Below are 47,115 nucleotides of genomic sequence, written 5' to 3' on the forward strand. Positions count from 1 at the left end.
GTCATCCTTCAACCTTCCGGTAGACACGGTCATGATCAACGGTCAGGTCGTCATGCGCGATGGACAACTAACGCGGGTCGATCAAGATGAGATTCTGCATGACGCGCTAACGCAACGGCGCCGGGCCTTAGAGCGAGTTGCGGCAAATGGCTAGACGGCCGCACGCCTTTCGATTCGGAATAGTCGGCGTTCGGTTCCTGGTGGTTGCTGCTGCAATTCACCTGGCCCCAACAGCGCCTCGCTCCTTTCTGAAGATTGATGTTCGCGGCAAGCCTGTCTCGTACCTGATAACCTGACTCATGCCGCATCCGCCCTCACTAACAAAGATTGTATGATGACTCTTACAATGCAAGTCGCGCAAATGGTGGCTGATGCTTCCTATGAAGACTTAGCCCCCGAAATCATAGAAAAAGTCAAACTGCTCATCCTGGATCAGCTTGGGTGCATGATTGCGGGATCCGTGCACCGGGAGTCCCTCCGGCTTGCATCCTACCTGGAAGAGATCGACCCCGGGGGCGAGGCGACTGTATTTGGGGCATGCAAGCGCATGACGCCGCCGAATGCCGCTCATGCAAACGCCCAAGCCGGCACAATGCTGAGCCTCGATGATTCCTACATTCGTTATGGTCATCCCGGGAATTCGCTTCTGCCTGCCGCCTTTGCGGTGGCAGAATTGCTAAACGCCAGTGGTCCCGAACTGATACTATCAGCTATGTGCGGCTATGAGATGTCGATGCGCCTCGGTCTAGCAATCTCCGCGAGCGTTGAACGCGATCAGAAAGTCAAGGGTTACTCATCCTGGCAGGTATTCGGCGCGACAAGCGCAACCGCGAAGCTCCGCCGGTTGTCTGCGGAAGAGATAGCAGGCGCATACGGGCTGACGGCGATGCATGCGCCGCCACCCTATCTTCGCAAGTTGCCGCTAAACTGGCTTAAGAACAATTATGGCTGGGCGAACAAAGCCGGCATAACGTCAGTTGACCTTACCATAGCGGGATATGAAGGCAATCGTGAGATATTTGATGGTGAATTTGGCTATTGGATAATAGCCGGCTCTGATCAGTTTGATCCAGATGTTCTAGTGACGCCTTTCGCCGAAAGGTCCATCGTAAAGGAAATAGGGTTTAAACCCTACAGCGGTTGTCGTTGGTCCCATACGCCGATCGACTGCATCCGCAACCTGATCAAAAGTTATTTCGTAACGCATGAGGGCATTGACAGGATCACGATCGAAACGGCTCATGAGTTCGTGCGAGACTTAAACTCAGATGTATGGCCGGACACAGTCCTCGACGCCCTTTTGAACATACCCTATCTCGTAGCCCTCGAGTTGCATGGCAAGTCCTCAGCCCTAGGATTATCGGACCAGGACTTGAAACGCGAGGATATAGCTAAGACCGTCGAAAAAATAACAATGACCGTCTTGCCCGGCGCCCAAGAAAGATTCTTTAAATGTGGTATGGTGCCGGTCCGGGTCACTTTACACACGAAGGATGGCCGGGTGCTTAATGAATACGCCGAATATCCAAAAGGTCATCCTAACGGGCCACCGTTCGCTCGCAAAGACGTAGTAGCGAAGTTCCTCGGGCTTACCACGCCGGTCATCAGACGTACTCGGGCGGAACGATTGTGCAATGGCATCCTTGATTTGGAACGCCATACAGTCAAAGACGTTATGCGCATCGCGTATGGCGATCCTGAGGCATCAACTTGATGGGACCCTCCGAACATCGCCCCTCGAGTTGATCGCAGAAAGGTGCACCCGTAACACCGCTACTGGGATGGACCGACTGGACGCTCGATTTACTCTCCTTTTTGCCTGAGCGAGTAGCGATGACTTGGGAAGCTGGACACCTCGAAAAACCTCGCAATCCGGACCGCATTTCGATTCACTTCGCCTGGTGGTTTGCTCGGAGGCGCTGGATGCGGGGACAGGCGGGGTTCTGGGGCATTGAAGCGTTGTGTGCGGCTGAGCGAGGCGGACGAACCACTGGTGAAGCTGAACGCGGTGGTGCCTTGAGGTGTTTCGCGGGTCGCGGATGCGCACCGATGGCGCCAAAGGCGGACGCCGCCTTTGATGCGGTTATAATTGTTCAAGATTATGGTGCTGCAGGCGCTTGTGTGGATGGCAGCCGTTTCGCAAGGAACGCTGCAACTGGTTTCCGTAACGCCGATCTGCTCTGCGGTTCTCGCCTTCCTGTTCCCCGACGTACCGGCCTTCAGGTGCGCTGTTGAATGACATGCAGGTGCCGTCGCCGGATTCCGGTAATCCTCCTTTCGTCAGCATGGCCCAGATGCCACGCGCAATCTTGTGCCCAGCGCTGTCGCCACCAGCATGCGCGGCTTCTTCGCGATCCGCGAGCGAGCCACGAGCCTTCGGACGCTCGTTTCGGGGGATCCCAATTGCACTAAGACCATGGCGCCGAGGATGAGCATCCGCCGAATGTCGCGCTGACCCATCTTCGAGACCTGCCCTAGTTTCGGCTTGCCACCGGTCGATTTCTGCAGTGGCACGAGTCAGCCATCGCCAATCCGCAGATGCCTGGCAACCTTAATGAGCCGTACGGAAAGTTTTGCGCCGACCTCAGCACACAAAATGACAGCTGTTCTGACGTCCTGGTCGGAGTGATCGGCTCCTGTACACAAAGTGCAGTTTTAAACGCCATTTATTGCTTCTTTCTGGTGTCTCGGCACCTGTAAGCGGCGTTCGAGCCGCAAGACTTGCCCTGGGCACGACGATGTGGTGAATGGCACCACCTTTCGCTATTTAGCCGTCCGGCACGCCGAGCGAGTAGCCGGCGGACCTGACGGTACGAATGACGCTGCCGGGCGAGGCCGTCTTCAGCGCCTTTCTGATCCGGCTGATATGGACGTCGACGGTGCGTGCTCCAATATGAATATTATCCGGCCAAGCCGCGTCGATCAGCTCGTCTCGGCTGAAGACCTTGCCAGGAGCCTCAAGCAAATGCCGCAGCAGGTTGAACTCGATCGGGCCGAGATGGATGTCGTGGCCGTTCCCGCGAACTCGGTGGGCATCGGGCTTCATCTCAAGGCCGCCGCAGCAGAGCCAACTGCCGTTTTCGATCCCGTTTGAACCAGGCTTCGGCAGCCCCAGCTTCGTCCGTAGACAGTCAATCAGCTTGGCCGGCGCGATCGGCCGCACAAAACTCTCGTCAATGCCGGCCTTCAAGAGATCAAGGTGTTGGTTCTCGGCGCCGGGCGCGATCAGGGCAATAACGGGCACGCCTCCTGTCCGAGGCTCCCCCTTGAGCCGGGCACAGAGTGTGGCCCCTGACGCGCTTGCTGGTCCGCAGTCCAGCACTACCGCCTGGAGCTGCCTTTTATCGGCCAATGCAAGTGCTTCCTCCACGCCACCTACCGGCTCACTTGTGAAGCCGTCCACCCCCAGAATGTGGCTGAGGAACAGATACAACTCCGCATCTTGCGAACAGATCAGGACCAGTGGCTTCATCAGCGCTACCCCCGAGAACCAAATCGGCCTCGACCGCCTCGGTGAGTGGGCTGGTCATCACATGCCCTCAAGACCTGACATGATCCCCTGGTTCGAAAACCGGTCCGTCACGCGCGTACCACGTCGGGATAGGTTTCAATGATCGCGACCGCATCATCGACCAGTTTCGCACCTGCCTCAGCGAGTTTGCGAAGCGTGTCAAAGCCGAACCGATGGACGTCGCGAAGAGTCTTCGACAGAACGACCAACCGCCCCGTCGTGAGGAGTACGCGGCCGAAGCCCTCATGGCTCATCATCATGGTCGACGATACCACCAGACCGGAGCGCTGCTCGATCACAAGCCCGACGCACGTGTAGAAAATCTGGAGCCTCCACAGCACGTCCGGGTCGGGATCGCCGATGATCGGGATCTCACGGCGCTTCTCCTTCGTGACGATGAAGTCGGCGAGCAGGTCGGCGTCGGATTTGTCTTCCCACATTCCATAGGTGTCCTGGGCGCGGATCTGCCGCATGAGGCACTTGAGGAAAGGCGTGGCAAGGGCCGTCTCGTCCGCGTCGACAGCAGGACCATCCGCAGTAGCTTTCGGTCTTTTCATCGTTCAGTCCTCATCCTCGAACGGTTTCTTTTCGGTGGCGCCTGCCTCCATTACCGCCTTGCGCAACCAAGGCGGAGGAGCAGTCCTGAGCATCGCCTGGGTTCGCGACAGCACGTCTTCGATAGATTGAGGGCTCGGCACTTTGATCGGATGGATTTTCGCCGAAATAACCTTGGCTGCCGAAGGACCGCCGATCGCCAGACAAAATAGCAAGTGACAGCCCTTCAACGCCTCCACTTTCGGACTAATCCGGTCATCGCCTTCAGATCGATGCTTCCCGCTTTCGTCGGAAACATCTTCAAAGGCGACGGCTTCCACGAAATTCCAGTCATCGGACGTCACGTCATAGACTGCAAACAGTTTGGCCGACCCGAAATGCGCGTTGAGGCATTCCATGTCTTGCGTCGCAATTGCCACGCGCAATGCACCGGATTGCTGTCCCGGCGTCAATGCGTGGACCTTGTTGGCGGCGAGCGAAAGGCGACGATTGGAAGTCATCTGGCGTTTCTCATTTACGGAATGGATCGAGTGACTCGGGCGTCGGCGCGTGCCGGTTGGCCTGGACGATGTTCGCAACATCGAAGATCAGATCGCGCGTCCCTTGATAGAGGATCGTCAGCTTGTGCTGGCTGCCGAGTCGGTCGAAGATCGGGAAGCCAACGCGCATGAGCGGAATGCCAAGACGCTCGGCCGCCTGGCGTCCATGCGAATGTGTGACGAGCAAATCAGCGCCCGCGGCAAGACCTTCGAGATCGCCAAGATCACCGACGTGGACCTGTTCGGCCGGCACTTTCTTAAGAATGTGCGAGGTGGCGGTCGTGGTGACGGCCGCAATGATATCGGCGCCCATACCGGTGAAGAACGTCGCGAGTTGGTAAAGTTGGTCCGGCTCAGCGGCAATGGCAATCTTTTTGCCGCCAAAATGAAAGTGTCCGTCGAGCAAGGCGTCCTGAAGCTGTGCGCGGCGACGGCGGATTATCGCTGGCGACGGCGCACCAGAGATTGAAGAAAGCAGCGAGACGAAACGGTCTGTGTCTTTCAATCCTGTAAGGGAATGAAAAAGGGCATAAGGGACTCCGGTCAGTTTTTGCAGCACCTCCGCCGGAGGGCGCATATGCTCCCCGATTGCGATGCATTGCACGGCCGTGCCAAGCTTCTGGATGTCTTTGACGGTGGTGCCGCCATAGGTGGTCGGCACCCAACGGTCGTCTGGCACCGTACCGTCGAGCGAGCCAGAGAGGTCAGGCAGGATCACTGGCTTGAGACCGAAGCTTTCCACCGTCTCGCGCAAATGTTCGATGTCAGCCACCGTGAGGTTCCAGCCTGACAAGATCGCAATCTTCTTCGACTGCCGAACCCGCTCACCACGCAGCGTAATCCTTTGGATCAGGGCAGTGACAGCCTGGGCCCAGCCCTCCTCGATGGCACCGTGGAAATCCGGCGTGTTGGCCAGAACGACCTCCGTGCCCGCGAGCTCTTTGGCGTGCATCATCTTGATGTTCGCCAAATCCCTTGCGAAATCTTCGCCACGGGTTTCAACCAGCGCGGTGGTACAGACCCCGATCAGTTTCGGGTTCGTGCGGGTCTTTAGATTGAGGAGCGCCTCTTCCAGATGGTCCATGCCGCCGAGGATCGTCGCCATCTCGTCCATCGCCGTTGTCTGCAAGGGGACGGCTTCCTTGAAGTGCCGCACGAGAAGGACAAGCGCAAAGCTGGTGCAGCCCTGGCTGCCATGGAACAGCGGGATTGCACCATCGATCCCAAGGAAGGCGAGCGCTGCACCCAGCGGCTGCGAGGACTTCAGCGGATTGACCGCCGCCCATTTGGTTTGGGGAAGAATGCGGGTCATCGGCTTTCCTCAACGTATGCCGAGACCGCCGGCAGTTGCGCTACTACTTTTTTGAAGGCGTGGACGGTCTCGGTTTTGCTGTGCGTACCCGGTAGTTCTTCTTCTACAGCAGGTTGGTATTCCCACGGTGCAGGCTCCCGCACCTGGCGCCAGATCGGGTTGTAAATGGCAAGGTCGATCTGGCGTACGAGTTCCACCATGCCGGCATACCCGGCATAGGGATGGTGACGTTCCTGGTTGATATCGAGCCAGGGTGTCTTGGCTTTCAGCGCGATGAATTGCGTGCGCCCGCCAGACAGCATGATGTCGGCCTTGTCTTCAGAGAGCACGGCGTAAAGATCGCGGGGCGCCATCGTCTCGAACATATGGTTCTCGTCCTTGAGGATCCGCTTGATGCGTTCCTTGTCTTCGGCCGTCGATTTCTTGACTGAGGTGCCGACGATCTCGATGCCGATCTCCATCAGCGCATGGACAACCGACCAGGACTTCACCCCGCCGGTGTTGAGCAGTACGCGCTTGCCTTCAAGCCTCGGCCGGTATGCTTCAAGCTTCTTCCACGCAATCGCCTCCTCCTCCGCGATCAGTGTCTCCGTGCGCTCAAGGAGCTCCGGACCGGCGCCCTTCTTCACAAGCAACCCGGCGATCTGCCGAAGTGCTTCCGAGGTGTCGCTGATGCCGTAGAAGGAGCCCTCGAAAAACGGGATGTCCCAGCGCTCCTCCATCTTGCGGGCGAGATTTATCAGCGCGGTCGAGCACACCATCATGGCCGCCCGCGCACGGTGCGCCGAAGCGACGTCGAGGTAGCGCGCGTCGCCCGGAATGCAGGCGCGCACCCGGATGCCGAGTCGGTCAAGGAGCGGCTTCACCAGCCAGAACTCGCCGGAAAGATTGAATTCGCCAAGGATATTGATGTCGTAAGGGCTGACATCGTCGGGCTCAACCGTGCCGATGACATGATCGAGCAACGCCTCGCCGGCAAGTTTGTTGCCGAGGTTCTTGGAACCGACGAAGCCCGGCGTGTTGACCGGCACCACCGGCAAGCCGAACTTTTCCGAAGCGCGCTTGCAGACCGCCTCGATGTCGTCGCCGATCAGCGCCGTCACGCAGGTCGAATAGACGAAGATCGCCGGCGGCGCATAGGTCTCCTTGATCTCGCGGATCGCTTTGAAAAGCTTCCGCTCCCCCTGCCCCATCACCACGTCGAGTTCGGTCAGGTCTGTCGTGAAGCTTGTGCGCCATAGCGTTGGCCCCGACGAAGCCGCGCCGCGATTGTCCCAGGAATTACCCTCGCAGGCGATCGGTGCATGGATCAAGTGCGCGACGTCGGTGATCGGCTGCAGCACGATCTTGGCCCCGTCGAAAGCGCAGCCGCCGGCGGCCGCCCCGGGAGTCAGCGGCTTCGAACATCCCTTCTGGCGCGCCTTTGCATCCTTGCCGCGGTTCTTCTCGCATGCGGGCTCGTCGAACACATCCTGGATTTTGGCAGTGAGCGGGGGCATCGCGCCGGACTCCAAGTCCACCGGAAAATGGCTGGCCTTTGGCGAAGGCCAACCGTCGTTCTTAGCGTGTGAGGTCATACGAATAATCCGTCACACCTACCTTGATCGTTTCGCGATCGAGCTTGTCGAAGATCTTGTCGAGGATCGTCGTTAAGACGCGCAAGCCCCCTTGGTAGCCCATGAGCGGGAACCGATGATGATGGTGCCGGTCGAAGATCGGAAACATCAGCCGGATCAGTGGCGTGTCGGTGTCGCGCTCCAGATACTTCCCATAGGAATTGCCGATCAGCAGGTCCACCGGCTCGGTGAAGAGCAGCGAACGCATCGCCCAGAGGTCCTTGCCTGCCCAGACCTGGCCGTCCTTACCGAAGGGCGAGGATTGAAGCAGTTCCTTCATCTCGGCTTCCCAGGCAGGTGTCCCATTGGTGGCGAGGCAGTGGATCGGCTCGCCGCCGGTCTCCATCACGAACCGGGCCACGGCGTAGACGAAGTCAGGATCGCCGTAGATTGCGTATTTCTTGCCATGCAGCCAGGCCTGGCTGTCCGCCATGGCGTCGACAAGTCGGCCGCGCTCCATCCCGATTGCCGTTGGGATATCCTTGCCGGAAATCTCCGAGACCTTCATCAGGAATTCGTCGGTCGCCTGAACACCAAGCGGATAATGGAACGAGGCCGTCGCCTGCCCGACCTCGTTGCAGTATTCCAGCGTCTTGCGAGTGTTGTAGTGCTGCAGCGACAGTGTCGCTTCGGCATGAAGTGCTGCCTTCACGTCCTTGAGCATCGTGCCGCCGTCATACATGCGATACATGCCGTCCGACGGCGTGTCGAACTGGTCGGAAGCATCCTGGATGAAGGTATAGGACACGCCCATCAAGTCGAGCAGGCGCTTGAGCTCGCGGTTGTTGCCGACGCAGAAGCCGTCGAATCCCGGAATGATGTTGATCGTTCCAGCGGTTTCCTTGCGCTCCTGGCCCTTCCAGAAGTGCTCCAGGACGCCCTTGACCATGACGTCATAACCATCGACATGGCTGCCGACAAAGGCGGGCGTATGAGCGAAAGGAACATCAAAGTCGGCCGGGACTGAACCTTCGTTCTTGGCGTTCTCGATGAAGCCGTGCAGGTCATCGCCGATGACCTCTGCCATACAGGTGGTCGAGACGGCAATCATCTTGGGGTCGTAGAGCGCGTAGGTGTTGGCGAGACCGTCGACCATGTTCTTCAGGCCGCCGAACACCGCCGCGTCCTCGGTCATCGAGGACGAAACCGCTGACGAGGGCTCCTTGAAGTGTCGCGACAGATGCGAACGGTAATAAGCAACGCAGCCCTGGCTGCCATGAACGAAGGACATCGTCCGCTCGAAGCCCGCGGCCGCGAAGACGGCGCCAAGCGGCTGGCAGGCTTTGGCCGGGTTCACGACAAGCGCTTCCCGGGCGAGGTTTTTGTCGCGGTACTCCCAGGTCTTGGTGTATTCGCGTTGATCGGTAACGATCTGATCCGGATGCGGACATTCGAAATTCAGCTTCTTCTCGGCGAGCATCTTGCTGTATTCCGGCTCGCGGAACAGGGGAGCATGGTCGAGAACTTTTTCGGCCGACTGCGGCATGGGTGGTCACCTCTTTTCATCTGGCGCGCCAGGCGGCGGCACAGGACGTCGAGACGTTTCAGGTTTCCCGCGGATCAAGGGTCGCGGGCGTTCGTCGGCCCCCCTGCTCCTGGGAGGCCCGTTTTTATTCGGCCGCGACCGCCATCGGCGGCAGGGCCTTTTTCTTCCAGGGGGCGTCGTAGAGGTCCCAGACCGGGTTGTTGATGGCCAGATCCATGTCGCGGGCAAAGATGGCGAAGCCGTCATAGCCGTGATAGGGGCCGGAATAATCCCAGGAGTGCATCTGACGGAACGGAATGCCCATCTTCTGCACCGGGTACTTCTCCTTAATGCCGGAGCCCACGAGATCAGGTCGGACCCCCTCGATGAACTTTTCCAGCTCATAACCGGTCACGTCGTCATAGATCAGCGTGCCATTTTTTACGTAATGGCCGGTGCGCTGATAGTCATCGTTGTGAGCGAACTCGTATCCGGTGCCAACTATCACCATGCCGAGGTCCTCATAGGCCGTGATCACGTGACGAGGGCGAAGGCCGCCGACATAGAGCATCACGGTCTTTCCTTCTAGGCGCGGCCAATACTTGTCGACGACCGCATCGACCAAGGGTCGGTACTTGGCGATGACCGCCTCGGTCCTGTCCTCGATTGTGGGCCCGAAATGCTTGGCTATCTTGCGCAGAGAGGCTTCGATCTGTGAGGGACCAAAGAAATTGTATTCCATCCAGGGGATGCCGTACTTTTCCTCCATGTGCCGGCAGATGTAGTTCATCGACCGGTAGCAGTGGATGAGGTTGAGCTTGGCCTTCGGCGCGCGCTCCACCTCAGCAAGCGTCGCGTCCCCCGACCAGTTGCCGACGACGCGCAAACCCACCTCCTCCAACAAGATACGCGTAGCCCACGCGTCACCGCCGATATTGTAGTCGCCGATGACGTTAACGTCGTAACGGCCGGCCTCGAACTCGACTTCTGTCTTGTCGAAGACCCAGTCGCGGATCGAATCATTGGCAATGTGGTGACCAAGCGACTGCGAGACGCCGCGGAAGCCCTCGCAGCGCACCGGCACGATCGTCTTTTCGTTCTCCTTGGCCTTTTTGCGCGACACCGCCTCGATGTCGTCGCCAATCAGGCCGATCGGGCATTCCGATTGGACGCTGATGCCATTGTTCAGCGGGAACAGCTCCTCGATCTCGTCGATGACCTTTTCCAACTTCTTGTCGCCGCCGAAAACGATGTCCTTCTCCTGAAAATCGGAGGTGAACTGCAGAGTCACGAAGCTGTCGATGCCCGTCGTACCGACGTAATAATTCCGGCGCTGCGACCAGGAATATTGACCGCAACCGACTGGCCCATGTGAGATGTGGACCATATCCTTGATCGGACCCCACACCACACCTTTGGAGCCGGCGTAGGCGCAGCCGCGGATCGTCATCACGCCCGGAATCGACTTGATGTTCGATTTGACGCTGCATTCGGAGAGGGCCTCTCCATCCTCGTCGGCCTCGTGCCCGTTCGTTGCGACGCTGAGGTGCTTCTTGCGGCGCTTCGCCGCCTTGTCCGGATACTGCGACAGCACTTGCTTGATAAGCTCCTCATGGAGAGCGCCGTCATTCTCATAGTCGAGGCTCATGGGGCCTGTTCCCTTTCAAGGTTCGCATGCGCCTCGCGGACGAGGCGCGTTCTTGGAAAGGACGCGCCAGCTCAATGCCGGCGCGTCCCCTGCTGGCGGCAGGGGAGGGCGCCCCTAGTGGGCAGCCGCCAGCTTGGCCTCCTTGGCCTGGAGTTCGGCAAGCATCTGCTCATCGGTTTTCATGATGCCGAAGTCGAGCAGCATATCTTCCAACTCCTCCATGGTGATTGGGGTCGGGACTGTGCCCTGGCCCGAGTTGGCATGGATCTTCTCGGCCAGCGCGCGATACTCCCCGGCCTGCTTGGAGTCCGGCGCGTACTGGATCACGGTCATCTTCCTGAGCTCAGCGTGCTGAACGATATTGTCACGCGGCACGAAGTGAATGAGCTTGGAATTGAGCTTGGCAGCCAGCGCCTCGGAGAGATCGAGTTCGCGGTCGGTCTGGCGCTCGTTGCAAATCAGCCCCCCCAACCGCACGCCGCCAGAATGGGCATATTTCAGGATGCCCTTGGCGATGTTGTTGGCGGCATAGAGCGCCATCATCTCGCCAGACATGACGATGTAGATTTCCTGAGCCTTGTTCTCGCGGATCGGCATCGCAAAGCCGCCGCATACCACGTCGCCGAGCACGTCGTAGGAGACGTAGTCGACATCGTCATAGGCACCGTTCTCCTCAAGAAAGTTGATAGAGGTGATGACGCCGCGGCCGGCACAACCGACGCCCGGCTCCGGGCCGCCGGACTCCACGCACTTGATGCCTCTGTAGCCGACCTTGAGCACGTCCTCGAGTTCGAGGTCTTCCACCGAACCCTCCTCTGCCGCGAGATGCAAAACCGTGTCTTGCGCCTTCGAGTTCAGGATCAGGCGCGTGGAGTCGGCTTTGGGATCGCAGCCCACGATAAGGATCTTCTGCCCGAGATCGACAAGGGCCGCGAGCGTATTTTGGGAGGTGGTGGACTTGCCGATGCCCCCCTTGCCGTAGAATGCGATTTGACGCAAATCTGACATGTAGCCTTCCTTCCTTCGTTTCATCCATCGCAACGGCGATCGGCAGCTCGCGCCGCCTCGCAAGGAAGGTTTCAAAACGCATGCCAATTTGGCTGATCGAGCCCGAAGAAAAGCCTTTTGTTTGTTTTTCAGCTATTTACCGTAAGTCGAAACAAGAGTTTGGCTAAACAAGCCTGTGTCGCTCATCCGACAAAGCCGACAGAAGCTGTCGGATGCTATTGCTTTAGAATGACCCTCGGTTAGTGACGACCGACAGCAGGATCAACGAGCTTCGAAATGCAGGTAAACGGACATCAAGCTCGCTAGTCATGGTTCCCACTGTGAATTACGAACTCGCTGAGGAAAGGCGCAATGATCACGGCCTCTGCTCCGCAGTCCGGTCACGCCAAATCCGCCACGAAGGTCGCGCAGTGGAGAAAGCCGATCTCGACCAGGTCTATCGCGCGTTCAGCACCGGCAGAACCAAAGCGACAGTTGCCTCTGTCCTCCTAGCCTCGCTCTCTCCGCGATTGGCAATCGCCAGCTCCATATACTCAATGAGATGGTCAGGTTTCTCCGAGAAACGGTCGAAGTGGACGCGATCTGGCCCTAAGCTGCGCTTCCAGCTTCCCTCTATGGAGGTCGAAACAGACGGCCCTGGATACATTGCGTGCAGGAAACAACGGGATCGAAAGTTGGCGCCAGGGACGGACCATCACTTACCAGGGCTTCCGACGGCCGGCCAAGCGGCTTCTGCCGAATTGCCGCGGCCCTATGCGCCGGCGACCAGCGAACGTTTGTGACGAGATTTCGCAACGCAGACTGCGCCCGGGAGCTCGACCAAGGCAAGCAACCTGCACCCACTGTTGGGTTGCATGGAATCCGCGAAGAGGTAGTGCTTCGGTTGGCTTCCTTTCGCGCTGCCGCAATTGTTTCTGAGCTTTCCCTGCCCAGTTGGCACGACTTTTGAACATCCATGACGCGAGGCGGCACGACCTGCCGACCCGATACTCGCGTCGTGGGTGACATCGCGATGGGCGGAATGACCACGACCCATTTGCAGAAAGGAGCGCTTATGGGGATCAGGAAGCTGGGCGACCTCGACCTGCGCGGGCCGGCGTGCGTGTTCGTCACCGTCAGCCGGACCGGATCGACCAGAGTGGTGCTCGCCTCCGATCACACGGTCACCGACGGCCATTCAATGGCGTCGGTCCCGCACAAGCTTACCGACCTTTACACCGCCGCGATCCGCGGAGTGGCGCCACAGCTTGGCTCGGCGTACGGCCATCTGGACTACGCTGAGTCCGGATGGGCTCGGCAGACCGGCCTGACCGCCAACCACCCCGCAATTGGCGACCGGCGCGAGTTGATCGCGGCGCACGCCAGTCAACTGCCCGATTTCAACATAGCAATCGGTGCGCCGAAAAGCGCGGCGCAGCGCAACGGACGGATTCGACTATTCGACTCGGCCACCGCACGAAAGGTCGATCGGGCATGCCGACCTAAGGGCGGAAATACCGTGGCCGACGTCTTCGCGCGTCTGGCGTTCGCCAGGAAAGCGCCGGCCAATCAAAGCCAATTCAACACCGTCGCGCCATTCCATACCCGGCACGACCCGCGGTGGAGGGGCTCGGTCGGGTGGTACGTGGGGCTGAGCCCTGTGAGCTTCCCAGTATCCGACCCTTTCCCAGAGCTACTACGCACCGCCAGGTTCGAACTGAAGCGGGCCAAGGAAACTGCCCGGCTGCCGTGTTCCAAGGCGGTGGAACTGCACGGCACGCCTTTGCGCAACCGCCTCATCGTGACCAATTTGGACCATCGGAGGGTCCCCGGCTCCCAATGCCGGGCGCGTTGGCGGACGCGTTTTCTGATCAGTCGCAGTGCCGATCCGTACGAGGGCATTTGTATGAGTTTCCGCCACCCCGGCACGGCACTCGCGCGAACTGCCGTGGACGGCTATCTCAACGAAGTCAGTTTAGCGGACTACCGGATCAGCGCCGCTGCGGAGGAGTCGGGCGGCGGCAGACTGACCCTGGCTGGGCACCAATCATTATGATCGCCGCCGGCTTGAAAGCTGCGATGTTCATTTCATTCGATGCTGTGTCAGTGTCAGGCATCACTGTTGAAGCAACGAAGGTCGCGAAGAAACTCAAAGAAAACGGATTCAGATGTTACCTGGACCTAGGTTACGATATAAACATAAGCAAGGGAAACTTCGGAAAACCCTATGTGAACGAGACTTGTCTATACCACAATCATTTTGAGCTAGTGCGCGTAGATATCACTACTGTACCTAACTATACTCCAGAATTTATAAAAAACGTAAATAGAGTGCTGCTTGACCCGACACTTGCCGTATCACATGATGCCAAGGCCGCAATACTTGCATCAGTGGATCAGGTTGCCGCGGGAGTAGCGCTTAAAATCGTGGCCCTGTGGAAACGTCTGAACGTCAGCAAAGTTATTGTTGAAAACGGGACGCTGCCTGAAAATATCGTATATTCCCGAGCACTTCGGCTGGCAATCGAGCAGTACGGACAGGCTCTGAATCTGGGGAGTTTCGTCATCTGGCGCGACCACGACCTGATGTGGAGTAGCGAGAAAAAGGTGATGAAATATGGCGTACCACCGTATCCCCATGCGATTAAACCCGCAAAATCGCAGTACATCACCTATGTTACCTTGAACGAAAAACTACGAAATGAACTGGAAACTTGGTGCAACTTTGAGGTGGAGGTTAAAGTCAGGAAAAATACCTATGACTTTTCAGAGCGGCATAACCATAGCGCCGTTAGAGAGTTATTACATATTGGGAGACACGATATCCTGATCGCAAGAACAACGCGTCTGATACCTCAAAAACGAATAGACCGGGATATTGTGTTGGTTCAACAATTAAATCAACGCTTCCGTGAACTCGGTGAAAGCACTTCCGCGATCCTCGTGGTTGCCGGAGATAAACATGAAAATTACCCTCATTACCTAGAGCTTGTTCGGTCGGCACAAGCGCTAGGTATATCACAGTATATCGAGTTTGTCGGACCTTTGTATCACGACTTAATGCCTTCTACGAGAAATTTGTTCACGATAGAGGACCTTTATTACTCATGCGATCTAGTTTCATTCCTCACCTCCTATGACTACGACAGTTATGGCAACCCCATTGGCGAGGCAATTAGCCAAAAGCGTTGTTATATCACCACTAGCTATGAATATTACGACGAGGTTTATGGCCGGCATGGATTTGAGGCCCCGGTATTGGAAATCTCCAGCACTAATGACGGGTTGCCCGGCATACGATTTATCGATGAGGTATTTCGTCTTCTCTCAGACAAACAATTGATGAAGGCCGTCGCTGAAAGGAATTTTAAAAGGGGGAAGCGCGTTCTTTCCAACAACGTCTTTGACGTGTTGAATTTGAATGATTGTGATTGACGTTATGCGTGACACCACTTTCGTATCAGTTGTGCTGCCGGTTTTTAACGAAGGTGACCGTTTAAACGAAGTCCTGGAATCAATTTATTATCAGCGTACGCATGGAGAATTGATTACTTACGACAGTTATGAACTGATAGTTGTCGATAACAATTCGACGGACAATTCTGTAGCTGCAGTCAATGACTTCAAAGCCAAACACCCTTCTATAGACATCTATGTTATTAGGGAAAGCGTTCAGGGCGTTTCATCCGCCAGAAAGCGTGGCATGGATTACGCCTCCTTGAGAGCGAAAGTTAGAGATAGCCGATCAGGAGAAAGAAACAAACACTATATTGTTTCTGCCGATGCTGACTGCACGGTTAGCCCTTATTGGCTCCATCATCTCATCGATAAAATGATGAAAGAGGATGGGGGCCTGGGAACCTGTAATTACTACTATGATGAAAAGTGTTTTCATCATCGCCCTAACCTATTCAGAGAAATACAGAAGACATTACGCTGCCGTGATTTTTCATTTAACCTATTTGGCGGCTTTCCTGATGGTAAAGGATTTGCTGTAGAGCGGGAATTCTATGATAGAGTGGGCGGAATCGAGATTTTCTATCAGTTGAATAATGGTCGCTTCGTTGAACATTTATCGGACGACTGGGATTTCGGTATTAAAGTAATTGCCTACGGCGGCAAGCCCGTCTACGCACCAGAGTCTTGCGTACAGATCAATAGCCGACGCGTTGATACAATTCTTGATGAGGTCATCACGGGGGCGGCCTACGGCCGGGACGGCGTGATTATCATGAAGGATGTGCGTCCCGACGTAATGCAGAAGAAAGCTCCGCCTGACACGACAGACGATCAATCTAAGCAAGCTTGGTTTTACTCGATAAAGGACTACGTTCCTAAAAATATCATCTTGCCCGTATTATTGAACCCACGACTTTTGATGAAGAAAGTGGCGGTCAGGGATTTCTTCACCGAACAAGTGGCCGACAGACTGCACCAGCGCATCCAGGAAATCAAAAACGAAATGCGTATTATCGATTTCAGGGCCATTCATACCTATAAGACTCCCTCCTATCGATTATATTTTGAGTTTCGCGACGAGATATTTGCCGCGCTGCGGCGTACAGTCGGCGATGACATCGGTTTTCCTCCCCCATTGCCCGCCTGCTTTGACAACGTCAGTCCCGAGGAGTTCAAACGCTTTGTTTGGTACTTCTGTGAAGATCGTGAATCTGGCGAGGCACATAATTATTTTGCGAACGGAGGGGTATTCTAAATGAACGAAGCAATGGCGTCTTTACGCGATCTGGATCCTAGGTATCCAGTCCCTCTAGTCTCCGAATTCCTTTCCAGATCGGAAAACTACGTTTTTCTGAACTACGTCTATAAGGATCCGTTTGGCTGTCATGTTTTCCCCGGAGATATAGAAAATTATCCCCTAGCATCCTTTTTTTCAGACATGGAAAGCGAAATTACAAAAGCGCAGCAAATCCATTTGTGGGCATACATTCCCAGTTGCCGTTACCGCTGCCATTTTTGCCAGTTTCCGACGGTCATTCTCAATCCTCATTCAGCGTCTTCGCAGGCAGTCCTGAAAGAGCTGGTTGATCTGAATATTAAAGAAGCGACGCTGTGGCTGGCAAAGGTGCCGAGCCTTGCCGATGTTGAAGTTGGGGAGTTCAATATTTTTGGTGGCACCCCATCGCTGCTGCCTGAATCGGAACTGCGTAGATTAATGGCGTTTTACAAAGCCAATTTCAATCTCTCCACGACCACAATGCGGTTCGAAGGCGAACCTGGCACACTGACAAAATCGTATCTGTCGCTATTGCGAGAGCTTGGTTTCACAAAAGTAAGTTTTGGCGCTCAGTCTTTTGACGATCGAATCATTTCTGCTTGTGGACGTATGCATTCCGCAAACGATTGTGTTGAAGCTGTATACAACGCCCGGGAACTGGGTATTGACTGGGTCAGTGTCGATCTCATCTACGGCATGCTGGGACAAAGCGTAGACGCTGTGAGATACGACATGGAGAAAACCCGCGAACTGGAACTTTCCCATGTGGTCTGCACCAAACTGCATCTGGAAGAGTTCATGAAAACCCGTACTGGCATCTCCGGGGAGCGTCGAAGTGTGTGGCAGAGAACAGGACTGGATCATGTCGATAGCATGTGCTTTCCGGGCCTGGGAAAACAATATCAAATGCGCGAGCTAATCGAAGAATATTTGGGTAGCGCCTATCGTGAACACCCTACTATGTATTTTTATCGACACGATCATCGACCGGAAAAATGGAAAAGCCTGGTTACCGACCTGGATAAACAGTTTCCCGAGGTAGCTGTCGGCCTCGGCGGTAGCTCGAAATGCACGAAAGCTGAAGCGATCAATATCACCGGTTATAGAGCTTACAGGGACGCTTTGCGTGAAGATCGTCTTCCGATCCAGGACAGCCGTGGCATGTCGCCTGTTCACCGGGAAATTAGCGCATTTAAAATGGCGCTCTCGACGCTCATTCCGGTCGATGATGCCGTGTTCAGGCAACGCTTTGGAAGAAGCTTTTTTGACAACGAGATCATCAATTGCACGTTGAGAGAGCTAATTGAAAAGTCGCTGGTTGTCATTGAACGCGATGTGGTGACGCTGACCCCCAATGGCGTCACGTTGGTCGAAGCGATTATCAACACGCAGTTTGCGCCATCGCTCTTCTAGGGTTCTTCATGGCCGACAACATAGACGACCCGTTGAGCGCGCCGCTGGCCTCCCGAAAGTCTCCAATGCCCGCAAGACCTGTAAACAAGACGAATTGGTTTTTGGAGCGAAGTCGCCGGTATTCATGTGCGATACCCTCGCGGGCCAAGACGCGTACGAGATGTTAATGGAACCCACGAAGGCGCGCGCCTCTCGCACGCGCTTGGCCGTCGCGATCGAGCGCACTATCACCTGACGCCGGACAAGATGGGCGACGGGCGCGAAGGCTTACGCCTTTTCTGTCCCCTGCCGGAAAATGTAATGACGTCCCATGGCAGGTGCGCAGGAGATGAAGCGCCAACGCAGGCGTCACCCGCGAGCGATCCAGTAGCAGCGCACCTCACTTAGGTTTCGCCTCTCAAGTTTGGACCGCGCAAGATCCCGCACTGCCTCAGCGTGGAGTTGCAGGATGTCGGGCACGGGACATTGCAGTCAGTGCTGCGATGGCTCGAGTGTTCTAACAGGTCAATCTTGCAAGCGTGGCTCGGCTAGTCACCAATTCGGCGACGCTGAGAACTGCTGTCGGATCGGTAGATGAGTCAACAAGTGCTTCTGCGACATTTACAGCACGTTCCGCCATACCATCGCATAGCTCTCCAATACGACGGCGCAGCAGCGGAAAGCCAACTCCCACCTCGCTTGCAAATGCTTGCCAGCTGTCAGCATCCATTTCGGTCAGCGTTGCACTCTTGCCCATCCGCATTGCCATGTTGGGCGATAGTTCCGGAAAGGCCACCGTCGAAAGCACGTCGTATAACGGAGCGAGTCTCGGCCCCTGCTCGTCATAAAGAATAGAGAAATTCTTGCCGTGAGCATCGGCATTCCCGATGATCACGTTGAAAATCGCTGCGTCGAGCAGTTTCAGAACATCACCGGCCGGCCTCGCTGAAACCCGTCGCAACAGCTCGAAGCATTCTTTGAAGGTCGGTCCACCCTCGTTTGCATATTTTGTTTCCGGTGGCACGCCGAGCGCCTGACAGAAGTCCTCTTGATGGATTCGGTGAACCACGCCACTGGCAGCCCGTAGGCGGTCATACCTCGCGACGAGGAGGAACGAACGTCCCTGCACGGACCTTGGTTCAACGGGCGCGACATCAAGGCCGATATCGGCCGCAAGTCTCATTGCGAAGGCTTCATTTTCGGTCGTTGCCTTAAAGCGTGCGATCGGCGGCTTCACGATGTGCGTGGTAGCATGACCAGCCAGAGGAAGCGCGATGTGGCCATTAACAAGAACCACCGGCACTTTCGATTGGGAGCCAGCCAACGACAGTCGCAATCCTCCCTCGCCCGCCAATAGCGGCCGCACCGGAAGCGCCTCGAGCACGCGGACGATCCCCGCATCGTCCAAAGGCGCAGGCTGGTGGTCCGTCGACCTCGCTTCCGCGAGCTCCTGGCCTTCCGTCAACAGTTGCAACGCGCCAGCGACGTCGCCGCCCAAGCGATCAAGAAGCGCGTAGTCGTTGGCGGGAGAAACGCCCAATGCTTGTGCTGCTGCTTCTCGCTGGCTTTCTTCTGGAAGCAGCCCGCCGAAAAACGGACGGCACTCTTGACGTGTGAAACACTCTGCTCGTTTCGGAAGGGAAGCGGACAACGCGAGCGCGCTATCGTCCTCAAGCCACGCTTGCGCGTAATCAAAGCTGATATCGCCGTGCCCGTCCTGGGCAAATCGACCGACTATGCGGCCGTCCCACCAGACATTGAGCACTTTGGTCGTCATCGCCTGCGCTCGCCACGGGTCAGGATTTCAACGGCGCAGCCGAGTGTCTGAAGAACATGCAAAACTTTCCCGAGTTGGGCTGTGGGCTTGCCTGCTTCGAGCTCGACAATAAACCGAAGGCCTACGCCAGTAACACCGGCAAGCTCATCCTGCCGCAAGTTTTGCTGCTTGCGCTCACTTCGAACCACGGCGCCGATATCGGCTGGACTTCCGACTTGTTTTGACACGACAATTTTCCCAATCGGGAAATATTACGGGTTGAAGCGGATATTTCGTCGGGAATATCCCGAACGGTAAATTCTAAGGACTTGGGGCGTTGGATTCCGATCCAACGTCCTCGTTCGCCGAATGCCTGGGCGAAACGACCGCACCGATCATAACTGGTGGTGAAACCGGCCACTATGAAAACGCACGGCTTTCTCGGTAGCGGGCATGTCTGTTCCGTCACAGGGCAAGCAGATAGGCAACCAGCGCATCCTTTTCTTGCTGCATTAGCTTTGTTCCCAGAACCAGATTAAAGAACTCGACCGTGTCGGCGAGTGTCATCAGCCGCCCATCGTGCAAATAGGGTGGCGAGTCCTTGATACCGCGCAGTGTGAAGGTCTTGATCGGGCCATCCGGTAACATCACGAGATCGTTGGCGCTCTGGCCGGTCTTATAGAAGCGCTCGAGCTTGAGGTCGTGCATGTTGTCCATGAAGGCAGTCTGCGGGACGTGGCAAAGGGCGCAGCCACCCTTGCCCATAAACACCCGTTCGCCCTCCAATTCCTTCTCGCTCGCCCGGCTTGGATCGAGGCGTCCGGACACGTCGAGCTTGGGCGCGGGCGGGAAGTCGATCATGTTCTGCATCTGAGCCATCATTGAAACCTGGCTCGCACGATCGAGTAGGTTCACGCCCTTTCTAGCGGCGCTCACATGGTCGCCGTTGAAGTAGGCGGTGCGCTGCTCGAACTCAGTAAAGTCTTCGATCGACCGCAGCGACCGTTTCGAACCATGAATCTGCTGATTGAACAGCCCGCGCAGGCTGGTCGTCTCGAGGCGAAACCGCTGCGCCTGTGGCCGGACGTCGGGGGTCAGGTGGAAGGCGGCGTTCGTATGGAAGTTCGAATGGCAGTCCAGGCAGGCGACGCCCAGGCTCTCTTCGGCAGCTTTGCGGTCCTCGGTTTCGTTGAACTCTTCTTGCGGAAACGGGGTTAGCAGAAGTCGAAGCCCGTCCATCTGCACCGGCGTGATGATGCCGCTCATGGTCTCATTGAAGTTCCGGATCGTCAGAAGCTCGCCCCGCGAAACATCACCGAGTTCCGGGTGCGAGGTTAGAAAGATTGGCGGCGGGAACTCCGGCGTCAGGTGATCGGGGAGGTCGAAGTCGACATCGAAACGCCTGAGATCCCTGCCTTCCTGGCGGCCCATTTCATTAATCTGCACCTCAGGAAAGACTTGACCGCCAATTGCGTGCTTTACATGCGGCAGCGGCATAAAGCCGGCCGGCAGTAGTCCCTGCTCTCTGATCTCGTCAGGGCTCTTCTCGGCCAAAGCGCCCCAGCTTACACCTTTCGGAAGTTTGACGCGAACGCCAGCCTGAACCGCCTTCCGACGACCGGACATCACCACACCTTGCACGGGACGGTCAGAAAGGTCATATCGCTCCTCAAGCAGGCGCCTCTGACGCTCCATGACGCGCGGCTTCGCACGTTCGTCGAATTGCTTCACTTCGGAAAAGGGGAGGCTCGGAAAGGTTCGATAGATCAGATCAGCGGGCAGCGGGTCAGACGCAGTCGCAAAAGCATGCGCGGAGACTGCAAATGCGATCGCCACACCGATCAGAAAAAGCGACCTAAGCCGGGCCGTGTGCGCCTTTAGGTCGCAGCCCAGGATCAAAATCTTCCGACCGAGATTGGCAAGCGTATGGGCCGTCTTTACCGAGGCGGTGAATGTTCCTATGCCTCTCTTCCAATAGAATGCGATCTGTCGCAGACCTGACATTTTGCCTTCGCTTTCGTTCTCCGATCGCGTTTTCACCACGATGCAGGACGGCAGCTTCATCCGCCGCTGATGCGTGACGTTCAAAACTTGTGCCAACAGAGCAGGAAAATGGATCAGAGATTGTTGTCTTATACTTATCCAGCCGCTTGAACGAGAGCGCAACTGGACGCTAACGAACATCCGCGTGTCACGCACTCGACAAAACCAGACTGTCATTCGAAGGCTGCAGTCAGCATTGCTGTTCTAGTCAGTGCCGAAACGGGCTATATGGCGCACATATTGGCCGCCGAGTTATTTGCTGGGGATATTCATCCCACGCGCGGCAGAAGCAGTTGCAAGCTGGCGCCCTGACAGTCCACAGTACTATCAACTGACCCTGAGTGAGCTCCCCCAGCCGCGACTTAGATTCTTCGGGCAGCGTGGCGGCAGTTAGCTGTCTTTCACAACACGGCCACCTTTGATGATTGTGCGGATGCGCCCGGTATCGGAGAGGATCGACAGATCCTTCAGCGGATCACCGTCGACCACGACCACGTCTCCGAATGCCCCAGGTGTGATGATGCCGACCCTGCCCTCCAACTGCAGGACTCGGGCGGCATCCAGCGTGGCAGCGCGGATCACCTCATGTGCCGGCAGAACCCGCCCGCGCAGCTCAAATTCTCGCGTTGCTCGTGCATACCGCCCAGCAGGTCCGAGCCGTATCCCATTGTTACTCCAGCCTCCCACAAGGTCTCCAATGCCGTGAGGCCCGCAGACAGGACGAAATCGATCTTTTCGAGCGAAGCTGGCGGTATCCCATGTTCGGCGCCCTCGCGCGCCAGCACCGCGTACGTGATGTTAGTGGGAACCACAACTGCGCCCGCCTTGCGTATCCGCTTGGCGGTCGCCGGGGTAATGAGGTTGCCGTGCTCGATCGACCGCACCCCGGCTTCTAGCGCCCGGGAAATCGCTTCGTCGGTGTAGAGATGAGCGGCCACATAAGTGTGCTGGTGCGCCGCTTCCTGGACCGCCGCCTGCAGTTCGGGAAGGCTGAAGGCGAGCGCATCTACAGGGTCGGTCGGCGAGGACACACCGCCGCTGGCCATGACCTTGATGAAGCGCGCCCCGGCCTTCAGCTCCTCTCTGGCCGCCTGTCGCACGTCCGCTTCGCCGTCACAAATGCGACCGAGCGCACCCAACTGGTCAGGATAGTAATCTGCAGGGTGCCGATTGTGCCGGTCCCGATAATCGGCGTGGCCGCCCGTCGGAGAGAGCGTCTTTCCGCAAATGACGAGGCGTGGACCCTCGATAAGACCGCGTTCGACAGCGTCCACCAGCGCGTGATCAGCGCCGCCCAGGTCCCGGACAGTCGTAAAGCCACGGCTCAGCATCCCGCGCATGGTGTTCGCGGCATAGAGCGCGGCGAGCGTGTTTGGCAGCGCAGCGTTGGCGGCGAGGTTTCCTTTCGCGGCGACGACATGCACATGGCAATCGATCAGTCCTGGTAAGACGATGCGCCTCTTCGCATCGAAAATATAGGCGCCCGCCGGTGCCTTCACGCGCTCTCCGACTTCGGCAACGAATCCATCCGCCAGCAGAACATCGACCGGATCCGCGGGACGGTCCGCGGTGCCATCCACGATGGCAGCGTTACGAATAATGATCGCTGAAATCACACGCTCCTATGGTTCTGGTGCTGGATGGAGCGACCGTTTCTGGAACGCCCCTGAAATATCCTTCGCCGCCTCGGTCAATGACGCCACGCTCGCGATACATGCGTTGCCGGTTACTCGTAGCCCGCTGGCGCGCGCGTCCCTCCAGATGTCGAAAACATGATACCGGCTCCCCTAAAGGCCTCGGAATGTCAGCGGCTATGACAAACAGGCGATTCGCAGTTTCAGCCTCCGCACCATGGAAGCATCGACGTTTCCTAGCCGGAGACAGGAATCATCATCATCGGGGCATCAAGCGTCGGCCGACGATCGACATCAGTCATGTCCGGACAACGTTAGCGGAACCACTCCGTAGTTCGAGAATGCGGTAATTCGGTCATCCGATGTTTGCCCCTCCTTCTTCGGGCCACGTCACGAGTGAACTCAAAAGTCGTGCCAACTGCGCAGAGCTTGCCTTCAAGGTTTTGTTGCAAGGTTTTGAGTGAGGCGCACTAACAACTGGCCGAACGCCACGGTGTGGCGACCCAGAAGCCGACAGTGTCGCGTCCTGCTTGATCGTCCCGAAGCGACTGTCGGCGCTTTAGGTGGTGAGCTTTCAGGAGGTTGATCGGGTGGACGCCCCTGACGGCATCGCTGTGCCAAAGCGGTGTCGATACCGGAACATGTATAGATGCCCCCGTTCATGCAAGGCTTTCGTCGAACACTTCGGACGTGTTCGAGTCCGGCGTTGTCTTTCTCGATTATCTGCGTGAGCAAAGGCAAATTGGCAATTCCCTGCGGAGCGATGACCCCATGCTCGGCCAGACGGGCGCACAGTGCGTTGATGAGCTGCGTTCGTTGGCGGACGAACAGGTCCCTGCCGTTTGAATCTCCCTCAGTTTGCGCCGTGACCGATACTGCTTCCGATGGTCGGAACGGGGATTTCGGTGATCAAGCTGCGGGAGATGATGATGATCCTGGATCTACATCGGCAAGGTCTGTCGGTGACAGCGATCGCCAGGCAGGCTGGTATCGATCGCAAGACGGTGCGCAAGTACATCGAGCGCGGGCTGGAGGCTCCGGTCTATGGACCGCGTAAGCCAAGAGCGACGGTGATCGACCCGTTCGCGGCCCATCTTCGCGATCGCGTGCAGACCTATCCCGGCCTGACAGCGCGGCGGCTTTTCCGCGAGATCAAGGATCTCGGCTATTCCGGCGGCTACACCGCGCTGACCATTTCTTGCGCGACATCCGGCCGCCACGATGACGCAAGGCCTGTTTTACGTCGAACTGATGCGCGCCAGCCGGGACGTGTACGATGCTGACCTGAAGCTGTCAGCAGGAAACCTGGGCAATACAGGCAAACGGAAAGGAAACTTGCCGCAAGCTTTTGTGATGGTCGACATAGTGCACCTTCAGCGTGCAGTTGCGATACGTTGCAAGTGTCGATGTCATCTTGGGATCGACCAATACGTCGCTGGCAAAACTGGTGACGTACAGGTCTGGATGCGCGGGAAATTTCGCTCGATAGCTCTGTGTCTTGGCTGGCTCGATCACCGATGCGAACGTCTCAGGGTCGAGCCAGCTTTCGATTTCGAGATTGGGTCGACAGCGATCATCAGGAAATTTTCCCGTGACCGCGGCCTGAACGATCGAAGCCGTCTGGTTCCCATCATTGGTCAAAGAGAACTGAACGCCATCTCCGTCCGCATAGACTACCGCCCCGCTTAGCGATGCGCTTTGGGAGCTGAAATACGACCAAACATAAGTGCCGATGGGAGTGGTAAGTGCAACGAGAGTGCCGATGATACCGACAAGGAGCGAAATCGCTTCCAAGGTGAGGCGGCGGCTAGTGGAACGACTCAATCTGGACTCTACTTCTATACAACATTACTACACGTTATGGGTTAGTCCGCCCCACATCAAGAAATCCTTAATGGAGAAGCAATTCCCGAATAGCTCAGACGCGCGAGAGGTTATCCTCGTCCGCAGTTCATTTCCTTCAAGACCGCAGGTTCAAATCCTTCCTCACAACAAATTTCAACATAACTCGATCGCCATCTTTAGATCTTCTATAAGGGCGCTGACGACGATCTCTTGATCTCTCTGGCGACGCCGGGTGAAGTGAAAATCGCTGATATGTAGGATAGTAAGAAGGTCATTCTCGATCATACAGACGCGCGCCCCGATCGTTTGCCGCACCATCGGTAGTATGAGTCAGCGAAACCTGCAATCGAAGAGCAAAACGGGATAAATGGCGCAGGCACTCATCGCGACCTTGCGCAGATCAAGGAAACGCCGCATATAAATCAGAGGTGTAATCGTGATTAGAACCATGAAGAAGAGATCTGAGACAACGCCAGTAAAGGGCGGGTGGGTTAAGCGTGAAGCTGCCACAGGCCGTTTCATGGAGGTTGTCACGCACAAGGGTGCCGCTAAGGCAAGTTCGAAAACGGAGGCTACGGTAAGGGAAGCTTCGTCCAAGCGCAGTTCGGCGCTGAAGCGCCTGGCAGATCGCTAGCCGTCGGCATCGCACCGGGCCGAAGACTCTCTGATACGATCTGCGCCTTCACCTCGTCCGGCCAGTGCCGGTGAACCTCACGTCCAGACCTCCTGGTCGTGAGAACCTCCAATGTACTCTCCATGGAGAAACTCCCTTCGCTAGTCCATGGAAAGCCGATCACAGATTAGGGCGAAGAGGACAACGTGGGGGTGGAACACCGGTTACCCTGAATTGGCGTTCGATTGTTGATTTGTTCTTGGACGGTCTACCGCGGCCAGTGAGCCTCGACAGCGCAAAGTAAGCCAGCAATCCGAAAAAACTATCGACCAACAGGGCGAGACCCATTTCCTGATTGAGGAAATCTCCAGCGTCGGTCATTACCAACCACGAGGCTCATATCTTCCGACACAGCCATGACATCACGCGCTCTATGCGAAGGTGGACATCCGGAGACTCGCGCTTTTAGACGGCCGTAGCCGGGACGGGTGCAATGATGCCTCTGCGATCCGCACTCGAGCAGTCTCTGGGCATGCGCCAAGGACTTGGATACAAGTACCAGCATCAGCCCGGCGACAACGCTTCCTAGATCCGGCACCCCCATTCGGTCAGCTCTACGTCAGACAAGACCGTTATTATATGGACCGAGTCGGCCTGGCTATCCGCGAGGGCAAACAGCCCATTCCCTCTACATCGGAGGTGGATCATGAGAGGCATTGACGGGCACGGGAATTCGTTCAGGTTGGAATGTGCCAACGAAGATGGAGGCGCCGATGGTTCTCGCGCAGGAGCGGCGCGTGCCGCTGGCGAAGAGACCCGGTTCGATTCTGCTGTGGAGCGGATGCGCTCTGAGCCCCAGGAGTCAGGCGCTTCCCCATCCAGCACCGCGCACCGGTTGGCCGATCCAGCCATCGGCGCGCATCGAATCCTTGGCGCTGCGCTGCGGGGCGTAATGGGTGGAAGCGCTCGTCGTTTCCGCTCCCTGCCGGAATCCAGTTCTTCGCGTTCTGATGAGAAATTGTGTAGTGACGATCCGGCAGTTGGGAGCTCGCAAACAACCTCGCGCCCGCCGCACACCCAATCCGTCTCCGATCGGCGGGGCGGACCAGAAGGGGCGCGCGTGCACGAGCGGCCAGCGGAGGCCGCCCTGGGTTCTGGCTCGCAGCGACCCTACAGATCTTACCGTGGCGCACCAAGTGGCGATGCAGGCTTCTTGCACTCGGGTGACGAGCCCTGGCGCGCCAATCGAGCGGCCGAAAGCTCGCAAAGAACCGCGCCGCCGGTGCATGACCAGCCCGTCTCCGGCCCAGGTGACGTACCAGAAAGATTTAGACGTTCAGATGAACTAAATGCTGCGCTCAGAGAAATCGCCAGAGCTCGCAACATCATTATTTTCTCACGTAAAGTGGTGCATTACGGCAATCATCTGCGGGGGCAGGAGCTTTCAGAATTTTTGCAGAACGCAGCCGCCCATTTCGACGCTCGGTTTGTGGCGCAAATGGAAGCAAATATCCGGTCGTCATGGGGATACGCCACGACTTGCAACGCGGTGAGCCGGGAAGCCGGAGGCGAAGCCGGCATAAGAGCTTGCCGCGCCCTGGCGACCCAAGTATCGCAGCTTGACAAAGCGCTCTTGAAGCAAGTCGATCGCCGGGCCTTTTCCCTTTTCGCATCATCGTTCGGTCGGCATCCCAGGGCAGCGGAATGCCGCGACGGAACGGTCAAGATCGCAGAATTTTGTTGCGATGAACGCGGGATACTTCACGCAGCCGACAGTCAAGATCTGGCACTACTGGTGAACGGCTTCAGCAAGTGGCCGGAAGCGGCCACCTGTCGCGACGCCACAATCGCGATCGCCGGTGAGGTGCGTCATCTTCGGCTCTCCGATTTCTGGCCACAAGAGCTGGCGAACTTGGTGAACGGTTTTAGCAAATGGCCGGAAGCGGCGATGTGTCGCGAGGCCACAGTCGCAATCGCCGATGAGATCCCTCACCGTCGGCTCTCCGAGTTTACGCCGCAGCACCTGGCGAACTTCGTGAACGGTTTCAGCAAGTGGCCGGAAGCGGCGGCCTGTCGCGACGCCACGGTCGCAATCGCGAGTGCAATCCCTCACCGCCAGCTCTCCGATTTTACGCCACAAGAGCTGGCGAACCTGGTGAACGGTTTTAGCAAATGGCCGGAAGCGGCGATGTGTCGCGAGGCCACAGTCGCAATCGCCGATGAGATCCCTCGCCGCCGGCTCTCCGAGTTTTCCCAACAGGCGTTGGCGAACCTGGTGAACGGCTTCAGCAAGTGGCCGGCAGCGGCGGACTGTCGCGACGCCACGGTCGCAATCGCGAGTGCGATCTCCCGCCGCCGGCTCTCCGATTTTACGCCACAAGAGCTGGCGAACCTGATGAATGGTTTCAGCAAGTGGCCGGCAGCGGCGGACTGTCGCGAGGCCGCGGTCGCAATCGCCGGTGAGATCCCTCACCGCCGGCTCTCCGAATTTACACCACAGCACTTGGCGAACCTGGTGAACGGCTTCAGCAAGTGGCCGGCAGCGGCGATGTGTCGCGAGGCCACGTTCGCAATCGCCGGTGCGATCTCCCGCCGCCGGCTCTTCGAATTTACACCGCAGACCCTGGCGAACCTGGTGAATGGTTTCAGCAAGTGGCCGGCAGCGGCGGACTGTCGCGAGGCTACGGTCGCAATCGCCGGTGAGATCCCTCACCGCCGGCTCTCCGATTTTTCCCAGATGGCCCTGGCAGACTTGGTGAACGGTTTCAGCAAGTGGCCGGAAGCGGCGGACTGTCGCGACGCCACGGTCGCAATCGCCGGTGCGATCCTTCGCCGCCGGATCTCCGATTTTATACCGCAGGACCTGGCGAACCTGGTGAACGGTTTCAGCAAGTGGCCGGAAGTCGCGGACTGTCGCGAGGCCACGGTCGCAATCGCCGGTGAGGTGCGTCGTCGCCAGCTCTCCGATTTTACACCGCAGGCCCTGACGAACCTGGTGAACGGTTTCAGCAAGTGGCCGGAAGCGGCGGCCTGTCGCGACGCCACGGTCGCAATCGCCGGTGAGGTGCGTCGTCGCCAGCTCTCCGTTTTTACACCGCAGGCGTTGGCGAACCTGGTGAACGGTTTCAGCAAGTGGCCGGAAGCGGCGGCCTGTCGCGACGCCACGGTCGCAATCGCCGGTGCGGTGCGTCGTCGCCAGCTCTCCGGTTTTAGTCCGCAGGCCTTGACGAACCTGGTGAACGGTTTCAGCAAGTGGCCGGACGAAGTGGAGTGTCAGCAGGCGCTAATAGATGTCGCGCGCGGCCTCGGCACGGGAGACCGGCGCTTCGGTGCTTTTACAACGCCTCAGCTCAGCATGATTGCCCATGCCCTCGGGCGAACTGTCATGAGGGAGCAGGACACCGGACAAATCACAGAGACCGCTCTGCTGAGCGATCGGCTCCATCAGATGGCGCACCATCTTCATTATGCCACTGATCGCCTGGAGCAGACCAATCTGCTGAGTATCGTCAACATTTTCAAGGCCTTGGCAAAGGTCCGGCTGTTCGACGATCTCGGTTTGCTCGCATCGGCAGGGCTAAATCGCCTTACGGAATTGAGCCGCACCCCTGGCTTTGCCACCGAGAACAACCTCGAATCCCTGGGTAATCTGTGCGCAGCTCTGCTGCCGCTGGCCCGCAGCTCGCAGAAGCCGCTGCGCTGGCACCGCAGACAAGCTCTAGGTTTGCTGAACGATCTGCAATCAGTCGTGGAGCAGAAGATCGAGGCGCATCGCGCAGCAAGCGATGCGGAGCGGACCCGTGGACCATTCGCGACCCGCCGTCCCGCGCTGTCGATCTATCAGGTGCTCAAGGCGCGTGCGAGTCTGGAGAATCTGTACCGACGACCGCATGTCGAGGGCAAGAAGTCCGATTTGAGGATGAGGCAGCAAGAGCTGCGTCGTGGGACCCGGGAGATCCTGGCCCACGCGCGCGACCTCATCCAAAGCGATCTTGCCCACATGAGCTGGAATCTGATCGCGCAGATCGAGGCGGATAGTCCGGTCGACGTGCTCGACTCCTTCATGGCTCAGGATGCGGCAAGGATCCAGGCGCAACATTCTGCATCAGTATTCGACGTGCATCAGGTGGTGCGAACCATGGATCACGAGCCTCGACCGCCACAGGGGGAAGCGGGACTGATGCAGTTGCCGGTGGTGGACATGCAGGGGCGGCGAACTGCCACGGAGACCGAGACGCGGTATTCGATATTTCATCGCCTGACCTCGGGAGCGTTGCCGGTGGTTGCGGTACAGCTGCCCGCAAGGCCGAGCGCCTTCATGTTGGCGCGCGCGCCCACTGTCGGGGGTGTGCCGTACCGCATGGACCTGTTCGGCGGAAGCAAGTTAAAGCCACCAAAACCGACCGTGTCGCAGATCGCCGCCCGTGCTTCAGGCGAGCAGCCAACCGCGTCTTCCGGGGGGAAGCTGCTGGCCATTCCCTATGCCGACACCGCCCCAGGCACCGCGTTCGAGCAGCTATCGCGCGCCTGGGCTCCCTTCAAAGAGGCCTATTATTACACGCAGCGCAGGGGGTTTGCAGCGCCACCGGCGATCAAAGATCTCGGGCCTCATGACTACGCGCTGGAGGGCACCTTCAAACTATTGCTGCTGCCGGACCGCCCTGCCACCCAGGCGCATCCCTTCGAGCTGACCGGACCGCAAGGCCCGATTGCCCTGCGCCCCCATGACGGCTGCGGCTTCATCAGGGCCTCGCTGGCCGAGCGCATGCCAGCGGTCCGCCGGGCCGGCCACCGGGACGGCCCCGATCGGGTGCAGGCCTTTGGTGAGGGAAGGCGATTGTCGCTGCCCTCCTCTGCGCTGCACCATTATCCGCGCAGCGCGCAGGTGGCGGATGAGGCGCGCGAGAAGGCCACGAACTGGCTTGAGCGCAGGCAAGGGGAAAAGCTGACGTCCCTGGAACTGTTTCGCATCGTGACGGCCGGACATATCGATGGTCCCGGCGCAGTCGCCGTACCGTCCGATGATGGCTGTCTCCATGTGCCGACGCTCAAGAGCGACACTTTGACGGGAACGGGTGGCGTGCTGCTCGGGCGGTCGCCCTATGACAAGCCCAACTTGCGCCCGTTCGAAGCCGAACGAGTCAGGTCGGCGGGTGATGGCGATTCGACTGCGGCGTTCCTGGATCAGTGCGTGGCCATCCAGTATAGTTTTAATGTCACCCAGAAGTCAGGGGAGGAATTGGCGGCCGACGATCCGACTTTCTTTGCCAAAGGAATTCTGATCGTGGTGCCGGACGAGATGTGGCCGGCCAACTACGCAGGCCGTGGGCTGGTAATGTCTGCCGAGGACGTCAAGTCCCATTCGAGCTGGACCAGGCGCAAGGACCGCGTAACGGAGGACACGCCAGTCGACTGCGTCGGCATCCTCCAGGCGACCGAACTATTCGCCCCGGGCTCGTTGGTTGCCATTCCGATCACCGAACAGAAAAAGCTTGACGGGGACTTCGACGGGGACACGGCCATTATCATCGCCGACCGGCCGCAGCTTTATGAGCATGTCCGGAAGTTCGATCAGGACGAGCAAGCGCGCGGCCTGCGCTCACTCAAGCCGCCAAAGTCGCATACCCCGGCAATTGAGGGCGAGAGCTACCAATTCAGTCGTGCCAACCAAATCCTCGCTGCGACGCAGGATGTCTTGGAAATGTATAGCTGCCTGCAGCGAGACTTTCTGGCTCAATCGCATGACGCCCGACACTGGTTTGCCGAGCGCGCCGTGTTTGGTACCTTCGAAGGCATTCACCACGAGCTCAAGCGAGACATCTATGACCTGTTGAACCAGGAGCAGGTGCGTGGCCAGGATATTCAAGACAAGCTCGAGCGGACGAGGGACGAGATCGAGACCGCAGACCATCCGGTCGCCGGCGAAGTCATCGAGCTGCTCGTTTCCGACCTCCAGGCATGGAAAGAGGTCCTGTCCTACAGGGTTGAAAGCGAGAGCGACCCAACCCTGACGTTGACTCCAGAGCTCTCTGAACTTTTCCCTGACCTGGCGGCAACCTATCCGGCAACGCCTCACCCACGCGACCGCGTCCAGCTCTTGCTGGACCACTATCCTGCGCGCATCGATCCCCGCCCGAATGGTTACGACGCGGACGACCTCCTGCAAAGCGCTAAGAATCTCCTTAGTCTCGGCAGCAAGGTCGGGACCGACGCCTATAAATCCGACACGGGTGCTCGCCTCTTCATGAAGAAGGGCCAAACGCTTCAGCGGCTCCTACAACGGACGCCAGGTCTGAAGTCCGTGCCCTACAGCAAGAGACTGGCGGCGACCCTCAACCAGGGCAGGTTCGATGCCGATGCGGTCCTGGAGGATCTGAAGGACAATCCCACGCTGGCGGCTTCAATCATGGAAGCCTCGACCAAGCTTGCTGTGGAGAAGCAGATCGTGCCCACCGCCTCTGGCCGACAGCCTGCCGCCGACGATTCCGCCATGGCGGTCACGCTGACCCGCTACGAGGCCTCAGAGCGCGCCCAAATGGAGGCTGCCCGCGCCAAGACCGAAGAGGGGGAAATCACCGCAACGGCACTCTGGGTTGCCGGAGCCCTGAGGAAAGCAGACGTCCAGGTGAATATGCCCCATCTCGATCATCGCTTGAAATCAGAAAGCTCCATCAAAGACCAGCTTACCGGCATGAGCGCCAAATCCGGCGGCGCACAGCTGATCAACAACGCCGTCCGCCATGTCTTCGAAGTCCCCGACATGGATTTCACCCGCGCCTTCAAGACCGCCATGCTGGCGTTCGACGAGCGGGGCTATACCGAGGTCAGCACGACCAACTGGTTCAGGATGCGCAATCCGACCTTCGTCGGCATCAAAACCGTGCTCGCCACCCCGGACGATTATCGCTTCGAGGTGGAGTTCCACACGCCAGAGAGTTGCCAGGCCAAGATTGACAATCACGATACCTACAAGGAGTTGGATAAGCTTCGCAGGCAGGCGAGCGGCGATACTCTGGAGCAAGGCAAGGCGGAGGAGCTCACACAGCGCGCCCGAGACGTCTGCAAGGAGGTCACAATCCCCGATGGCGCCGGGAACATCCCCCACTGGGGCAGCGACGGCGCCAGCACAGCGTCGGCATTGCGAGCGGCCGAAAAACCAAGAAGGCCAGAGAGGTCAGCCATTGCAAAGGAGATTGTCGCTGCTCTCGGTCCGCGGCCCATCGTGCTCGTCGGCCTCCCCGGGGCGGGTAAATCCTCTATTGGCCCAGCACTCGCGCGACGACTGGGGCTCACTTTCATCGATTCCGACAAAAAAATCGAGGCAGAGACCGGTATGAAGATTAGCGACATCTTCGATAGCAAAGACAAAGGCGAGGGATGGTTCAGGGATCGTGAGGCTAGCGTGATCGCGGAGCAAATCGAGAAAGGAACCATTGTCCTCGCAACCGGCGGTGGCGCGTTCGAGCGCGAGGAAACCCGGCGCCTGATCCTGGACAAGGCGGTGTCGATCTGGCTCGACACTAATCGGGACGAGATATGGAAGCGCCTTGCAAAGGAAACCAGCCGTCCGTTGCTGCAAGTCGACAACGCGGAGGATAGCTCCGCCGCCGGGAGCTTCAGCAAGTCGGCCACCAAAAAGGAGCGCTTTGACAAAATCGTCGCGCAGCGCACGCCTCACTATCGCCAAGCCGATCTCACGCTCGTTCCGCGCGAGAAGAGAGACAACAAGAACGCAGATGCATGCGTGCGGGCGCTACACACCTATCTTTGCGACCAGGGCGCCCCGAACCAGAGGCGGCCTGGAGATCAATGAGAGGCATATGGCGATCGATACCGCAAACCTACCGGGACGGGAACCTCGTCACGGGCCAGCGTCAGCGACACCAACGTCTGACAATTGGCTCGCTTCCCCAGCATCGACGCATATTGTGGCGCGACCCGACGGAACGGTCGCCCTTCTTCGGCAGACCGGTGTCGTCGATCACCAGAAACGCATCTGAAGCCCCGACAATCTTGTCCGCCTGCACTGCCAACTCCGCCTCAAGCGGATCGGCATACCAAATGCCATCCGGGATGAAATGATGCCGGCGATCGTAATGCACGGGCGCAACGCGTTCGGCCATCGGCTCGATGCTCTTGCGATCACCCGGCCCGATCAGACCGGCAATATAAACCGGGCACATCTGCCGCCGCTTCTTCTCTGTCTCAGCTCGACGACAATGCGCTAAAGAACATTGCCAAAGAACTTTTTCCGGGTAACAGAAATTTGGCCGGTGCGATGGCCAACCTGAAGAGGTATCGGGAGGGCATCCCGACTGGTGCTCGTAAGCGGTATGAAGTCGCTTCCGGCGATGAGGAGCTCATCCAGTTGGCGGCTAATGCTGCTCGCGAGGAGCGATCAAGCAGCATCCTAAAGCAAATCCGCGGCGGGTTCTCATCGGAAACCGTAGGCAAGATCAGTAGCGCTCTCCGCAGGCTATCTGAAAGGCTTGAAAGCCGTTACAACTTATCCCTCTCCGGGCTCAGTGACGATGCGCTGAAGGATTATGCTCAGACGCTGTGTCCCGGTGACTACAAGGTCACCTCGGGACTGCACATGCTTAAGAAGTACCGGGACCGTCTTGGAGAGGGTACGTCGCGTGCAGCGGAGGCCAGCACCAGCCAGCCGGTGCATCAGTCAGCTGCGTCGCCAGTGCGGGAGTCATCTCCCTCGAGGGTATCGAGTTACGATCAAGACCAGCTTTGGGACGCGGCCGAGGTGGCGACGCATGGCGCCTCTCCGAGGCTCAGTTACGATTCGCCCGGCTTTTGGGCTGTGGTGGATGCAATGAATCAACCGCCGGTTCACAGTTGGGGAAACTCGTCGAGCTTTTGGCGTCGAATGGACGCGCCTTCGCCCGCGCCAAGTGTGAATCAACCAAGTCCTTACTGGGAGCAAGCCGCCGAGGGAGCAATCTTTGGAGCGCCGTACATGCCTTATGCGCCGCCTCCACCCCCGGATCTGGCCCGATATATTCCGGCGGACTGGGAGCACGGCAACCAACGCGCTACCGAGAACCTCATGCGCGGGATGCACTACTGGAACGTGCTACCGAGCCAGTCCCGGCCGCAGACGAATTTCACCGTTAATGGCGTGCCCTACACGGCGACTATGGGGCCCTCAGGTAGGCCAAACGACATTCGCGTCGCCCTAAGCTAGCTGTGGAATCGCAGTTGTCACCGGTTGGGCCGAGCGGCTGACGGTCGGTCTGGAGCCGATAGTGCCCATGAGGCCAATGCCAATTATAGCGGTGAGCCGTCGCAGCAGTTCGGCGGCTCGCTCGTCTGAGGTGTGTAGGCGCGGGCATAGGCCCTCTCGCGTAGGCTGTTCTGGATGAAGCCGCTCAGCCTTGCCGGTGGTTTTGGGCGTATAGGGTCTGGTGAAGTCTGGCGCAGCCCGGCGCGTTTGCTGGTGCTTGGAAGCTATCTGATCGGTGGCAAACTCGTCTCGTCGATGTTGACTGATGCCGTGGCCGGGGAGATTCGCCCAGCTGCGGCGGAGCTATTTCTCCGTATCCCGGTCAGGCCACGAACGAAGGAAGCCCCGCAGGTCGGTCAAAATCCCCCGGGTATGGTCACTTGAAAATCACCTGATGATCACCGGCAATGCCACTGAACAGCGGTAGCCGGTAAGGCGTTTATTTTCGCCCCTTTCGTACAGCGAGGGGATCGGGAGTTGAACGTCTTGAAGGCACATCTGCAAAGCACCATACTGACATTACTCGATCGCAACACAGCCAGCGCGAGATTCAATGGCTGACGGGCGTCGATCGCAAAACGATACGTCGTTACCGGGCGCAGCGGGCCGGTACGGAGGCAAATTCCCCCACCCGACCACCGGCTTTGGGAGTGTCGGAAGCGACGCTCACCAGCAGCCTGGTCCGCTCGGCCTGCGAACCGCATCGCTCGTGGATCGAAGAGCAGGTCCACCTGAAGAGCAATGCGCAGCCGATTTACCAGGAGCTGGTCGATCAATTTGGCTTTCCGTCCAACTACCAGAGCGTCAAGCGATTTGTGCGCCCGTTGCGACACAAGGATCCCGAGCAGTTTGATCGTCTTGAGTTCCTCCTCTGCAATAGGCTCAGGTCGACTATGGCGAGGGCGCGCTGACGATCGATCCCAAGAGCGGCCGGTATCGTCGTCCCCGTCTGTTCGTGATGACGCTACGCCATTCGCGCCGCAGCTTCCGACGCGTCGTCCGGCAATCCAGCCGGCAGGTCTGGCAGCTTCGCCATCACTTATCGTGCAAACGGGTGAGGCGCTGCCATCGGTCCCCCCGAAAATAGCTGAAGCGCCAACGACCTCGGCTTCTCTCGGACGGGACCGAACGTACATCTTGTTGAAAGCTGCCGGCAAGCCGAAGCGGAATGCCGCTTCAGGCTTTGCTAGAAGTCCATCCCACCGCCCGGAGGCATCGCCGGCGGAGCTTCCTTCTTGGGCTTCTCGGCGATCATCGCTTCGGTGGTGACCAGCAGGCCGGCAATCGAGGCCGCATCCTGAAGCGCGGTACGGACGACCTTGGCCGGGTCGATCACGCCCATTGAGAAGAGGTCGCCGAATTCGCCAGTCTGGGCGTTCCAACCATAGGAGAGCTCCGCCTTCTCGCGCAGCTTGCCCACGATGATCGAGCCTTCCGCACCGGCGTTCTCGGCGATCTGCCGTACCGGAGCCTCGATGGCGCGGCGGACGATGTCGACACCGACCCGCTGATCGTCGTTGGCGGTCTGCACGCCATCAAGGGCCTTGACTGCACGCAACAGTGCTACGCCGCCGCCCGGCACGATGCCCTCCTCGACTGCAGCACGCGTTGCATGAAGCGCATCGTCGACGCGGTCCTTGCGTTCCTTCACCTCGACTTCCGTCGAGCCGCCGACGCGGATGACTGCGACACCCCCGGCGAGCTTGGCAAGGCGCTCCTGCAGCTTCTCGCGATCATAGTCGGATGTCGTCTCTTCAATCTGCGCCTTGATCTGCGCGATGCGCCCATCGATGTCCGCTTTCGTGCCGGCGCCGTTGATGATCGTGGTGTTCTCCTTCTCGATCGAGACCTTCTTTGCACGGCCGAGCATGTCGAGCGTGACGTTTTCCAGCTTGATGCCGAGGTCTTCGGAGATCACGGTCCCCGTCGTCAAGATTGCGATATCCTCGAGCATGGCCTTACGCCGGTCCCCGAAACCAGGAGCCTTGACGGCTGCGACTTTTAGTCCGCCGCGCAGCTTGTTGACGACAAGCGTGGCGAGTGCTTCGCCTTCGACGTCCTCGGCGATGATAAGAAGCGGCTTACCCGATTGCACGACGGATTCCAGAACCGGCAGCATGGCCTGCAGGTTGGAGAGCTTCTTTTCATGGATCAAGATATAGGGATCCTCGAACTCCGCCCGCATCTTGTCCTGGTTCGTTATGAAGTAAGGCGAGATGTAACCCCGGTCGAACTGCATTCCTTCGACCACCTCGAGTTCCGTCTCCGCGGTCTTGGCTTCCTCGACCGTGATCACGCCGTCATTGCCGACCTTCTCCATCGCCTCGGCGAGGTAGCGGCCGATCTCCGCGTCACCATTGGCCGAGATGGTGCCGACCTGGGCAATTTCTTCATTCTTGGAAACGTCGCGCGCATTGGCTTTCAACTCGGCGACGAGCGAATCAACGGCGAGATCAATGCCTCGTTTCAAATCCATTGGGTTCATGCCAGAGGCAACGGCCTTGGCGCCTTCCCTGACGATCGCCTGGGCGAGCACCGTCGCGGTGGTGGTGCCGTCACCGGCAATGTCGCTCGTTTTCGACGCAACCTCGCGCAGCATCTGCGCGCCCATGTTCTCGAACTTGTCTTCGAGCTCGATCTCCTTCGCCACCGTAACGCCGTCCTTGGTGATGCGTGGCGCGCCGAAGGACTTGTCAATGACGACATTGCGGCCCTTAGGGCCAAGTGTCACTTTGACGGCGTTGGCAAGGGTATCGACGCCGCGCAGCATGCGTTCGCGGGCATCGGAATGGAATCTTACTTCTTTGACAGGCATGGTTCACTCCTTGGCTGAACTTTGGTCGGTCGCACGCTCTCAAGCGACTTTCTTATCGGCGCCCAAATCTTCGATCACCCCGAGCACGTCGCCTTCCTTCAGGATTAGCAAGTCCTCGCCATCGATCTTGATCTCCGTGCCTGACCATTTCCCGAAGAGCACGCGATCTCCTGCCTTGACGTCGAGCGCCACGAGTTGACCCTGCTCATTGCGAGCGCCCGGACCGACTGCGATCACTTCGCCTTCCTGCGGTTTCTCCTTGGCCGTGTCTGGGATGATGATGCCGGCTTTGGTTTTCTCTTCGGACGAGACGCGGCGGATGAGAATGCGATCGTGGAGTGGTTGAAACTTCATGCCTTCCTCCTGGGTAAACGGATCGATAAATGCCCTTTGGCGGACCGATGCACTCCGGACAGGCGCCCGTTCCGGCAACTGGCAGTAGTTGATCTGGTTTGTCGAAAATTGAATTCAAGAGGAGGCGACAAATATTTTAGCACTCCCCGGTGGAGAGTGCTAAACGGATTCCGCTAGCGCCGAGTGACGGATGGCGTACGCGGATGACGACAGGCGCGCAAGCTGGGCCCGCGTCCCTGACTGTACCGCGACAACAGCTTAACCGAAGTGCGCCGGCCCCACGCTTCGGCAACAGTCTTCTCCGGCAAACGCCGAAAATCCGACGTCAAGAGATTTCGAAAGCGGAGCGCAATACCATTTTCATGGAAGCCTGGCGATGACGAGGCGCACTTGTTGCGAGCAGCGCCTCATCCGCACGAGGGCTATTGAACGACGAGATCAAATCCAGGAGCCTCCAGAGTTTCCGGGGCACGTGCCAAACCCATACGGGACGCCTCCTGTACTAACATCTCGCGCATCCACAGGCTTGCCGGATCACTGTCGTGAAGGGCGGGCCACTGAACGGCCTCGGTGAATGGGGGAAGTGGCAGCGGAAGTTCGACGATCTCAAGAGGAATTGTCTTTGCGAAATGCTGCGCGAGCCGTAAGGGCATGGTTCCAATGCGCTCGGTCCCCACCAGCATGGGCGGAATCATGCTGAAACCCTGTACGACGACCTCAACATGTCTCTTGAAGCCGTGCTCGAGCAGATACCAATCCTCGAGAGAAGGCGTTCGGGTGTTCCCGAATTTGACCGCAACATGCCCCATCGACATGTATCTCTCGAATGTAAGTGGCTCTGAGAGCTGCTTGTTCGAGCGGCAGCCGACGCACACAAATTTATCCTCAAACAGTGCTGCGCGAGGATGCACAGACATGAATACTTCCGGCATAATCACAAAATCGACATCGCCGCGCCGGAGTAGCTCCTCGAAGTCGTCGGCAAGTGGCAGACAATCAAAGCTGACGCCGGGAGCTTCTTGCGCCGCACGCTCCACGATCTTTTCAAAAAAGACGAGGGTGACGTAATCGGAAAGACCGATTTTGAAACGGCGATCCGATTGGGCCGGGTTAAACGGCTCCCAGGAAACAATGGAGAGCTGGATGTGCAGCAGAGCCTCGCGCACCTTGGACGCGAGCCCTTCCGCACGCGGTGTTGGAATAAACTCGCGGCCAGCCATCGTAAATAGCTCGTCGCGGAAATACGAGCGCAACCGGGCGACGGCCGCGCTCATGGCCGGCTGACTGAGATTGATGCTGCGGGCCGCCGCCGTGAGGTTCCGCTCGGTCATCAGAGCATCGAGCGCGACGAGGAGATTTAGATCAAGGCCCTTGAACCGCATATCTTCATCTATCCATAACGTGGATGTATGCCATCCCTAACTGCCAGCATTCTTAATTAGTAATATAAATTGTCCGGAATCAAGGCGCCTACCGGGAGACTTTCGTAGGGGGTCAGCCGACGCGGTCGGATGACCGTTTCCCGGTTCGTATGCGGTCCAGCACTTGCAGCGGGTCCCGACAAAGCGCTCACAATGGGATGCACAGCACGGTCTGAGAGACGTTGCTTGAACCTGCGCCTACGCCGGCCTTATCGCTAGCTCACGCGTGGCCGAGTTGACCGCCGGGATTATCTTGTCTCCCCAAAGCTCGATTTGCCGGAGCATCGTCTTCTGGTCGAAATCGCCCAGTTGCGTCTGAATGGCGATCTGAGACGGTTTCAGCACACTAATTTCTTCCAGCAGGCGATCGATCACCCGATTTACACTGCCGATCGGCAGGTTCTCGCGCATGCTCTCGAACGAAAGGTCCTGTTGCGTCGGGGTTTCCTCAAGCAGATACCCGTCCTGGCTCTGCTGGCGGCGCTGATGCAACGCTTCAGATAGCCGTCGCTGGAAGCGGGCGTTGTCGAGATAGCTGTTGATCTCCGCCTCGTGGTCACTGGCATAGCAGCAGCGCAGCAGTGATATCTTGGCGTCCGTGACATTCTTACTTTCGGAGGCCGCTGCGTTCTCGATGCTTACGCGCCGCGCGCCTAAAGCATCCAAGCCGTCGTGAAATGCTGTGACGAACAGATTATGGCCCTCGCGATAGGCCCTCCTCATGCGGCGCTCCGACCCGGCCGCAATCCAGATCGGCGGTGTCGGCTTCTGGATGGCGCGCACTGAAATCGCGGTGGGAGGTATCTTCTCATACTGGCCGTCGTGCTCGAAGATCTCCTGGTTGAGCCCCTTGAGGAGGATATCGAGGTATTCCGAAAACACGGTTGGCGCCTCATCGACATCAACGCCGAAGCGCTCGAACTCGAACTGCTGGTACCCCGAGCCGACCCCGAGCTCAAGCCGGCCGCTCGAAACGACATCGGCCAAGCCGATCTCGGAAAGCAGGCGCGGCGGTTGATAGAGCGGTAGCACACAGACGCCGGTGCCAAGCCGAATGGTGCTCGTCAGGGCTGCGCAGTGCGCTACCATCATCAGGGGCGATGGAACCAGGCTGTAATTGTTGAAGTGGTGCTCGGCAAACCACGCGGCGTTGAAGCCAGCTTGTTCCGAAACGACTGCCTGTTCGATTGAGTTGCGGATGACGGTATCGGACGATTGATGATAACCGCGCTGGGCGGCAAGGATGAATGTCGCGAATTCCATGGCAATTCCTTCGGTTGCGGAGAGGGTTATCCATCGGGCTGCTCGAGCAGCTTCGCGAATTTCGTGGCCGCAACGGACGATGTTTGCAGCCCCACGATTTTTCAGGCAATTCGCTTGCCATCGCGGTCGTGAGCACCCACTAAAACTAGAATTTTTTCGACAAGCCGCCGCAGCCGCCTAGGGCATGATCGACAGCCATTTGGCGGCTTTCGTTGGTTGTTCCTGATCGAGGTCGCTTGCAAATTCAGCATCGCCAAAAAAAGTGCGCCCGCCGTTCACGCTAAGGGTCGAACCGTTGACGTATGTCGCGTCAGGCGAAGCCAGGAAGAATGTTGCGTCAGCTACCTCTTCCGGCTCTCCTATCCTGGCCACGGGAATACTCGGCCGGAAGCCTTTCGGCGCGATGCTGCCGACGTTTGCGCGCTGAGCGGTGGCCGGCGTGCCGGTGTTGCCGGACGTGACGGCGGCTGTCCGAATACCAACCGGCCCGAGTTCGGCCGCCATGCACCTCGTCAGGATTTCGATTCCGGCTTGGGACGCTTCATAGGCGTGGCGCGGCGCGAAGGGCACAAAGGTGTGGGTCGTGCCGACATTCACGATCACGCCGCCGGGGCGCATCGTCTTGATCGCCTCGCGCGCGCAGATGAAGGCGCCGGTGAGATTGACATCAAGGACGCGTTTGATCTCATCTGTTGTTTGTTGGAGGCCTGGGACAAAACTGTCGACCACAACAGTAGCATTGACGAGGACGTCTAGCCTGGCAAAGCGCACTCGCAGCTCCTCAAACAGCGTCACCACGTCACTCTCGACGGTAACGTCCACGGATTTCGCCATATGCTTGCCACCGAGAGAGCACGCGAGCTTTGCCGCGGCAGCACCATCCTTATCAACAATAACGACAGTATCGCCGTTTGCGGCAAAACGGCGAGCGACGGCCGCGCCTATACCGTCCGCCCCGCCTGTGACAAGCACGATTCGCGCACCGACATGCCCGGCCGGACCGAAGAGTTCAGCTCTTGGCGTCCCGTCCGCTGACAGGTTCGCATTACCCGGCTGGTTGAAGGACATCCAACCACCGTCAATGGTCAGCACTGAACCGTTGATGTAACCCGCGTGCCGGCTGGCGAGAAACCGCACTGTCCGGGCGATCTCGTCGGCGCGCGCCATCCGCCCCATCGGCACGCGCCTGCGAACAGCGGCGAGATCCGCCGCGCCGGCGCGTTCTAATTGCTCGACCATCGGCGTACGCACATAGCCGGGCGCTACTGCCGTCACGCGGATGCCGCGCGACGACAACTCGCATGCCAAGGATTTCGTGATCGAGATCAGGCCCGCTTTGGAGGCGGCGTAAGCATTGCGTTTGGGATTGCCTAATACGCCCGCCAGCGAGGCCACGTTGACGATGACAGCGCCCGGCTCCATCCGCCGTGCCGCTTCCCGCGCCATAACGTAAGGCCCGATCAGGTTTACTGCCAACACGCGTCGGAAAGCGTCGACACTGGTGTCGGCGGTCGCATCCATGCTAGGCCCGATAGCCGCGTTATTGACGACCACGCTGATGCGCGCAAACTGTGCTTCAAGGCGTTTATAAAGCGCAACAATATCGTCCTCTCGCGAGACATCGAACTCAAGTCCGAGGTGCGGGTGGCCGAGACCGCGGGCAAATTCAAGGATGCCGCTGCCCGGGAGGTCGACAGCGACGACAGTGCCTCCGTCCGCGGCAAAAGCATTGACCAGGGCACGGCCGATTCCGCCTGCAGCGCCTGTAATGATGACGACGCGCTCTGCTTGCTTCATTGAGATAAGTTCTCCTGATCAACGGTAGGATTTCAGGACAAGGAACCGGGTCGCGGTACAGCGGCCTGTGGCGGTGACGACCAGTCTGCCCCGGATAGACGTAATGCGTTCCAGCTAAGCAGCGGTTCGCCTCATTTTCGCGCTCTTGGAGGGCTGCGGCGCTTCCTGAGCGCGTAGACCGGATCGTCCGGATGCGACGCTCCGATCGGCCGGCGGAGACCGAACCGCTCTATCTCTGGGGTCGTCTGCGGGCTCTGCTCCTCGAGCCAATCGTAGACCACCGTGCGCTCGGCAATTCGCCACTCCCCTTCCCTCTTTTGAAACAGGTCACAATATCGACCGCAGAGAAGAACCTGCCGTATCGTCCTGCCGCCGTCGGGTCCGCGTTGCAGCGCGGTGAAGTAACTCTCGACGGCGGCCTCTGCCGGGCTGATGAACTCGATCAGAACGTTCGTGATCTGATGGATGTTGCGCGGTTCGGTTTTGAAGACACCGAGCGCGAACTCAATGAAGCCTTCGGCCGAGCCGGCATAGGCCCCGTGATTGTCATAGGCATCGGGCCAGTAGGAGCTGCGTAGCGCCGCCTCATCCGCACGGTCTATCCCCCGGCAGTACCGATAGAGACAGTCGCGGATCGCCTCTCGGTCAAGTAATTCGACGAATGTTTTGTGGTGCATGGCTTTGTAGCAGGTTCTGAGATTGAAGTGGCGCTTTCGCGCATCCGATTACGCAGCAACGATTTCGCACTAAGGCAGCCGCACCGCGGGCAAATGCTGCCTGCCGCTGCCCACCGACGTGAAACAGCTCAGTGCTGAAGGTGTTGATTGTTTAGCAGCTTTTGCGAGCTCTGTGTCTGGACAGTCCAATACGCTGTCCTCCACAGCCATGCTCTATTTAGGTGTTAAACCCTCCACAGGCTTGATTGAACAAAAACCGATCAAGCAACGCATCGAATGCGCGATCGATTTCAAGCGCACGCTCGGGGCAGGATCGAGCACCTCGTGTCGCGAGTAGTTCGTCCCTCTCCGCAACCTCGATGTCACCGCGTAAGATGTAGCCGTCGTCATCCAGTTTGAAGACGTCCGGCGCTTGCGCCCAGCAGCGAGCATGCCCCTGGCATTTGTCATTGTGGACGATGATGCGCATGCGGTACCTCCATGTCTTTCCCCTCGCCTTTAGTCAGGACCAGGCCAGAATCAGATTCTCGATCCCGAACACATGGCCGCCATAGGTGATGGGCGCCGTGTCTTCCTTGATACGGAAGTCAGGGATGCGAGACAGCCACTCCTCAAGACCGATGACGATCTCCCGCCGGGCGAGGTGTGAGCCGAGACAACGATGGGGACCATAGGCGAAGGCGGTGTGGCGGTTGTCTTCCCGTGCCAGATCGATCGTGTTCGGGTTCGCGAACTCTGCCGGGTCGCGATTGGCGATCATAGTCGCACAGGAAATGTAGTCCCCCTTACGGATCGGCGCGCCTTCGAAGTCGATGTCTTTCTTTGCCACGCGGATCATCTGCACGGTGGAATAGGCGCGCAGCAATTCTTCGGCCGCGAGCACAATTCGATCCGGTTCTCTCCGCAGCAGTTGCTGGTCTTTGGGATTGCGAGCGAGATAGGCTAGGTCAAATCCTATCGCCGTTGCGACCGTGTCGAGACCGGCGACGAACACAAGCACGCCAATGCCACGGACTTCCTCGTCGGTCAGCAGGCGACCATCGACCTTAGCCTCCACGACGAAGGTCATGAAATCGTCGGCCGGTTCCTTGCGGCGCATGGCCGCAAGGTCGTCGATGAACGCCACAATCGTCCGCGCCGCTGCCGTTCGCTTGATGCCCTCGCCGTGGAGCAGATCCTTCCCCCAGCCGACAAATGTGTCGAGTCGCTCATCTGGTAGTCCAATAAAACTGAGGAAGATACTGACCGCAAAGGGAAAAGCGAAATCCTTCATTACGTCGCAGCTTGTGCTCGCCGCCGAGATCCCGTCGATCAACGCGACCGCGCGCTCACGGATGGCCGGTTCCAGAACGATCACTCGCTTGGGCGAAAGCAGCGGGTTGAGCAGCGAACGAAAGACACCATGGGCTGGTGGGTCGAGTTCCAGCGGTATCATCGGCCAGTTTTCGCCGAGCGCGGAGGCGAAGATGCTGCGATGGCTGGAAAAGGTTGCGGTGTCGTGCAGTACTCTGCGCTGGTCCTTGGCGCGCGTGATCACCCAGGTACCGCGGCCGTCCCGAGTGTTGTTGGGAGAATAAAAGATGGGCGGCGCGTCATGGGCGCAAGCGACAGCTGCGTGAGGATCCCCGTTTGGCGTGGGCCCCATGCCGGGCGACGTGAACAAGCTGAAGTCCCTTACCATTTCCGGCGGAACATGATCTGGAACCGGCTTACTCACGACTAGGTTCTCCTCAAGGTCATGCACTCATGCGCTCGATTGAAATCGCCCGGCGATCATCGATGTTGATTACCGGCGCGGCCACGTCTTAGGCGCCTTGAGATTCTGCTGCACGATGCGCTGACCCACGCACCAGCGCGGATGAAATCGTCGCTAATTTAAGCAGCACAGTATCCTGGTCGGCCCATGGTCCATGAGCGACCGCCGTCGGCTTACGCGCGCTGAAGTTCAGATGCTGATCAATCACCCATTAGCTCCTTGAGGCACTGCGGGCATCCGCCCTGCCAAATTATCGAAGCAAGTTGCGTGCCGTTGACCCCGGCACCACTTGTCCACACCAGCTACATGCCTTCGGCAACTGTTTTGGTCCGATTTCCGACATAGTTGTTCTGCTTCGGACACAAGGACCTGGCGGGTTGACACGCGCTGCAGAACGCATGCAAGCGCCGAGATCCAATCCGACCTCAACCACTTGCCTAAACATGAACCGGCGTAAGCCGGATGGAATGCCCTGCCATCAAACGCTTAAGAACGATCTGGATGATTACCTCCACGCGGGAGGCTTCCGATCAAGCTCAGATCACTGGTCATGTAAGTTCTAATTCGAGGCGAAGCGCACCTCGATGCATCCGCTATGTCGATATGTTCCATCCAAACAATCAATTACCCTAATTGCCCGATAGGGCATATGAATGAGTCTAGTGGCGTCGTGGGGCTATTTCATAAGGAGGACTCGCGATGGAAAAGACAATTCACGGCGGCCAGGGTAGCAACAGTCTCTTTGGCAGCAATGGTGATGATATGATAGTCGATCCCACGGGAAATGACTGGATCGACGGTCGTTTCGGCAACGACTCCATCTCGGCCGGCGAGGGCAATGACCGAGTTTTTGGTGGCGTGGGCAATGACCACGTCTTTGGCGACGAGGGCAACGACTACCTCTACGGCGACATGGGCCGCGACAACCCGCGCATCCTCGGTGCGGCCATCCTCGGGGCGGACAACGACAAGCTCTACGGCGGCCCCGGCGACGACGCCCTCTTCGCGGGCGACGGTAGGGACTCTTTGACCGGCGGCGCCGGCCACGACACCTTTGTGTTCCAGTTCCACAACCCGAGTTCCGGGGTCGACAAAAACTTCGGGCCAAACCCGGACCACACCACCATTGTGGATTTTGACCCAGCGCAAGATACTTTCGCCTTCGATGCGGTAGGTCTTGGCAGCGATGGTCATGATGCGAATTTCGTTAATCACGCGGCGCGTGGCAATCAGGTGGACACCTTCTACAGCGGCCCCGCCGATGGCGCGCACGGTGAGCACGTCGTAGTGATCACTGATCGCAGTTTCGCCGATGGCTCGGCCGCAGCCAAGGCCATCTCCGGCGAGGCTGCAGGCGATATCATTGCCTATTTTGATTATAGTAGCATGACGGCGGACCTGGGTTATGTTACCTCCGAGAACCACGTGGACGACTTTGTGCACCTGGGCAACGTGCAAAGTTTGCTCCACTTGGCCGGCCTCGGCCTGACCGCGTCGGATTTCATGTTCTGCTGATCGGGAAAACCATGCCGCACCGCGCCACGCCCGCCCAAACGCAGCGTTCCCCCCCTGCAGTGACCGTGGGCCATCCCGGAGCAGGCGCAGTGTTGTTCAGCTTAAGCTCTATACATTGCGTCGGCTGCAGACCGAACCCCCGATCGAGCCTTGGTCACATTCGGAGAAAATCATAACTTTACTAACTAGATGGGCGGCAAAGGCTGTGCCGCGTTTGGTCCATGCGGTCGCCTTGGTCGCCGAACGGCAGGCGGCATGGAGTATCTGCACATCGATCGGCCTATCGCCCCGTCCGGGAAATTGCCAGTCCTTGAGGCTTCCAGGCGCCAATGGGTGTGCAGAATGCCGAGCAGCTATGGCGATGGCATCACTGCGCAATCCTTGACGCCCTTACAAGTGTCGGACCTGGATTAGATACGCTGGCTTTGAATGGTGGTGACCGTCAGACTCACCGCATCCGAAGCGCGCAGTCCCTGCGGCATAGGCGGTCGTCTGCGGCACCGCTTCGAGAAACCGCATGCCTTCCTCGGGGCCCGAGGCGACGTGGTCAGCGGACGAAGTAGCGGCTGAACTATGTCACCGGATTCGGGAGATTCGTTCCGTGCCGGGGCAGGTTGCGAAGCGTCCT

Annotated in this window: 28 protein-coding genes and 6 pseudogenes; 9 read left to right on the forward strand and 25 right to left on the reverse strand. The window is 58.3% G+C overall.

Features of this window, described 5'->3' with window-relative positions; translation table 11 throughout:
• Positions 1 to 334 precede the first annotated feature (334 nt).
• Positions 335 to 1,714: an MmgE/PrpD family protein gene (locus QN222_RS26825; RefSeq protein ID WP_283964721.1), complete on the forward strand. Its 1,380-nt coding sequence runs from the start codon at positions 335 to 337 to the stop codon at positions 1,712 to 1,714.
• A gap of 566 nt (positions 1,715 to 2,280) precedes the next feature.
• Here the strand turns inward: QN222_RS26825 and QN222_RS30420 are convergent.
• The 9 genes from QN222_RS30420 to nifH form a co-directional block, all read right to left on the reverse strand.
• Complete coding sequence (locus QN222_RS30420; protein ID WP_369292083.1) at positions 2,281 to 2,460, reverse strand: hypothetical protein; 180 nt, start codon at positions 2,458 to 2,460, stop codon at positions 2,281 to 2,283.
• Positions 2,461 to 2,767: 307 nt separating this feature from the next.
• Positions 2,768 to 3,472 (reverse strand): response regulator transcription factor, encoded by a 705-nt coding sequence (locus QN222_RS26830; protein ID WP_283964722.1) that lies wholly within the window; start codon positions 3,470 to 3,472, stop codon positions 2,768 to 2,770.
• 107 nt (positions 3,473 to 3,579) lie between these two features.
• Positions 3,580 to 4,068: a NifX-associated nitrogen fixation protein gene (locus tag QN222_RS26835; RefSeq protein ID WP_283964723.1), complete on the reverse strand. Its 489-nt coding sequence runs from the start codon at positions 4,066 to 4,068 to the stop codon at positions 3,580 to 3,582.
• Between the two features lie 3 nt (positions 4,069 to 4,071).
• Entirely contained in the window at positions 4,072 to 4,566 is a 495-nt protein-coding gene (gene nifX, locus QN222_RS26840) for a nitrogen fixation protein NifX (protein WP_283964724.1), read from the reverse strand.
• A gap of 10 nt (positions 4,567 to 4,576) precedes the next feature.
• The gene (gene nifN, locus QN222_RS26845) at positions 4,577 to 5,917 is read right to left on the reverse strand and encodes a nitrogenase iron-molybdenum cofactor biosynthesis protein NifN (RefSeq protein ID WP_283964725.1); all 1,341 of its coding nucleotides are present in this window, start codon (positions 5,915 to 5,917) and stop codon (positions 4,577 to 4,579) included.
• Positions 5,914 to 7,416: a nitrogenase iron-molybdenum cofactor biosynthesis protein NifE gene (gene nifE / locus QN222_RS26850; protein WP_283964726.1), complete on the reverse strand. Its 1,503-nt coding sequence runs from the start codon at positions 7,414 to 7,416 to the stop codon at positions 5,914 to 5,916. The genes nifN and nifE overlap by 4 nt, the downstream gene beginning before the upstream one ends.
• 61 nt (positions 7,417 to 7,477) lie before the next feature.
• Positions 7,478 to 9,019 carry a nitrogenase molybdenum-iron protein subunit beta gene (gene nifK / locus QN222_RS26855; protein WP_283964727.1) on the reverse strand — a complete coding sequence of 514 codons (1,542 nt, stop codon included), beginning with the start codon at positions 9,017 to 9,019 and terminating at the stop codon, positions 7,478 to 7,480.
• A gap of 124 nt (positions 9,020 to 9,143) precedes the next feature.
• A complete protein-coding gene (gene nifD / locus QN222_RS26860; RefSeq protein WP_283964728.1) occupies positions 9,144 to 10,646 on the reverse strand; it encodes a nitrogenase molybdenum-iron protein alpha chain in 1,503 nt (500 codons plus the stop codon).
• Between the two features lie 114 nt (positions 10,647 to 10,760).
• Positions 10,761 to 11,654, reverse strand: coding sequence for a nitrogenase iron protein (gene nifH / locus QN222_RS26865; protein WP_283964729.1), 894 nt, complete (start codon positions 11,652 to 11,654; stop codon positions 10,761 to 10,763).
• A 1,021-nt stretch (positions 11,655 to 12,675) separates the two neighbouring features.
• On the opposite strand from nifH, the gene QN222_RS26870 reads away from it, so the two are divergent.
• The 4 genes from QN222_RS26870 to QN222_RS26885 are packed head-to-tail and all read left to right on the forward strand — an operon-like array spanning position 12,676 to position 17,781.
• Positions 12,676 to 13,689: a condensation domain-containing protein gene (locus QN222_RS26870; protein WP_283964730.1), complete on the forward strand. Its 1,014-nt coding sequence runs from the start codon at positions 12,676 to 12,678 to the stop codon at positions 13,687 to 13,689.
• Positions 13,686 to 15,068, forward strand: coding sequence for a hypothetical protein (locus QN222_RS26875; protein ID WP_283964731.1), 1,383 nt, complete (start codon positions 13,686 to 13,688; stop codon positions 15,066 to 15,068). Before QN222_RS26870 ends, QN222_RS26875 begins: the two co-directional genes overlap by 4 nt.
• Positions 15,055 to 16,347, forward strand: a complete 1,293-nt coding sequence (locus tag QN222_RS26880) for a glycosyltransferase family 2 protein (protein ID WP_283964732.1) — start codon at positions 15,055 to 15,057, stop codon at positions 16,345 to 16,347. The genes QN222_RS26875 and QN222_RS26880 overlap by 14 nt, the downstream gene beginning before the upstream one ends.
• Positions 16,348 to 17,781: a radical SAM protein gene (locus QN222_RS26885; RefSeq protein ID WP_283964733.1), complete on the forward strand. Its 1,434-nt coding sequence runs from the start codon at positions 16,348 to 16,350 to the stop codon at positions 17,779 to 17,781.
• Between the two features lie 496 nt (positions 17,782 to 18,277).
• Here QN222_RS26885 and QN222_RS26890 read toward each other — a convergent pair whose 3' ends face one another.
• The 5 genes and pseudogenes from QN222_RS26890 to QN222_RS26910 form a co-directional block, all read right to left on the reverse strand.
• Positions 18,278 to 19,537, reverse strand: coding sequence for a type II toxin-antitoxin system HipA family toxin (locus tag QN222_RS26890; protein WP_283964734.1), 1,260 nt, complete (start codon positions 19,535 to 19,537; stop codon positions 18,278 to 18,280).
• On the reverse strand, positions 19,534 to 19,764 hold the full coding sequence (locus tag QN222_RS26895) for a type II toxin-antitoxin system Y4mF family antitoxin (protein WP_283964735.1): 231 nt from the start codon (positions 19,762 to 19,764) through the stop codon (positions 19,534 to 19,536). Before QN222_RS26895 ends, QN222_RS26890 begins: the two co-directional genes overlap by 4 nt.
• A 217-nt stretch (positions 19,765 to 19,981) precedes the next feature.
• Positions 19,982 to 21,361: a cytochrome B6 gene (locus tag QN222_RS26900; protein ID WP_283964736.1), complete on the reverse strand. Its 1,380-nt coding sequence runs from the start codon at positions 21,359 to 21,361 to the stop codon at positions 19,982 to 19,984.
• 24 nt (positions 21,362 to 21,385) lie between these two features.
• Positions 21,386 to 21,736 (reverse strand): annotated as a pseudogene (locus tag QN222_RS30340) (hypothetical protein); the annotation flags it as partial.
• Between the two features lie 213 nt (positions 21,737 to 21,949).
• Positions 21,950 to 23,172: pseudogene (locus QN222_RS26910) on the reverse strand (amidohydrolase family protein).
• Positions 23,173 to 24,098: 926 nt separating this feature from the next.
• On the opposite strand from QN222_RS26910, the pseudogene QN222_RS26915 reads away from it, so the two are divergent.
• Positions 24,099 to 24,383, forward strand: a pseudogene (locus tag QN222_RS26915) (helix-turn-helix domain-containing protein); the annotation flags it as partial.
• Between the two features lie 103 nt (positions 24,384 to 24,486).
• On the opposite strand, the gene QN222_RS26920 reads toward QN222_RS26915, so the two are convergent.
• On the reverse strand, positions 24,487 to 25,017 hold the full coding sequence (locus tag QN222_RS26920) for a hypothetical protein (protein WP_283965928.1): 531 nt from the start codon (positions 25,015 to 25,017) through the stop codon (positions 24,487 to 24,489).
• A 1,847-nt stretch (positions 25,018 to 26,864) separates the two neighbouring features.
• On the opposite strand from QN222_RS26920, the gene xopAD reads away from it, so the two are divergent.
• Complete coding sequence (gene xopAD, locus QN222_RS26925) at positions 26,865 to 33,464, forward strand: XopAD/skwp family type III secretion system effector (RefSeq protein WP_284005667.1); 6,600 nt, start codon at positions 26,865 to 26,867, stop codon at positions 33,462 to 33,464.
• Between the two features lie 20 nt (positions 33,465 to 33,484).
• Here xopAD and QN222_RS26930 read toward each other — a convergent pair.
• Together QN222_RS26930 and QN222_RS26935 are read right to left on the reverse strand one after the other, a co-directional pair.
• Positions 33,485 to 33,849, reverse strand: a pseudogene (locus QN222_RS26930) (transposase); the annotation flags it as partial.
• Between the two features lie 1,065 nt (positions 33,850 to 34,914).
• Positions 34,915 to 35,072 (reverse strand): annotated as a pseudogene (locus QN222_RS26935) (integrase core domain-containing protein); the annotation flags it as partial.
• Between the two features lie 258 nt (positions 35,073 to 35,330).
• On the opposite strand from QN222_RS26935, the pseudogene QN222_RS26940 reads away from it, so the two are divergent.
• Positions 35,331 to 35,913, forward strand: a pseudogene (locus tag QN222_RS26940) (IS21 family transposase); the annotation flags it as partial.
• Between the two features lie 162 nt (positions 35,914 to 36,075).
• Here QN222_RS26940 and groL read toward each other — a convergent pair.
• The 8 genes from groL to QN222_RS26980 all read right to left on the reverse strand — a co-directional run bounded on the left by groL (position 36,076) and on the right by QN222_RS26980 (position 44,897).
• Positions 36,076 to 37,704, reverse strand: a complete 1,629-nt coding sequence (groL, locus tag QN222_RS26945; protein WP_283965543.1) for a chaperonin GroEL — start codon at positions 37,702 to 37,704, stop codon at positions 36,076 to 36,078.
• 39 nt (positions 37,705 to 37,743) lie between these two features.
• The gene (gene groES, locus QN222_RS26950; RefSeq protein WP_283965542.1) at positions 37,744 to 38,058 is read right to left on the reverse strand and encodes a co-chaperone GroES; all 315 of its coding nucleotides are present in this window, start codon (positions 38,056 to 38,058) and stop codon (positions 37,744 to 37,746) included.
• 422 nt (positions 38,059 to 38,480) lie between these two features.
• The gene (gene nodD2 / locus QN222_RS26955; RefSeq protein WP_283965541.1) at positions 38,481 to 39,440 is read right to left on the reverse strand and encodes a transcriptional regulator NodD2; all 960 of its coding nucleotides are present in this window, start codon (positions 39,438 to 39,440) and stop codon (positions 38,481 to 38,483) included.
• Between the two features lie 237 nt (positions 39,441 to 39,677).
• Positions 39,678 to 40,742 (reverse strand): LLM class flavin-dependent oxidoreductase, encoded by a 1,065-nt coding sequence (locus QN222_RS26960; protein ID WP_283965540.1) that lies wholly within the window; start codon positions 40,740 to 40,742, stop codon positions 39,678 to 39,680.
• A 177-nt stretch (positions 40,743 to 40,919) separates the two neighbouring features.
• A complete protein-coding gene (locus QN222_RS26965) occupies positions 40,920 to 42,539 on the reverse strand; it encodes an SDR family oxidoreductase (protein ID WP_284005670.1) in 1,620 nt (539 codons plus the stop codon).
• Positions 42,540 to 42,670: 131 nt separating this feature from the next.
• Complete coding sequence (locus QN222_RS26970) at positions 42,671 to 43,216, reverse strand: nuclear transport factor 2 family protein (protein ID WP_283965290.1); 546 nt, start codon at positions 43,214 to 43,216, stop codon at positions 42,671 to 42,673.
• Between the two features lie 217 nt (positions 43,217 to 43,433).
• Positions 43,434 to 43,685, reverse strand: coding sequence for a ferredoxin (locus QN222_RS26975; protein ID WP_283965291.1), 252 nt, complete (start codon positions 43,683 to 43,685; stop codon positions 43,434 to 43,436).
• Positions 43,686 to 43,718: 33 nt separating this feature from the next.
• A complete protein-coding gene (locus tag QN222_RS26980; RefSeq protein ID WP_283965300.1) occupies positions 43,719 to 44,897 on the reverse strand; it encodes a cytochrome P450 in 1,179 nt (392 codons plus the stop codon).
• A gap of 774 nt (positions 44,898 to 45,671) precedes the next feature.
• Between QN222_RS26980 and QN222_RS26985 the strand changes: the two genes are divergently transcribed.
• Positions 45,672 to 46,487, forward strand: a complete 816-nt coding sequence (locus tag QN222_RS26985; RefSeq protein WP_283965292.1) for a calcium-binding protein — start codon at positions 45,672 to 45,674, stop codon at positions 46,485 to 46,487.
• Positions 46,488 to 47,115: the final 628 nt, after the last annotated feature.

Source organism: Sinorhizobium sp. 6-70, from assembly GCF_030124375.1.
Taxonomy (GTDB): Bacteria; Pseudomonadota; Alphaproteobacteria; order Rhizobiales; family Rhizobiaceae; genus Sinorhizobium.

Coding starts and splice junctions, on each gene's coding strand:
- QN222_RS26825 (WP_283964721.1), top strand. CDS start 335: ATGACTCTTACAATGCAAGTCGCGCAAATGGTGGCTGATGCTTCCTAT.
- QN222_RS30420 (WP_369292083.1), bottom strand. CDS start 2,460: ATGGGTCAGCGCGACATTCGGCGGATGCTCATCCTCGGCGCCATGGTC.
- QN222_RS26830 (WP_283964722.1), bottom strand. CDS start 3,472: ATGAAGCCACTGGTCCTGATCTGTTCGCAAGATGCGGAGTTGTATCTG.
- QN222_RS26835 (WP_283964723.1), bottom strand. CDS start 4,068: ATGAAAAGACCGAAAGCTACTGCGGATGGTCCTGCTGTCGACGCGGAC.
- nifX (WP_283964724.1), bottom strand. CDS start 4,566: ATGACTTCCAATCGTCGCCTTTCGCTCGCCGCCAACAAGGTCCACGCA.
- nifN (WP_283964725.1), bottom strand. CDS start 5,917: ATGACCCGCATTCTTCCCCAAACCAAATGGGCGGCGGTCAATCCGCTG.
- nifE (WP_283964726.1), bottom strand. CDS start 7,416: ATGCCCCCGCTCACTGCCAAAATCCAGGATGTGTTCGACGAGCCCGCA.
- nifK (WP_283964727.1), bottom strand. CDS start 9,019: ATGCCGCAGTCGGCCGAAAAAGTTCTCGACCATGCTCCCCTGTTCCGC.
- nifD (WP_283964728.1), bottom strand. CDS start 10,646: ATGAGCCTCGACTATGAGAATGACGGCGCTCTCCATGAGGAGCTTATC.
- nifH (WP_283964729.1), bottom strand. CDS start 11,654: ATGTCAGATTTGCGTCAAATCGCATTCTACGGCAAGGGGGGCATCGGC.
- QN222_RS26870 (WP_283964730.1), top strand. CDS start 12,676: ATGACCACGACCCATTTGCAGAAAGGAGCGCTTATGGGGATCAGGAAG.
- QN222_RS26875 (WP_283964731.1), top strand. CDS start 13,686: ATGATCGCCGCCGGCTTGAAAGCTGCGATGTTCATTTCATTCGATGCT.
- QN222_RS26880 (WP_283964732.1), top strand. CDS start 15,055: ATGATTGTGATTGACGTTATGCGTGACACCACTTTCGTATCAGTTGTG.
- QN222_RS26885 (WP_283964733.1), top strand. CDS start 16,348: ATGAACGAAGCAATGGCGTCTTTACGCGATCTGGATCCTAGGTATCCA.
- QN222_RS26890 (WP_283964734.1), bottom strand. CDS start 19,537: ATGACGACCAAAGTGCTCAATGTCTGGTGGGACGGCCGCATAGTCGGT.
- groL (WP_283965543.1), bottom strand. CDS start 37,704: ATGCCTGTCAAAGAAGTAAGATTCCATTCCGATGCCCGCGAACGCATG.
- groES (WP_283965542.1), bottom strand. CDS start 38,058: ATGAAGTTTCAACCACTCCACGATCGCATTCTCATCCGCCGCGTCTCG.
- nodD2 (WP_283965541.1), bottom strand. CDS start 39,440: ATGCGGTTCAAGGGCCTTGATCTAAATCTCCTCGTCGCGCTCGATGCT.
- QN222_RS26960 (WP_283965540.1), bottom strand. CDS start 40,742: ATGGAATTCGCGACATTCATCCTTGCCGCCCAGCGCGGTTATCATCAA.
- QN222_RS26965 (WP_284005670.1), bottom strand. CDS start 42,539: ATGAAGCAAGCAGAGCGCGTCGTCATCATTACAGGCGCTGCAGGCGGA.
- QN222_RS26970 (WP_283965290.1), bottom strand. CDS start 43,216: ATGCACCACAAAACATTCGTCGAATTACTTGACCGAGAGGCGATCCGC.
- QN222_RS26975 (WP_283965291.1), bottom strand. CDS start 43,685: ATGCGCATCATCGTCCACAATGACAAATGCCAGGGGCATGCTCGCTGC.
- QN222_RS26980 (WP_283965300.1), bottom strand. CDS start 44,897: ATGGTAAGGGACTTCAGCTTGTTCACGTCGCCCGGCATGGGGCCCACG.
- QN222_RS26985 (WP_283965292.1), top strand. CDS start 45,672: ATGGAAAAGACAATTCACGGCGGCCAGGGTAGCAACAGTCTCTTTGGC.